The organism is Blautia sp. BIOML-A1 (assembly GCF_009883055.1).
Taxonomy (GTDB): Bacteria; Bacillota; Clostridia; order Lachnospirales; family Lachnospiraceae; genus Blautia_A.
On sequence record NZ_WWVR01000029.1, the window covers coordinates 1 to 43,416 of the forward strand.

At 44.8% G+C, this 43,416-nt stretch carries 41 protein-coding genes, 1 pseudogene and 1 riboswitch; of the genes and pseudogenes, 8 read left to right on the plus strand and 34 right to left on the minus strand.

All coding sequences use genetic code 11. The annotated features are described in order from the left end of the window. Nucleotides 1-372: 372 nt before the first annotated feature. From GT674_RS12355 to GT674_RS12390, 8 genes are all read right to left on the minus strand, one after another. On the minus strand, nucleotides 373-1,278 hold the full coding sequence (locus GT674_RS12355; protein ID WP_161285984.1) for a glycine betaine ABC transporter substrate-binding protein: 906 nt from the start codon (nucleotides 1,276-1,278) through the stop codon (nucleotides 373-375). Further along, on the minus strand, nucleotides 1,256-1,864 hold the full coding sequence (locus GT674_RS12360; protein WP_161285985.1) for an ABC transporter permease: 609 nt from the start codon (nucleotides 1,862-1,864) through the stop codon (nucleotides 1,256-1,258). The genes GT674_RS12355 and GT674_RS12360 overlap by 23 nt, the downstream gene beginning before the upstream one ends. After that, a complete protein-coding gene (locus GT674_RS12365; protein ID WP_161285986.1) occupies nucleotides 1,854-2,492 on the minus strand; it encodes an ABC transporter permease in 639 nt (212 codons plus the stop codon). The genes GT674_RS12360 and GT674_RS12365 overlap by 11 nt, the downstream gene beginning before the upstream one ends. 2 nt (nucleotides 2,493-2,494) lie before the next feature. Then, nucleotides 2,495-3,442 carry an ABC transporter ATP-binding protein gene (locus tag GT674_RS12370; RefSeq protein WP_161285987.1) on the minus strand — a complete coding sequence of 316 codons (948 nt, stop codon included), beginning with the start codon at nucleotides 3,440-3,442 and terminating at the stop codon, nucleotides 2,495-2,497. 77 nt (nucleotides 3,443-3,519) lie between these two features. After that, nucleotides 3,520-4,923, minus strand: coding sequence for a trimethylamine methyltransferase family protein (locus GT674_RS12375; protein ID WP_161285988.1), 1,404 nt, complete (start codon nucleotides 4,921-4,923; stop codon nucleotides 3,520-3,522). A 55-nt stretch (nucleotides 4,924-4,978) separates the two neighbouring features. Next, entirely contained in the window at nucleotides 4,979-6,244 is a 1,266-nt protein-coding gene (locus tag GT674_RS12380) for an MFS transporter (protein ID WP_161285989.1), read from the minus strand. A gap of 18 nt (nucleotides 6,245-6,262) precedes the next feature. Beyond that, nucleotides 6,263-6,907, minus strand: coding sequence for a cobalamin B12-binding domain-containing protein (locus GT674_RS12385; RefSeq protein ID WP_161285990.1), 645 nt, complete (start codon nucleotides 6,905-6,907; stop codon nucleotides 6,263-6,265). A 54-nt stretch (nucleotides 6,908-6,961) separates the two neighbouring features. Further along, entirely contained in the window at nucleotides 6,962-7,774 is an 813-nt protein-coding gene (locus GT674_RS12390) for a dihydropteroate synthase (protein WP_161285991.1), read from the minus strand. A gap of 218 nt (nucleotides 7,775-7,992) precedes the next feature. Between GT674_RS12390 and GT674_RS12395 the strand changes: the two genes are divergently transcribed. From GT674_RS12395 to GT674_RS12410, 4 genes are all read left to right on the plus strand, one after another. Continuing rightward, nucleotides 7,993-8,652 carry a DUF1638 domain-containing protein gene (locus tag GT674_RS12395; RefSeq protein WP_161285992.1) on the plus strand — a complete coding sequence of 220 codons (660 nt, stop codon included), beginning with the start codon at nucleotides 7,993-7,995 and terminating at the stop codon, nucleotides 8,650-8,652. Nucleotides 8,653-8,757: 105 nt separating this feature from the next. Further along, the gene (locus GT674_RS12400; RefSeq protein ID WP_161285993.1) at nucleotides 8,758-9,414 is read left to right on the plus strand and encodes a cobalamin B12-binding domain-containing protein; all 657 of its coding nucleotides are present in this window, start codon (nucleotides 8,758-8,760) and stop codon (nucleotides 9,412-9,414) included. Beyond that, the gene (locus GT674_RS12405) at nucleotides 9,404-10,150 is read left to right on the plus strand and encodes a GntR family transcriptional regulator (protein ID WP_161285994.1); all 747 of its coding nucleotides are present in this window, start codon (nucleotides 9,404-9,406) and stop codon (nucleotides 10,148-10,150) included. Before GT674_RS12400 ends, GT674_RS12405 begins: the two co-directional genes overlap by 11 nt. Further along, nucleotides 10,143-11,933, plus strand: coding sequence for an ASKHA domain-containing protein (locus GT674_RS12410; RefSeq protein WP_161285995.1), 1,791 nt, complete (start codon nucleotides 10,143-10,145; stop codon nucleotides 11,931-11,933). The genes GT674_RS12405 and GT674_RS12410 overlap by 8 nt, the downstream gene beginning before the upstream one ends. 142 nt (nucleotides 11,934-12,075) lie before the next feature. On the opposite strand, the gene GT674_RS12415 is transcribed toward GT674_RS12410, so the two are convergent. After that, nucleotides 12,076-13,785, minus strand: coding sequence for an AMP-binding protein (locus tag GT674_RS12415; protein ID WP_161285996.1), 1,710 nt, complete (start codon nucleotides 13,783-13,785; stop codon nucleotides 12,076-12,078). Between the two features lie 278 nt (nucleotides 13,786-14,063). Between GT674_RS12415 and GT674_RS12420 the strand changes: the two genes are divergently transcribed. Further along, entirely contained in the window at nucleotides 14,064-15,533 is a 1,470-nt protein-coding gene (locus tag GT674_RS12420) for a hypothetical protein (RefSeq protein WP_161285997.1), read from the plus strand. A 57-nt stretch (nucleotides 15,534-15,590) separates the two neighbouring features. Here the strand turns inward: GT674_RS12420 and GT674_RS12425 are convergent, their stop codons facing one another. Further along, nucleotides 15,591-18,797 carry a hybrid sensor histidine kinase/response regulator gene (locus tag GT674_RS12425; protein WP_161285998.1) on the minus strand — a complete coding sequence of 1,069 codons (3,207 nt, stop codon included), beginning with the start codon at nucleotides 18,795-18,797 and terminating at the stop codon, nucleotides 15,591-15,593. Nucleotides 18,798-18,947: 150 nt separating this feature from the next. Continuing rightward, nucleotides 18,948-19,038: riboswitch (cyclic di-GMP riboswitch) on the minus strand. Nucleotides 19,039-19,167: 129 nt separating this feature from the next. Continuing rightward, nucleotides 19,168-20,001, minus strand: coding sequence for a recombinase family protein (locus tag GT674_RS12430; RefSeq protein WP_161285999.1), 834 nt, complete (start codon nucleotides 19,999-20,001; stop codon nucleotides 19,168-19,170). Between the two features lie 165 nt (nucleotides 20,002-20,166). Between GT674_RS12430 and GT674_RS12435 the strand changes: the two genes are divergently transcribed. Continuing rightward, on the plus strand, nucleotides 20,167-21,510 hold the full coding sequence (locus GT674_RS12435; protein ID WP_161286000.1) for an MATE family efflux transporter: 1,344 nt from the start codon (nucleotides 20,167-20,169) through the stop codon (nucleotides 21,508-21,510). A 3-nt stretch (nucleotides 21,511-21,513) separates the two neighbouring features. Here GT674_RS12435 and GT674_RS12440 read toward each other — a convergent pair whose 3' ends face one another. From GT674_RS12440 to GT674_RS12455, 5 genes and pseudogenes are all read right to left on the minus strand, one after another. Continuing rightward, on the minus strand, nucleotides 21,514-21,903 hold the full coding sequence (locus GT674_RS12440; RefSeq protein ID WP_161286001.1) for a response regulator: 390 nt from the start codon (nucleotides 21,901-21,903) through the stop codon (nucleotides 21,514-21,516). 17 nt (nucleotides 21,904-21,920) lie between these two features. Next, nucleotides 21,921-22,151: a histidine kinase dimerization/phospho-acceptor domain-containing protein gene (locus tag GT674_RS17805; RefSeq protein ID WP_330585571.1), complete on the minus strand. Its 231-nt coding sequence runs from the start codon at nucleotides 22,149-22,151 to the stop codon at nucleotides 21,921-21,923. An 18-nt stretch (nucleotides 22,152-22,169) separates the two neighbouring features. Beyond that, a pseudogene (locus GT674_RS17660) lies at nucleotides 22,170-22,313 on the minus strand (PAS domain-containing protein); the annotation flags it as partial. A gap of 156 nt (nucleotides 22,314-22,469) precedes the next feature. Further along, nucleotides 22,470-23,585 carry a hypothetical protein gene (locus tag GT674_RS12450; RefSeq protein ID WP_161286003.1) on the minus strand — a complete coding sequence of 372 codons (1,116 nt, stop codon included), beginning with the start codon at nucleotides 23,583-23,585 and terminating at the stop codon, nucleotides 22,470-22,472. A gap of 233 nt (nucleotides 23,586-23,818) precedes the next feature. After that, nucleotides 23,819-25,615 (minus strand): L-fucose isomerase, encoded by a 1,797-nt coding sequence (locus tag GT674_RS12455; protein WP_161286004.1) that lies wholly within the window; start codon nucleotides 25,613-25,615, stop codon nucleotides 23,819-23,821. Between the two features lie 218 nt (nucleotides 25,616-25,833). Here GT674_RS12455 and GT674_RS12460 point away from each other — a divergent pair, with 218 nt between their 5' ends. Continuing rightward, entirely contained in the window at nucleotides 25,834-26,682 is an 849-nt protein-coding gene (locus GT674_RS12460) for an AraC family transcriptional regulator (RefSeq protein ID WP_161286005.1), read from the plus strand. Nucleotides 26,683-26,728: 46 nt separating this feature from the next. On the opposite strand, the gene GT674_RS12465 is transcribed toward GT674_RS12460, so the two are convergent. The 16 genes from GT674_RS12465 to GT674_RS12540 form a co-directional block, all read right to left on the minus strand. Further along, entirely contained in the window at nucleotides 26,729-27,772 is a 1,044-nt protein-coding gene (locus tag GT674_RS12465; protein ID WP_161286006.1) for a cob(I)yrinic acid a,c-diamide adenosyltransferase, read from the minus strand. A gap of 24 nt (nucleotides 27,773-27,796) precedes the next feature. Further along, nucleotides 27,797-28,948 carry a 1-propanol dehydrogenase PduQ gene (locus GT674_RS12470; RefSeq protein ID WP_161286007.1) on the minus strand — a complete coding sequence of 384 codons (1,152 nt, stop codon included), beginning with the start codon at nucleotides 28,946-28,948 and terminating at the stop codon, nucleotides 27,797-27,799. Nucleotides 28,949-28,963: 15 nt separating this feature from the next. Next, nucleotides 28,964-29,737 carry a DeoR/GlpR family DNA-binding transcription regulator gene (locus GT674_RS12475; RefSeq protein WP_161286008.1) on the minus strand — a complete coding sequence of 258 codons (774 nt, stop codon included), beginning with the start codon at nucleotides 29,735-29,737 and terminating at the stop codon, nucleotides 28,964-28,966. Between the two features lie 26 nt (nucleotides 29,738-29,763). Next, nucleotides 29,764-30,312: a BMC domain-containing protein gene (locus GT674_RS12480; RefSeq protein WP_161286009.1), complete on the minus strand. Its 549-nt coding sequence runs from the start codon at nucleotides 30,310-30,312 to the stop codon at nucleotides 29,764-29,766. Between the two features lie 16 nt (nucleotides 30,313-30,328). Continuing rightward, nucleotides 30,329-31,657 carry a 4Fe-4S dicluster domain-containing protein gene (locus tag GT674_RS12485; RefSeq protein ID WP_161286010.1) on the minus strand — a complete coding sequence of 443 codons (1,329 nt, stop codon included), beginning with the start codon at nucleotides 31,655-31,657 and terminating at the stop codon, nucleotides 30,329-30,331. Nucleotides 31,658-31,661: 4 nt separating this feature from the next. After that, nucleotides 31,662-31,928: a EutN/CcmL family microcompartment protein gene (locus tag GT674_RS12490; protein WP_022215771.1), complete on the minus strand. Its 267-nt coding sequence runs from the start codon at nucleotides 31,926-31,928 to the stop codon at nucleotides 31,662-31,664. 76 nt (nucleotides 31,929-32,004) lie between these two features. Then, nucleotides 32,005-32,616 (minus strand): phosphate propanoyltransferase, encoded by a 612-nt coding sequence (locus GT674_RS12495; RefSeq protein ID WP_373091472.1) that lies wholly within the window; start codon nucleotides 32,614-32,616, stop codon nucleotides 32,005-32,007. A 217-nt stretch (nucleotides 32,617-32,833) separates the two neighbouring features. Continuing rightward, entirely contained in the window at nucleotides 32,834-33,112 is a 279-nt protein-coding gene (locus GT674_RS12500) for a BMC domain-containing protein (protein WP_005427721.1), read from the minus strand. 48 nt (nucleotides 33,113-33,160) lie between these two features. Further along, nucleotides 33,161-33,475 carry a BMC domain-containing protein gene (locus tag GT674_RS12505; RefSeq protein WP_161286012.1) on the minus strand — a complete coding sequence of 105 codons (315 nt, stop codon included), beginning with the start codon at nucleotides 33,473-33,475 and terminating at the stop codon, nucleotides 33,161-33,163. A gap of 42 nt (nucleotides 33,476-33,517) precedes the next feature. Beyond that, nucleotides 33,518-33,793 (minus strand): propanediol utilization microcompartment protein PduA, encoded by a 276-nt coding sequence (gene pduA / locus GT674_RS12510; protein WP_022215767.1) that lies wholly within the window; start codon nucleotides 33,791-33,793, stop codon nucleotides 33,518-33,520. Nucleotides 33,794-33,859: 66 nt separating this feature from the next. After that, entirely contained in the window at nucleotides 33,860-34,174 is a 315-nt protein-coding gene (locus tag GT674_RS12515; RefSeq protein WP_161286013.1) for a BMC domain-containing protein, read from the minus strand. A gap of 23 nt (nucleotides 34,175-34,197) precedes the next feature. Beyond that, nucleotides 34,198-35,433 carry a zinc-dependent alcohol dehydrogenase gene (locus GT674_RS12520; protein WP_161286014.1) on the minus strand — a complete coding sequence of 412 codons (1,236 nt, stop codon included), beginning with the start codon at nucleotides 35,431-35,433 and terminating at the stop codon, nucleotides 34,198-34,200. A gap of 18 nt (nucleotides 35,434-35,451) precedes the next feature. Continuing rightward, on the minus strand, nucleotides 35,452-36,840 hold the full coding sequence (locus GT674_RS12525; protein WP_161286015.1) for an aldehyde dehydrogenase family protein: 1,389 nt from the start codon (nucleotides 36,838-36,840) through the stop codon (nucleotides 35,452-35,454). Nucleotides 36,841-36,884: 44 nt separating this feature from the next. After that, complete coding sequence (locus tag GT674_RS12530) at nucleotides 36,885-37,748, minus strand: class II aldolase/adducin family protein (RefSeq protein WP_161286016.1); 864 nt, start codon at nucleotides 37,746-37,748, stop codon at nucleotides 36,885-36,887. Between the two features lie 203 nt (nucleotides 37,749-37,951). Further along, nucleotides 37,952-38,743, minus strand: a complete 792-nt coding sequence (locus GT674_RS12535) for a glycyl-radical enzyme activating protein (RefSeq protein WP_161286017.1) — start codon at nucleotides 38,741-38,743, stop codon at nucleotides 37,952-37,954. Nucleotides 38,744-38,755: 12 nt separating this feature from the next. Further along, nucleotides 38,756-41,275, minus strand: a complete 2,520-nt coding sequence (locus tag GT674_RS12540; RefSeq protein WP_161286018.1) for a glycyl radical protein — start codon at nucleotides 41,273-41,275, stop codon at nucleotides 38,756-38,758. Nucleotides 41,276-41,567: 292 nt separating this feature from the next. Between GT674_RS12540 and GT674_RS12545 the strand changes: the two genes are divergently transcribed. Continuing rightward, entirely contained in the window at nucleotides 41,568-42,281 is a 714-nt protein-coding gene (locus GT674_RS12545; protein ID WP_161286019.1) for a phosphatase, read from the plus strand. 149 nt (nucleotides 42,282-42,430) lie between these two features. Here the strand turns inward: GT674_RS12545 and GT674_RS17665 are convergent, their stop codons facing one another. Together GT674_RS17665 and GT674_RS12555 are read right to left on the minus strand one after the other, a co-directional pair. Next, nucleotides 42,431-42,979, minus strand: coding sequence for a transposase (locus GT674_RS17665; protein WP_330585570.1), 549 nt, complete (start codon nucleotides 42,977-42,979; stop codon nucleotides 42,431-42,433). After that, nucleotides 42,937-43,407, minus strand: a complete 471-nt coding sequence (locus GT674_RS12555; RefSeq protein WP_442859860.1) for an IS200/IS605 family accessory protein TnpB-related protein — start codon at nucleotides 43,405-43,407, stop codon at nucleotides 42,937-42,939. Before GT674_RS12555 ends, GT674_RS17665 begins: the two co-directional genes overlap by 43 nt. Nucleotides 43,408-43,416 lie beyond the last annotated feature (9 nt).

Sequence of the window (43,416 nt, forward strand, 5' to 3'; positions counted from 1 at the left end):
CCTCCTTTGATTTTGAGTTTGGCTTGCGACACCATTCTCATCATATCACAGGAGGCTTTATTTTGTTATCCTCACCGTTTCCGCCTACTCCATTCTCCCCAGCATAGCTGGGGGATTAGGCTTTTCATTTAATATATCGAGCTGCATAAACAGTATTATCAATAAGAGTATATCATTTTTTGAAGCAGTTGGAAATCTGCTTATTTGTCGTAGAAATATAAAAATTTATTGCTAATAATCAGATGTTTAGCACAACTGAAGCATACGATATCATTTGTTATAGAATTTGATCAGGAATACTCTTAGTTAAAAAGCCGCAGCAGGCATCTTCACCTCTCATATACCCGCCACGACTTTGGATAAAATTTTATTCTAACGCATATTATGTTCTTCCAGAAACTCTCTGGCTACTTTTTTGGGTTCTTCGACCTTCACATCGATCCGGTAATTCAGATCAGTGCAGATCTCGTTGTCAAATTTTCCTGCGAGTTCCTGAAAGATTGCTTCCAGCTCCGGAAAATCCTCATAAAGATCTGCACGGAGCAGATATGCACCATTGTATTCCGGGAAGAAGTGCAGATCATCCTCCAGAGTCACCAGTCCAAACCGCTTATTCAGCCCGTCTGTGGAATACACGACAGTCACATCCATATTTCCGGCATTGATCCCGACATACTTTAATCCGCGGTCGATCGTGTTATTCTGTCTGAAATCCAGTCCGTATGTGGAAACAAAAGCATCGAAGTGCTTGGATCCCTCATCAAAAAACTCATGCTCTGCCGCAAAGGTCAGTTCCTTTGCACATTTCTTCAAGTCACTGACCTTTGTGAGATGATACTTTTCTGCCGTCTCCGGCATCACTGCCGCCACATAGGTATTCTGCTCACCAAGCTTCGGTGAAAGCATGACTCCGGCTTCCTTTTTGCCGAGTTCTTTTGCATAGTCATACAGGCTTGTTCCCTCTGGCACCTCTGACGGATCATGTCCCAGATAAGCCGTCAGAAGAGAGCCGTCATAGCTCATGTAAATGTCCATTTTGCCGTTTTTGATCTGCTCGAAGGCAAGGCTGCTGGCCATAGAATCCTTTACCTTCACCCTGATATCTGTCCGATCCTCGATCATCAGCTTCGCAATCTGTGTAAACAGACGCATCTCAGCAAAGTCACCATCTATGATTGTCACCGTCCTTTTGTCTTTGGATCCGCAGGCACAGAAAGACAGAAGAAACAGACATACAACAAATATCACCAGAAATCTAGCTGGTTTTCTTTTCCTCATAAGAAGCTTCCCCCTTCTTTTCCAAAAAGCCGAGCAGATAGTCAAATACCATGGACATGACCATCAGAGCAAATGTCCCCCTGAAGATCATTGCGAAATTCTGAATTCGAATTCCCCGATACAGAACGCTTCCAAGACCACCGCCGCCCACAAAAGTGCCAAATACAGCGACACCAACTGCCGTAACTACCGCAATCCGGATCCCTGTCAGGATAAATGGAAAAGCCATTGGAATCTCCACATATCTCAGCTTTTCCCATCGATTCATCCCCATGGCATCTGCTGTTTCTTTGTAAACTGCACTGACGTTCTTTAATCCGGTTTCTGTATTCCGAACAACAGGAAGAAGCAGATACAGCACCATGGCAATGATCACAGTCAGCCCATTGGCACCAAATACCGTCATCAGAAGTCCCATAACAGCAAGTACCGGAACTGTCTGCATCAGATCCACTGCTGTCAGGATCACCTTTCCCACTTTGGGATGATAATAAGTAAAAATCCCCAGCGGCACGCCAGACAGAATTACAAAAAAGCAGGATACAGCCACCAGGTATAAATGTTCCAGAACCATTCTAAGATTCATCTTCCTGCAACCCCTTTGACACACATATTTTCTCTATTTTATCAATCACCAGCCGAAACAGCACCGCCAAAACTGCGATCGGAACGGAACCGATCACGATATATTCTTTTACATTGGCATCAATCCCACGGTATATAAATTCTCCAAGTCCGCCCTGGCCGATCATCGCCGCCAGAATCGCCCAGCTCACGGTGTAGATCAGCGACATGCGGATTCCGGAAAAGATCGCCGGAAGTGCCATCGGAAATTCCACTCGCCAGAACATCTGCCATCTGTTCATTCCGCAGCCCCTGGCCACCTCCATGAAGCTCTGATCGATATTCAGAAAACCCTGATAAGAATTTTTGAGGATTGGAAAGACTGCGTAAATACTCAATGCCGTAAGAACAGTCCAGAGCGTCATTCCCATTTTGAGCATGAGAACCCCAATAAAAACAATACCCGGGATCGTCTGGAATACGCTGACCAATGGCATAATGATTCCTGCCGCTTTACGGAAGCGGGAAAGAAATACCGCCAGAGCCAGTCCGATCACCGCCGCGATCAGCACTGATATCACTACATAAACGATGTGCTGCCCGATGGCAGTCAGTAATTTTGCACCATATTTATCGATAAACGTCTGCATGATCACACCTTCTTTAAAAGAGACTGTATGATGCTTTCCATAGAAAGCTCGCCAACAGGCACTCCGTGCTCGTCCTTTACATAGATCTGTTTATATTTGGAAAGATCAATATTCCGACTGATCTCCCTGATTCCCTCTGTCGCAGAAACCACAGGTGCATCTGCACTTATGATTCCATGATACGGCAGCATCATATCTCCTGCCGTGAGCTGGTCTCCCGAAAGAGTGACCTCCTGAAGAGATATAAATTTTCGTATCTCCTCGTTTGCCGGATGAAGCACCATCTCCTTCGGTGCCGCTTCCTGAAGGATACGTCCCCTGTCCATAAATATCACACGGTCTGCCATTTTCATAGCCTCATGCATATCATGGGTAATAAAAAGAACACTGATATTTAATTCCGTCTGAATCTTCTTGACCTCCGACTGAAGAATCTCCCTGGTAATCGGATCCAAAGCTCCAAAAGGCTCATCCATAAGAATGATCGGGGGATTGACCGCCAGTGCACGCAGCACACCTATTCGCTGCTGCTGTCCCCCTGAGAGCTGCTTCGGATATTTTTTGCCATATTCTTCATAAGGCATATTGACAATATCCATAAGTTCCCGCACTCTCTTCTTCGTTCTCTCTTTGTCCCATTTCATGATCTTTGGGACAACAGAAATATTCTCTTCCACCGTCATATTCGGAAACAGGCCGATCTGCTGGATCACATAACCAATAGAAGTACGAAGCTTCACAAGATCCATCTCACGATTATCTGTACCATTAATAAGAATCTGTCCTCCTGATGGTTCGATCAGGCGATTCAGCATCTTTACCGTCGTCGTCTTGCCGCAGCCGGACGGGCCGATCATCACCACAAACTCTCCCTGCTCCACCGTAAAGTTTACGTCCCTGATAATCTCTCTGTCCCCGTAGCTTTTTTGGACGTTTTTATAAATAATCATTATTTTATCAACCCCTTTATACAGAAAGGTGAAGGCAATCCAGGTGGACCGCCTTCACCCATTTCAGTATAAGTTAATTACAAATACTTTTCAATGACTTTCATCTGTTCCGGAGTGATCTCAGGTGCTTTGTAGCTTTCGATTCGATTCTTTACAACCTGGGAAGCACGATCCTTGATGCTTACGCTGCCATCATTTTCCCATGCCTTGTAATCTGTCTTGACAAAGATATCCGGAATGAAATGCTCTTTTCTGTATTCTTTTGGTGTTCTTCCGTAAAGGAAGGTTCCCTTCGGACCAACTTTGGCGATCTCTGCAGTATAATCCTTGGTTCTGTCAATGTCCACACCTTTGTAGAGACGTTTCACCATCTTGATGAGCTGTTCATCAACCACATATTTCTCCAGAGATGTTACGTTAAATCCACTTAACATACCTGCTGCAAAATAGATCAGATCAACATCACTTAATGCTCCACATGTCAGGTTCAGTGCGGATTCCACACCTGCCTGGAAGTCAATGTCGACTGCATCGTTTAATGCTCCGGAGGTACGGAATGGCATGTGATAGAATTTTGCCATCGCAGCTGTTGCCAGAGAGATCAGTGCTGTTTCGCTGTTGCCCAGTGCCATGGAAACCTTTCTCAGGTTTGTGGATGTAGAAGTATTTCCATAAAAAATTGGAAGTCCCGGTCTTAATAACTGGATCAGTACGATCGCCGCCAGAAGCTCTGCGTTGTTCTGGATGATCGTTCCCATCAGGGAAGCCTGGCTGGTCAGAGCCGGAAGCGAACATGCAGCCAGCTGTATCGGCTGATTGCGCTCACAGTATACATACAGTGCATCCAGTGCTTCTTTGATATAAGCCAGAGGTGAGATCGGGCTGACACATCCGATCATGACAGGCTCATTGTTTTCTTTACCGACAAACTGAGATACCATGTCGATCAGTCTGGATGCTACCATGCCGGTATCTTCCTTCGCCGTCATAAGTGCAGTGATGGACATCGGCAGAGTTGTGTAGCGAAGCAGAGCTGCCATCATATGATAGGCTCTCTCGTTACGGTCGATATCATAGGTGTCACAGAGATTTAAGTGCGTCATATCCAGACAGTCACTTGTCTGAACCAGCTTACAGATACGTACATAGTCATCCATAACTGCAAAACGGAATTTGCCGTCTTCCAGAATATATGGAGGGCTTCCTGCTGTACACATGCTCTTGCTGCCATGTCCCATCTGATAGATGGTTCCGTCAGGACGATAGAGTTCCAGAGAATCCACAACCGTAGACAGCCCCTTCTCTACCAGTTCCTTTGTGAAGTAAACCACATTCCCATCTACACGTGCACCGTGTTTCTGAAGCACGTTTCTTGCTTTCTCATCATCAAACACACAGCCTGTCTCGGCTAAAACCTTTAAGGACTGCTCATGAATAAACGCAGCGTCCTCCTGAGTAAAAAACAGTTTTTCTAAATCCATAATCTATTCTCCTGTTCATTCAGTCACTTGTTTTCATAATACTGTTTATTTCTATCTACTTTTCATTTGCTTCCAGCTTCTTTGCATATACCTTTACCAGATATGCACACAGAACTGCAAGGAGTGCACTGACTGCCAGAACACCAAAGATCCTTGTGTAGGCACCTGCGGTATCATATGTATCCAGCCACTTTCCGGCAACCGGAGATACAAACATATCCGGTACAAAACCAATTACGGAGAGGATTCCGGAAGCAGATCCAAAAATGGCTGCCGGAACTTTTGTTTCCGTAAACATAGAAGAAGTCACTCCATAAGCACCATTTAAGAAGAAGGACAGGATGATGATCAGAACCACTGCCGGAATGATAAATTCCGCCTTTTTCGGTGCCACAGCAAGAACTGCCAGGCTGACAGCCGTGATCACACCACAGACGATGATCATGGTCGAAGGTTTCTTCTTCTGTGCGATTTTTCCGACGATCGGAGAGGAAAAAAGGCTGGTACCATAGGTACGGATCGTGCCCACTACAGAAGCGATCGCTGCTGTTGCTCCGATAGCTGTCAGGAAGGAGACTGTATATGCCAGTGAAGTATAAATCGTGTAAACAAAGAACATACATAAAGTAGTCAGCCATACACCTGGATGCTTTAATGCCTGTCCCAATTCGCTGAAATCCAGTTTCTTCTTCTCGGTATTCTCAAATTCATCCGCAAACTTCGGTATGAAGATAAAGGACAGTACCGCAAAAACCGCGTTGATGATCGCGTAGAACATGATCACTGTCTTGAATCCCTTTGCCGGATCTGCAAACTTGCCAAAAATGCCAATGGAAATAAAGCTTACCACAAGTCCTACCACACCTACCACGCCATAGGAGATACCAATGTTTGTGGAGTAGTTCTCTTCTGTACTTACAAGACGGATCGCCTTATAACGGATTCCCCAGAAGATGAAGGTGGTACACAGTCCAAACAGCAGGAAGATCATCTTTAACTGTCCGTAGCTCGGAGCTGTGGAATACCAGAATGTCAAGATGGAACTCATGGCAAATCCAAGTGTTGCCAGATATTTTACACGGACCTTATCTGCCAGAACGCCGCCCGGGAAATATGCGATGGTAGCTGTTGTACCATACAGACCATAAAGCACTCCAAGCTGACTGTTAGAAATCTTAAGGCCATCAATTACCTGATCATAGAAAGAATATCTCGCCAGATAAGTTAAATAAACAACGTAGGCACCGCAGCTGATGATCGCGACTACCATCCATCTGGTAAATGTACTGATCGAAGCGGATGTTTTTAACTCTTTATCCATAAGATCCCCCTCTTTGCTTTATGCCGTTTTGGCCCAGGATTTACAGTAGTCGATGGTTGTCTGCGGGCTGCTTGCCCACGCATCTGCACCAGTCTGCTCACAAACCTCAGCATTTACAGGAGCACCGCCGATCACAATCTTGACATCGTCTCTCATGCCGGCTTCTTTGAATGCATCAATTGTGTCTTTCATAGAGTCAATCGCAAGTGTCAGAACTCCTGACAGACCAATGATATTGATTCCTTCTGCCTTTGCAGTCTCAACGATCTTTTCCGGAGCCACATCGATACCGAGATCCAGAACTTCAAATCCTGCTGCTTCCAGCATGGAACGTACAATGTTCTTTCCGATATCATGGAGGTCATCCTTAACTGTGCAGAGGATCATTCTTGCTTTTACGGTATCCTCGCCGCCATCCGTGATCAGAGCGTCCTTTAAGATCTCAACTGCCTTTGTCATCAGTTCGCCTGCATAGATCAGGTCACCTACAAAGTATTCACCTTCTTCAAAAAGGGAGCCGACTGTATCCATACCCTTCTGGCAGGCTTCCATAGCCTTCTGTGCATCAGCACCGCCCTCTGCCATTACCTGCTCCAGAGTTTCCACCATAACGTCTTCATCAAGATCTCCCATTGCCTCTGCTAATTTATTAAAATCTATCATGTTATTTTCCCTTTCTTTTCCATTTAATCATTAATAAATAAAATAAACGACAGGTTATTTCTTCTTTGCTCCTATCAGACCCTTGCGGTATGCACGGTTATACTTTCTTCCACCCTTATCCTTCATGCAAAGTGCTTCGCAGGCGTAGATCGTACTCATGATATCTACATTGCACGGATCCATAATGGCAGAGTCCAGACCCGCCTGGATCGCATAAGCCATACAGTTGGAGTTGATATACTTTCTTGCCGGCATCTCAAAACTGATATTGGAAATAGCTCCCGTCACCTTTACCTCAGGTGCATATTCATGGATTCCTCTGATGCAGGCTTCAAAATCCTTCATTGCTGAAGGCATAGTGGAAAGTGCCATTACGCATGGATCAATATGCAGATGATCCAGTGCAACCCCATATTTCACTGCCTTGTCGATGATGCGTTTCGCAATATCAATCTTCTTCTCCACTTCTGTCGGAATTCCACCCTTATCACAGGTCAGTCCCACTACATTCCAGCCAGTTCCGGCGATCAGCGGGAAAATAATCTCACACTTATCTCCCTCTTCATTTACTGAATTCACCATTCCAGGCTTCTTTACCAGACCCTCCTCAAGAATCCTTGCAAGAAGCTTCGCATTCGGACTGTCAATGCAGATCGGGGTGTCAGTCACCTGCTGAATCAAATCGATCAGCCATACCATCGCATCATATTCCAGTTCCGGTGCAGTACTGGCTGCACAGTCGATAAAGTGTGCTCCGGCCTCCGTCTGGTTCTGTGCTCTCTGCTTGATCAGCTCCGCATCGCGATCAGCAATAGCCTGCTTTACCGAAGGAATCGCCCCATTAATTTTCTCTCCGATAATAATCATATCTTTGTCCTCCCGTTACATTATATAGTTCGCGCGCTATCTTTATACAACTAGTATAGACAAGTTTGCATAGAATGTCAATATCATTGTTTATTTCTTATACTTTTTTTGAGTTATTTTTATTTTTTTATGCATTTTAGCCAACTCTTGTTTGTCTCTTATTGACTTTTCTCCGGTTTCAAGCTATTATGAAAGGAAGATAAAAGGAAGATGTTTTTATGGATAAGACACTTGTGATTGGATGCCGGACAACCGAAAACGAGCTGCTTGCCGTCATGCGTGCAGCAGGTATCAGCTATGATCTTGTATGGATCGAAGCCCGGCTTCATAACGTAAAAAAGAAACTGAATAAAACTCTCTCTGATCTGATTTCCGAGGCAGAAAATTATGATACCATTCTTTTTGCCACTGGTTTTTGCGGAAACTCGGTTCTTGGCCTGGAAAGCAGCCATGCCAGGCTTGTCCTGCCACGTGTGGATGACTGCACATCCCTCCTCATCGGCGGAACCAGGAACAAGTCCAGCTGGATGGATTCTTATTTTCTGACAGAATGCTGGCTGAAGAGCAAGGGCAATATCTGGGATGAATACAAACATGCCGTTGCCCGATACGGGAGTGAACGGGCAGACAAAATCTTCCAGGTTATGTTTGCTCACTATAAGCGGATCACACTCATCGATACAGGCTGCTATAATCTTGTAAAGACAAGAGAAACAGCTTCTGAGATTGCCAGAGCCTTCTCTCTCGATCTCAATGTTCTTCCCGGAACGCTTTCCTACCTGACAGATCTCCTGACCGGAAACTGGGAACCTGATCGTTTTCTCATTGTTCCTCCACACAGCCGAATCTCATCAGAGGATCTTTCCAGACTGTCCTGACACTCTGATCTTCCAGTCTGGAATCATATGTACAAGCTGATTTTTATAACTGTTCAGTACCTTCTGAACAGTTACTGATTTTTATATTTGTAGGAGTTTTTTCACATGACTGATATTACCTGCCTAAAAGAACAACTGATCGATGCCATGACAAAGCTCGATGATGAACAGGCTCAAGCCTTCGCAGAAGAACTGATTTCTCTCAGAATTCCTTCCGCAGAGCTTCAATCCTGCCTGGACCGCGGACTAAAGCAAGTCAACACCCTGTTTGAAGAGGGAGAATATTTTCTTGCAGACCTTATGTTTGCCGGAATGCTCTACCGCTCCATTCTGGACCTGATTCCTGTTTCAGAGAATTCCTCCGTTCAGCCGCACAAATGTGTCCTGATCGGTGTAGTCGAACGTGATATCCACGGAATCGGAAAGGACATTGTCTCAGGACTTTTAAAAGCAAATAACTTTAATGTGGTCGATCTGGGAACTAATGTATCACCGTCGTCCTTTGTAAATGCGATCAGGACGCATCACCCTCAGATTGTTCTGATGAGCGGTATGATGCACTACTCTCAGGACTCCATGAAACGTACTGTTGAGGCCATCACAGAAGCCGGACTCCGAGACAGCGTTACCATCCTCATAGGCGGCGGCTGTGTAAATGATTCTATTCTGGAATATATCGGTGCTGATGCCCGCGTCAACGAACCACTCGATACCATTGCACTTTGCAATCAACTGATTTCCAGAGGTATTTATGAAGAATAATAATCCTGTTTACCAGACAATTTATATGCATCTGAGAGACCAGATCGTAAACGGCGAACTCCTTCCGGGGCAGATACTCCCATCCGAAAATGAGCTGTGCCGGAGATTTTCCACTACCAGAGAAACTGTGCGCCGAGGCCTGACCCAGCTGACCCAGGAGGGGCTTGTATACTCCCGTCCCAAACGCGGTTACTTTGTCAGTGAGCCCAAAAATAACGATCTTTCTCTGACTATAAGTCCCAAAATCACCGAAAGTATTTCCCGTTTTAAGGATATACGCCTGATCCGTCCGAATATAGAACTTCAGAATGCACTCCAGATTCCTTCTGACCAGAGGATCATCGCCATCTACCGTGGAAGCTACCGGGACGAATTCCAGGTCGGCTTAGAGATCAAGTACCTTCCCTACGACAAGGGTATCCCATCCATCGAAAACGAGATCAACTACGCTGTTTTTCCGGAAGCAGCCAATGCCAAAACAGATTCTTTCAGTTATTATACGCAGCTGGAAATCTCAGCTGTATCTCCCGTTCCAGATCTTCTTCCTCTTCTGGAATGCAAAAAAAACGAACCGCTTCTGCTGATCAGCCGGATCTTTATCACTCAGGATGGGAAACGGATCGGATTCAGTAAGGAATATCTTCGCCAGCCTTATGGCTCTCTTTCCGGTTATTCCGGATACATTCAGAACCGGCAGGATTCTGTCGATGCATCACAGGAGGGATCTCATGCCTGACATCAAATTTTATCCAGACAATCTGACCATCACCGTTGCTGACGGAACACTTCTGATCGAAGCGATCCGACAGGCCGGATTATATATTGATGCTCCCTGCGGCGGGCAGGGAAAATGCGGAAAGTGCCAGGTCACACTCCTGAACCGGGAATCGCCTGTCACTGTTCTTGCATGCCATTTTACAGTGACAGAGGATCTTACCGTTGCACTTTCGCCCAGAACGGAGGCACAGATCCTGACAGATTCCAGTGTTCCAATTGCCCATCTGAAAGAGGCACAGATCAAGCTCCTCTCCGCAGTAATTCCCTGTCCGGCCATCGGTGACTGTGACTCGCTCTGCGGAAGAGTTTCATCCGTTCTGGAACAGCTTACAGGGGAACCTGTAAGGATTCCCCTTACCACAGCCACAACGCTTTATCAGCAGCTTGAGAAGCTTCCCAGACTTCCGGTTTCCGACGAATATCCTTCCGGTGCGTGGAAAGGCTTTTTTGTTCTTCAGGCAGATACCCTGCTTGCGATCCGTGAACAGCCTGGAAATGCCTATGTTCTGGCCTACGACCTTGGAACTACCACCATTGTTTCCTATCTTCTGGACGCTGTTTCCGGAAAGACTGTTCATATCTCCAGCACCTTGAATCCCCAGACAGTCTACGGGGCAGATGTGATCAGCCGATGCGAATATGCTGTTTCCGATCCGGAGTCCCGGCTGACCTCCAGCATTCAGAGTGCGATCGCAGCCCTTGCAGAGGAACATATCAGGGCTCTTGGAATTGATTCCTCGGATATCTTCTTTGCGGTTCTCGCCGGCAACACCTGTATGGAGCATCTCCTTCTCGGCGTTTCTCCGGATTCTCTGCTTCATGCCCCTTACCTGGCAACCATTGATCAGCTGATCTGTGTTCCTGCAGCCTCTCTTACACTTCCGTGCCAGATCGGTGCCCAGGCGGCAGTCCTTCCCTGTATTGCCGGCTTCGTCGGCGGGGATACCATTGCCGTTTTGCTCTCACTTCCACAGCAGACCTTCGATTCACTGACTCTTGTACTGGACATCGGAACCAACGGTGAACTCATCCTCGGAAAAGGAGACCAGCTCTACACCTGTTCTACGGCTGCCGGTCCTGCTTTTGAAGGTGCCAGAATCTCCTGCGGTATGCGTGGGGCTCCCGGTGCCATCGACCATGTCTCTGTTGAAGACGGAAAGCTGAAGCTTCATGTGATCGGAGACGGAATCCCCACAGGGATCTGTGGTTCCGGTCTTCTGGACCTTGTCGCCTGCCTTCTGGATCTTGGTATCATTTCCAAACGGGGACGTCTGGAAAAACCAGCCAAATGGCCGGATGAACTTAAGGAGACCTACGGTGTACGCTTTGCGACACGTAACAATGTTTCCGCCCTGCTTCTGACAGATGATGAAAACGGTATTTATCTTTCTCAGAAAGATATCCGGGAGGTTCAGCTTGCAAAGGCTGCTATTGCTTCCGGCATCGAACTTCTCTGTCAGGAAATGAAGGTTTCTGACACTGATATTTCGCAGGTTCTGCTGGCCGGAGCCTTCGGCACCTACCTTTCTCCAAAGAGTGCCTGCCGGATCGGACTGATTCCGGAACCTCTCCTTGAGCGGATTCGTGCCATCGGAAACGCCGCAGGAGAAGGTGCAAAACTGGCTGCCTGCAGCCGCACTGTCCTTGAACAGAGCCAGCATCTTGCAAAGCAGACCCATTTTGTTGAACTCGCCACTTCCAGGCAATTTCAAGAAACCTATTTAAAGAAACTGAATTTTTAAACATAAGAAGGCAATCAGTTCCTCTTATAATCAAAACAGAGCAGGAGGCGGTAATTAGCCGTCTCCTGCTCTGTTTTGGTCTAAGCATATTAATTATATTGCTCGTTTGAACAAGTATAACCTTTGTTTTTCTTATTTCCTCTTATTCTGCCTGCTGCAGTTCTTCCAGAATCTGAGCTGTCAGTTCTTTTCTGTTTGTTTTGAAGTGGAAATAAGGTCTTTCCGTAATGACTCTGATCTCTACCGGATATTCATGCTCCTCCAGTGTCCTGCTTCCATCGAGAATGACAAACAGATACGGACGGAAATATCCTTCATGTTCCATATCCGGCACAACACAGAAGAAACCATCCTGTACTCCAGGAGTTCTTACTGCCTTTGTCTCCATTCGCATCACACGAAGTGGTTTGTCGCCATAAGCTCTTATAGCGCCGCGTCCGAGAATATGGATAATTCCCTGCTCCGTAATATATGCCTCATCACCTGTATGTAACCAGGTATTTCCATCCGGATGTTCAATCAGAGTCTTCTCTGTCATTTCTTCGCCTCTCCATCCAGAATAGTGAAGCATCATAGACGGACCTGTCATGCAAAGTTCTCCCGCTTCTCCGTAGTTCAGCTCATTCAGATCCTTATCAAATACTCCAAGTACAGTAGCCGGCATTGGCATACCTACACATCCATCCTCCAGTGGGAACATCGGGTTTGGCAGCGTGAAGTTGGAACATCCCTCACTCTGTCCATATCCTGCACTTAATTTTGCCTTTATGTTGTGTTTATGGAAGAATTCCTCTACCTCTGCATACTTGCGGTCATTCATAGCCTCAGCACCTGCACCGATGGTTCTCAGGTGAGACATATCATAATCCTCTGGAATCCTCTTGCTGTTCATTAACAGATCACAATATTTCGGAATCAACGCCCAGAAGTTTGGCTTACGGTCCATAAATTCAATGTCAATATCCTCCAACGGGCAGAACGGATCCAGTTCTACCAGCAGTCCTGTGGAAAGCGGGAAGATTGTCATGGAAACCGTTACCGCAATCAGTGCCGGAGGAAGAATCGGTGTCCACCAAACCTCCTGAACCTCTGACGGCGGAATAAAGATCGACATCTGGAATGCAGTTGCCACCACATTTGCAGAAGAATGAATCACAAGTTTGGAAATTCCTGTGGAACCACTTGTATATGCTCCAAATACGGCTCTCTCAGGATCTGTCGGTGCCAGATATTCTCCTTCAAAGTTTCTTCCCAGTTCCATAAACTCCTGCCAGCTCATATCTCCTTCTACAGTCTCTGTCTCAGCCGGATAACGGGACTCAATCTCTTTCAGAACATAGTCCTTCATCTGACTCTTGTCTGCATACTCAAAAGGTGATACCTTGATCATTCGTGTCATCGGAGTTGTCGTGCGGAATAACTCCTCATCTTCCTTTGATACGTAATCCATTGCAAATGCAGTGTCTGTTCTGCTCTTGCGGATCGCGAAGCAAAGCTCTTCCGGCTCATCGTCACGACAGATAACCGTCACGCCAACTCTCTCTGCTGCAAAAAGCAGGATATAATATGCCGGTGTGGACGGTAAAAAGGACGGAATTCTGTCTCCCACCTCAAATCCAAGGGCTTTCAGTGCTCTTGCGGCAATATCAACCTCTGCCCAAAACTGTTTCCACGTGATCTTGTTTCCATAATATTCAAATGCTGCTCTGTTTTCATCCGGATTTTTCATCTTTAAAAATGATTCCATAGTAATTCTCGGTATATCAAGATTTCTGAATTCTTCCGGGTAGAAATTAAGCCACGGTTTGTCAATACTTGCTTTACCTGTTAAATTCTGTTCTGCAAAATTCATCTTTTATCTCCTTTTTCTTCTCTTTTCTCTCTCTTTTCCACAAAGTTCGAGCTTTATTTTAACATAGGGTTTTTGAAATAACAATTTCCCGGAGCCGGAATCATCTTGAATCACTTGAATCATTTTTTTCATGTTTCACTCATAAATTGCAGTTATTTTGTTGCAATATGCCCTCTTCTGTTCTAAACTACTATCATACCATTAATTTCAATATTGCGAATTATATGGAGAAGGAGGAAGATGCTGCGGAGTATTTTTCTGCTGCATCACAGATAAGTATGAAGACCAAAAATCGTTTCAGTATTTTATTAGAACACCTTATGTCTGTCGCAGACTTAAAAAACAGCGTCCTGGCAAAGGCTGTTCAGTATGACGACTCTTACATCAGTAAATGGATCAGTGGCAAGCTACTTCCCACTGAAAAGAATCATGAAGCTACGCTTCAGGCTATCAGCAATTGTGTCGTAGACTCTCTTACTGAGGACGGCACAACACAGCTGCTCCAGGAATATCAGCTGCAGGACATTCAGGACTTAAAGACAGCGATCTATGACAATCTCGAATCGGAATATGTCTATGTGAAAGAATTACAGACTACGACCGGTGCAGAGATTGCACCCAAGATTTCTTATTATCCGGAGCTTACCCTGGATCAGTTTATTTTTAAAATGAAGCATCCATCTCTTCGAAAAGTAAATTCCCTGAATGTGTATGCGATCGTTGATATTTTAAATATCGATCCCAATTATCAGTTTCTGATTGCCGAGCTTAACAGTGGACATGTCGGAAGAGATCTGATTTTTCCGGGAGTACATTTTTCACTTTTGATCGATCTGGAGTCAGCAGCCTCCATTGCCACTTACACAGCCTGTTTTTTGATGAATGTACTCACCCATCTGTCAAACATTGATTTTAATCTTTATTGCGGTTCACAGGCACAGCGAAAGCTGATTTTTGCAATAAAGGATACCTACGCTATTTCCGGAATGCTGGTGGACAGCAGTCACTGTCTCGGAGTTTCCACGATCGAAGACAGCGAACTTACAAATGAACTCTATTACAAGATCCGGCTTCTCTGTAATAAAGAAACTCTGCTACTCCGCAAAACAACCATTCCTGAAATGATTCACCGTTTCGAGTATGAACAGACCCTGATCTCCCAGAACCAATATTGCCTTGTCGGACACCTGACAGAACATTTTCTTCCAAAAGATCTGTACATAGAACTTCTTGATGCATACTGCCAGAACAACAATGAACTCCGGGGACAGGACATGAAAAAATCAAATCATCTTGTCCATCGCATTCTGGAGACCACCCCGATTCATCTGCTCATTTATGCTTCCGTGCTAAAAGATTTTACCGTTACCGGAGAACTTGATTTCTTTGGAGTCAGAATGTGCTTAAATTTATCTCAGCGTCTGCGCTGCCTTAAGAATCTGGAGTACATGGCGACCCAGCTTGAGCATCTGGATATCCGTGTTCTGCCGGAGGGCCTCCTGTCCGATCATCAGCATATCGCACATCCCACACTTTTTTTGTCAGATTCCATATGCTATCTGCGTTTAAAAAGATTCACTCCGGAATACAATATCTGCATTCCAAATAAGATCGCTCTGAATTGCATCTTCGAGGAATTTTTTCATGATGTCTGGAATTCACTCGCTGATAATGACAATCGCCGCAATGTATTGTCCATGATCAAACATGCTATTCATGCAGTAGAGATTATGATGGAAATTAATTAATTAAGAGGCAGACCGTATGTCTGCCTCTTTTCTTTCCCATACACACCTGGAAATGAACTACAGCCAGCTTTCCAGAACATCATTCAGCTTATTCATATCCAGCGGTTTTGCAATATGTCCATTCATGCCTGTATTTTTGGTCAGCTGTACATCCTCTGCAAAAGCATTGGCAGTCATGGCAACAATCGGCAGTTTTCCCTGTTCACCCGGAAGGCTCCTGATTGCCGCCGTTGCCTCATAACCATTCATGACAGGCATTTGTATATCCATAAAAATAAGATCATACAAGCCTTCCTGAGACACTTCCACCTTTTCAACTGCAATCTTTCCATTTTCTGCTGTTTCCACTTCTGCCCCTGTCATCTCCAAAATTTCAACAGCAATTTCTCTGTTTAACTCATTATCCTCGACCAGCAGGATCTTTTTTCCTGTATAGTCTGCTTCTGACAGCTCCTCCAGATAATTTCTTGCTGTTTTTTCTTTTCTGCCTGAAGTAAACTGCCGTAGTGTTGCCGTCAGCCGGGAACGGAACAGCGGTTTTGCAATAAAAGCATCTACACCCGCAGCCTTTGCTTCTTCTTCAATTTCAGTGAATTCATAGGATGTCAATACAATGATGGTGATCTCTTTTCCTATCCGTTTCCGGATCTGTCTGGCAGTCTCTATACCATCCATGTCCGGCATCTTCCAGTCTAAAATAACAGCAAAGTAATCATCTTTCAACTCATGCCGTGCATAACAGCGCTCAACCGCTTCCCTGCCAGAGAGAACCCATTCACCTGTAATCCCGATCTCCTTCAATGTTGCAACTGTGCTTTCACAGCATGTCTTATCATCATCCACAACCAGAACCGGCAGATTCATCAGATCTTTGTCCTGTTCTTTTTCTTTTTCCTGAAGCTCCAGATAAATTGTTACCGTAATTCTGGTTCCCTTATGTAAGGTACTGTCCACTTTAATATTACCATTCATCAGGTTCACAATATTTCTGCTGATTGCCATTCCAAGACCGGTTCCCTGAACTCCGGTTGTCCGGTGGTCATCTGCACGGCTGAAAGGATCAAACATGATTTTCTGGAATTCCGGTGACATACCGATTCCATTATCCTCAATCGTAAATTCATAGCATCCAAGTTCTGAGAATCCATTGGGTTTTTCCTCTATCGAAAAAGTAATATTTCCACCATCCGGTGTATACTTGATCGCATTACTCATAAGATTCACAAATACCTGCTGGATTCTCAGGCTGTCACCACAGACATCCTCATGCTCAATGTGATTGATGTGTATATCAAAATTATGTTTATGTTCATCAAGCACCGGTTTCGTAAGTGTAATAAGATTATCTACCAGCTCTGACAGATTGAAATCCTCCTGTGCCAGCGTCATTTTACCACTCTCAATACGTGCCATATCCAGCACTTCATTGATCAGCCCCAGCAGATGACGGCTTGATTCTGTGATTTTGCTGAGACATTCAATGACTCTGTCCTGACTCTCAATATTTGCTCCTGCGATTGCCGTCAGACCGACAATGGCATTCATCGGTGTCCGGATATCATGGGACATATTGGAAAGGAATTCTGTCTTCGCACGATTTGCATTTTCTGCGGACCGGTAAGCCTCTTTCAGTGCCTTACGGGATTCAATCTCTGCTTTCTTCTCCTGTGTCACATCCATGGATGCCAGCAATACCTTTACCAGCTTTCCATTCTCCCATTCCAGGGGAATATAAGAAGCGATTTTATAAGTCTTTTCATCCAGACTACAGTACTCAAACTTATAAATATCATTTTCACTTTTCAGTTTTTTCCGGATATTTCCCGGTGTAATCAGGATATCCATAGCTTCCAGTGGTTCCAGTGTCTTATATTTTTCAAGAACCTGCATCTGAAAATCATGATAAAATCCCAGAGGTTTATATATCATCTGTCCATTCAGGTTATAGAATTCATACCTGTCATTTTCCAGATCACAGACAACAAAACGGTCGACCAGACGTACGATACTCTGGATCAGCAGCTCCATGGAGGCATTGTCTGCTACAACCTGCAGATGCCGTGCACTCTCTACTTTCGCCTCCGTAATATCCCGCAGAAAGATCATGGCATATTCCGAATCCTCTATCTCGCCACGTATGATCACATTACGGACCCATCGTTCTTCTCCATTCAGAGTGATTCGGCACTCTAAAGCCAATTCGGTTTCCAGACCCTTCAGCCTTTCTGCAATATAACCACGGTCGTAAAAAGAGGATACCGCCTTCTTATCTGTCTCCACAACATAGGAATCCACAAAATGCCGAATCAATTCATCCCACGTATAACTCTGTTCAAAGACGGTCATCAGGGACGGTTCAACCTTAAAGGTATCAAAAGTATTCGCTTCCAGATTCACATAATACTCGCACAAATCTGCTTTCGTAAAAGCCCGGTGGAAAGCAGCAGATTTTTGTGCCTGCATGATTTCTTTTTTCTCCCCATCAATGTTAATAAAAATCCCGGCAATCCTGCTGGCAGAACCATCCAGACGGCGTATTACTTCTGCCGATGCCCGAAACCACTGGTATTGATTATCCTTCATTCTCATACGATACTCTACCTGGTATTTTATCTGGTTCGTCTTATCCTTAATTGCCGCCTGAAGCTGCACCATTACTCTTTCTTTATCCTGTGGATGCAGAAGATCTGACCAGGATTCCAGTTTATTCGGAAAGTCCAAAGTGTCATGATAGCCAAGCATTTTTCGGAATTCATGACTCCAGTTTGCATTCACAATCTCACTGTTTTCGTCACAGTCAAAATACCAGAAGCCGGAATAGATAGCCTCATTGAGCAGTGCCAAATTTACATGATCCCAGTTGACCTGTACGGACATAACCCAGATCTGTCTGCCCGCCTCATCTGTCGCATCCTCTTTACAAAGCCGTACATTATTCACTGTACCGTCTGCTGCAAGGATCTGTGCTTCTCCTGTTCCGTGAAGCTGCAAAAAACGGTCTCGCTCCAGTATATCTTCCTCGTCATAAAAGAAGTTTCTCAATGAGCCTTTTGTCTGTTCCATGAAAGTATCGAATGTATATCCCGTACTGCGTAACAGCAGATTACTTACAGACAAAATAGACAGGTTTTGGTCATAGTATCCTGTCATTATGCCTACCCCACCATTATTTTCCAGTGTCCTCTGTACTGCCTGCGACACGGTCTGTGTCTGTCCCGGCACAGTATCATTTAAAGAATATATTTTGTCTTCATAATTTCCCATTTTATAAAAATCCTCACTCCGTTCTGGCACACAAAAAGGACACCTGCCCAAAGTCCCGCCAGTGTCCCTTCTGCTTCTCTTTCATATCACACATCCATATGTATTTTTCACAATCTCATCCGATCTCGCATCTTTTCTACATATGGAAACAGCGGCAACCGGCTGACATGGTCAGGTTTTCTGACTTTAATCCCTTCTGGCTTTGCGTTCCTGCTTTTCAACAGGTTTGCCTTGAAATAATTTTCATTTTTATCAAAAAACAAAATACCATGAAGTTCTACACACGTCAATAATATTTTGATGAAATCATTACTGTTCATTCCGTTCACAGCAACTTGGTCAAAATCCATTCCTCATCACCTTTGGTACATCAATTCAGAGGGCGGGACCGAATCCAGTGCCGAGTAACCTCTGTGCCATCCTTCAGGCAGAAAAGCAGTTCGTGCGTCCCCTGCACCGTGATGGCTTCCACTTTATCAGAGAAGATATTCTCATCAAATTCCGGGATGCCAAGCACCGCCGCACTGGCTTCCATGAGTTTCGCTTCTGAGATATTCTTCGAATCACACCGTCTGTACTTTTCAGCTTTCTTTCCTGTACAGACCCAAATCGGACGCTTTTTGCTGATCTCACTGGTATTCCAAAGCTGTCTGGTGTAATGCCTTTTACAGCGGCCACAGATCACCTTCATCGTAAATGGATATTTCTTACCTGTGTGATTATAAGGAAACCGTCCCATTTCCCTGTTTCGGGCAAATTGCTCCTGCGCCCGTTCAAAAGTATCCATGTCGATGATTGCCTCATGGGTGTCCTTCACAAAGTACTGTGGTAGCTCCCCCGTGTTCATCACTTTCTTTCTGGAAATTGGATCCCGGATAAAAGTCTTCTGAAGAAGAGTATTCCCTGTGTAAGTAATGTTCCGCAGAATATTTCCGACTGCACTTACTGAAATCGGATTTCCATTGACAGACGTAACACCTTCCCGCGTCAGTTTTCCGGCTATTTTCGTCTGAGACTCACCTGCGAGAAAATCTCGAGAAATCCTCTCAACTATCTCCGCTTCTTCCTGGATCACAGTCATCGTTCCCTCCATCCAATGATAACCAAAAGTTCTGCGTTTTGTATTTCCGATTCCTTTCTGGAAAGCTTTGCGAATCGCCCACTTTACATTTTCGCTGATAGCTTCACTTTCTGCCTGTACCACAGATGTGCATGGGAATTCCCGCTCTACAAGCAGTCTTTACATTGACATCAGCAACATATGCATGGTATGGTACAAATAATAAGGTAGAGAGGAAACTGTCACGAAGAGCAGTCCTTCATCTCTATTGATTCAAAGAACACAGGAAAGGGAAGAGTAATTTTAGCTATGAAAAAGAGTCTGAGAATGACAGAGGGAAGTATCTCCCAAAAGATCATTTTTTTTGCAATTCCATTGTTTCTGGGAAATCTGTTCCAGCAATTGTATAATACTGCTGATTCCCTGATCGTAGGAAATTTTCTTGGAAGTAATGCACTGGCGGCAGTCAGTTCATCTGGAAATCTGATTTTTCTGATGGTAGGTTTTATTAACGGTATTGCCATGGGTGCAGGTGTTGTTATTGCACGATATTATGGAGCAAAAAAAAGAGACTGCCTGCAAAAGGCAATCCACACAACGGTTGCATTCGGACTTGTGGCCGGTGCTGTGCTGACAGCTTTGGGAATGTTTCTGGCACCAAAGATCCTGGTATTGATGGGAACTCCTGCGGACGTGCTCCCGGAATCTATTGTGTATTTCCGTACATATTTTGCAGGGTCTATGGGTGTTGTCATGTACAATATCTTTGTTGGAGTTCTGCAGTCGGTCGGTGATGGACGCCATCCACTGATATATCTGATTATTTCTTCCTGTGTCAATGTCGTTCTGGATATTTTCTTTATTGCAGGTCTTGGTATGGGAGTCGGATCAGCAGCACTTGCAACCGCAATTTCACAGTTTGTCAGTGCACTGCTCTGTATGGTTCATTTGCTGCGTGTGGAAGAAGAATACCGTCTGGAACTGCGAGAGATTCGTTTTGACAGTTCTATGCTGAAGCAGATCATCCAGAATGGTGTACCATCTGGCTTTCAGAATTCAGTGATCGCGATCGCAAATGTTTTTGTGCAGTCAAATATAAATGCATTTGGAAAAATGGCAATGGCAGGATGTGGTTCCTACTCTAAGATAGAGGGGTTCGCCTTTTTGCCGGTGACCTGTTTTACGATGGCTCTGACAACCTTTGTCAGTCAAAATCTGGGTGCAAAACAGTATGACCGGGCGAAAAAGGGAGCAAGGTTTGGGGTGCTCTGTTCGATTGCTATTGCAGAGTTGATCGGTATTATCATATATGTGGCAGCACCGGTACTGATCACAGCGTTTAACAGAGATCCTGATGTTGTACATTATGGAGTCATGCAGTCCAGAACAATTGCGTTATTTTATTGTCTGCTGGCGTTTTCTCATTGTATCGCAGCAGTACTTCGTGGATCAGGTAACGCATCCGTTCCGATGATCGTTATGCTCTGTGACTGGTGTCTGTTCCGCGTAAGCTACATTACTGTGGCAGTTCGTATTATCCCGGATATACGAGTGATTTTCTGGGCATATCCATTGACCTGGGGTATCAGCTCCGTGATCTTTCTGTATCTGTTCTTACGGGGAAAATGGGTTTACGGATTCGAGAAATCTTAACCGCTATACCGAATATTCGCATAAAATTTTCTTTACGTTTTCGATTTTTACAGGCTTTGCAAGGTGAGCATTCATTCCCGCTGCCAGACACTTTTCTTTATCTTCTCTGAATGCATTTGCTGTCATGGCAATGATCGGGATTGTCTCAGCATCTGGATGTTTCAGTGACCGGATTGTTTTTATCGCAGTAAGCCCATCCATTACAGGCATCATGATATCCATCAGAATTGCGTCAAAATAACCTTCCGGTTTCTCTTGAAACATCCTAACCGCCTGCAGTCCATCTTCTGCAAATGTCAGATTTGCACCTTCATCAGACAACAGCGTTTTCGCAATTTCTGCGTTCAGTTCATTATCCTCCACCAGCAATAAGTTTAATCCACTAATATCCATCTGTGCTGCTGTTTTCTTTACTGTATCTGATGCGGAAGCAAGTTTAAACAGAATTCTGATAATAAAAGTTGATCCGATTCCCTGTCATCAAAATGCTTCTCCGCAATCTTCAGCAATCCAATAATGCCATTCAGCGGGGTTCTCATATCATGAGACATCCTGGAGAGAAAATCAGACTTGCTTTTATTTGCTTTCTTTTCACTTTCCAATGCAATTGATTTGTGCATGAAGTCATTTTTATCCAGCATGAGATTCCAATGTTCGATGGTTCCGTCTTTCTTTATTACTTTCTGTCCCCGATCTTCGATGTATTTGTATGTGCCGTCCTTACAGCGTATCCGGTAAATAGTAGCATAATGATCGGAATAAGTATATTGATTTAATGCATCTGCAAGTCCGACTTCCACATCATCCGGATGTGCTGATTTTCATTCAGCAATGTAGCATATTTACAAATTTCCCGTTTTAATGAACAAAAGCAACAAAGCAGAAAAATCCGATTTTAACTCCTCCGGATAAGCAGAAAATCCAATTTCCATTTATGGCTGGAAATTGGATCTTCATTCTTAACGTTTCTTATAATGGTAAATGATAACTCCGACTGCTGCAAGTATTGCAATTGCCAGAATCCAGATAAGAGGCTTAAAGCTTCCTGCATCCTTCTTTGCCGCTACACTCTGTCCTGCGGTCTGAACATTCTCTTTATTGTCCTGTTCGTCTGCTGCCGGTTTCGGAGTTTCCGTTGCTTCCAGGGTTTCCGTTGCCACCGGGATTTCTGTCGGTGCAGGAGTCTCTGTCGGTACCGGTGTTTCTGTTGCCGCCGGAGTCTCTGTCGGTGCAGGCGTTTCTGTTGCTGTCGGGGTCTCTGTCGCTACCGGTGTTTCCGTTGCCTTCGGTACTTCCGTTGGAGTCACTGTTATTGCGGTTGGTGTGGCTGAAGCTTCCGGTACTTCTGTGACAGTCGGTGAGACTGACTTCCCTGCTGATACCGCATCGCCTTCCTGCATTGGCACTGGTGTCATGTCCACTGCCTCTGAGGTCTGTGGGTTCTCATAAGTACCGTGTTCCTTCGCCCATTCTTCGGTCTTCTCCAGATCCACCCAGCCCTCTGTGCCATCGATTGTTGTAACGCCCCAATGGCTGCCGTCAACCAGATCTGCATCCTTCGTAATATGAAGAGTCTCTCCATTCTGGATCTCACGTACTCCCGGAACTTCACCGTACTTGGTTCCCGGTCCCTGATAAAGCTTCTGGGTGCCATCCTCTGCGTAAGCCCTGACATTGTAGTCTGCATTATAATCTACATTGTCTCTGCCTGCAATGTACAGTTCTGAATCGATTGCCTCCTTGCGGGACTGTGCCGGTCTGCAGTCATCCAGCGGAACATAACCGTACATACCATGGTATTCTGTATAACCCCAGGTTCGGTTGTTTACCTTATCTTCGGTCTCTCCCTCAATATGTAAAGCCGTTCCATTCGGAATCTGGCTGTCATTTAATTTCGCAGAATTCAGATCCGGCAGAGAATAGATATCAATTCCTCCTGCCTTAGATTCTACAATCATGTAATAATCTGTTTTATAATCAGGACTTTGTTTCCCCTCCTGCACATCTGCCATAACATTCACACTCATCAAAAGTCCCAGCATGATGGTCAGAAGACTCGTTATTATCTTTTTCATTTTATCTTCTCCTGTACGATGTTGATCCCAAAAAGTTTCTTCCCCTATCATACCATAGTAATCCCTCAATGATAATCCTTTTTTATTCCAAAAAACATATTTTTTTCGACATTTTTACCGATATTATAAAGGAACAAAGCGGAGTAATTTCCCATAAAGTTAAAAATGGCATCCCCGGAGATTTCTCCAGGGATGCCTGAATCATGGCAATTAATTGATTCCTTAGTTAATTATTATTTGTACAGAGGTCCGTAGTTCTTGCATGCACGGAAGTCTGCACCTTCTTTGTCCATACCAAATGCATTCCATGCTGCCGGACGATAGATATCTTTTTCCGGAACGTTGTGCATGGATACCGGGATACGAAGCATAGAGCACATTGTGATCAGGTCAGCTCCGATATGTCCGTAGGAGATAGCACCGTGGTTAGCTCCCCAGTTGTTCATTACATCATAAGCTGTCTTGAACGGTCCCTCTTTGCCATCGCATCTTGGAGCGAACCATGTGCATGGCCATGTGTAATCTGTACGTTTCCAGAGTTTGTCAGATACTTCTGCCGGAAGAGCTACTGTCCATCCTTCAGCGATCTGCAGAACCGGTCCAAGTCCTTTGACAAGGTTCAGACGGATCATAGTTGCAGGCATCTGAGCACGTGTTTCATAACGGCTGGAGTATCCGCCTCCACGGAAGTATCCGTTGTCGGCCATACACCATTCTGTGTTATCCATGATTGCTTTCTGGTCTTCTTCTGTGATATCCCACCACTGTTTCATAACAGCATTGCCGTTTTCGTCTTTTGCTTCGCCGTTAGCATCGAGGCATGCAGCACCGGAGTTGATCAGGTGAAGGAATCCGCCAGCTTCTTTGGCAACACCCTCAAGGTCATATCCTGTAGCTTTCTTAACAGCCTCCGGGCTCCAGTATGTACGAACGTCAGCGAAGATCTGAGCTCTGTTTGTAAGAAGTTTCATGAACATCATTCCAAGACCGTTGAGAACGTCATTCTCTGTAGCGAGGATGTACGGCTCACGAGCTCCGTTCCAGTCGAAGGATGTGTTCAGCATAGCTTCTGCAAAGTCACCGTTTGGATAGAAGTCTGTCCACTGTCTCTGTCCCTGGAAACCAGCTGCCAGAGCGTTGTGTCCGATTGCTTCTTCGGAGAATGCAGGATCAAGATTATCACAGCCGTTCATCAATTCTTTGATGATAACTGCCATCTTAACTACGAATTCAAACTGCTCTTCTTTCTTCTCCGGGGAGAACTGAAGTTCTTCCGGGTTCTTGTCCCAGCCGATCTTGCAGGTTTCTTTTGCCCATTTGAGAGCTTTCTCAAATTCTTCGTGATCATAGATACCCTCTGTCATACGACGGATGATTTCTACCTCATCAACGGATTCAACACGCATTCCAAGATAGGATTCGATAAAGTCGGAATCGATGATAGATCCGCCGATACCCATTGTAACAGAACCGATCTGAAGGTAGGATTTACCTCTCATGGATGCTGCTGCAACTGCTGCGCGTCCGAATCTCAGTAATTTTTCTTTAACGTCTTCCGGAATAGATGTGTCATCAGCTTCCTGAACATCATGTCCGTAGATACCGAATGCCGGAAGTCCCTTCTGTGCATGTGTAGCAAGAACGGATGCAAGATAAACTGCTCCAGGTCTCTCTGTTCCGTTGAATCCCCATACAGCTTTGATTGTCTGCGGGTCCATATCCATTGTTTCTGCACCATAGCACCAGCAAGGTGTAACTGTAACTGTGATATCAACGCCTTCTTTACGGAATTTATCAGCACATGCTGCACTCTCACCTACACGTCCGATTGTTGTATCAGCGATAACAACTTTAACCGGCTCACCGTTGGAATATTTCAAATTTTCTTCAAAAAGCTTTGCAGCGGACTTAGCCATGTTCATTGTCTGCTCTTCAAGAGATCCTCTTACGTCCAGGGCTCCTCTACGTCCATCAATTGTTGGTCTGATACCGATAACCGGATAGCTGCCTACTAATCTGCTCTTTGCCATGATAAATTACCTCCATATAAATTAAGTAATTGTCTGTCGGGAGTTTCTGATGTTCACTGTGAACAGTCCACAAAAAGCTCCCTTGTTTTCTATATTTCATAGTATACAATTGCCAAGGGATAATTACTTGTGTTATAATGGCAAAAAGTAGTACAATATTCACTTTTTTGACTGTGGGTATGATTTTTTTGAAAAAAATACATAAGGAGGAGATTTTTTTGCACGATCTGGACCGCAACGAAGACCGCCTGAGGGGAACCTATGAATTCCCGTTTGAATTCCATCATATAGAACCCAGCCATCCCCGCTATGTCATGTCCTATCACTGGCATGTCGAATATGAGATCATACGCATCCTGAAGGGTTCTCTCTCTGTCACTTTAGACGAAAAAAGCTTCACAGCGACAGCCGGAGATATCATTTTTATACACAGCGGCATCCTGCACAGTGGAATTCCTGAGGATTGTGTATATCAGTGTATTGTTTTTGACGGAAACACTTTTCTGAAATACAATTCCGTCTGTTCCACTTATATGCAGAAAATTATTCATCAGGAAATTCTTATCTATCATCATTTTACCCCGAAATACGCTGAAATCTGTGACATTGTGAACAGTATTTTCGATGCTCTCTGGATGCATCCTGCCGGATATGAGATGACAGTCATTGGACAATTTTACCACTTTTTCGGTATTGTTTTTGGTAAGCATTACTACCTGGAAAGCGTTACCAGAACACGGCGCGACTACAAGCGCATCCTGCAGCTCAAACAGGTACTCGACTTTATCGAGCATAATTATGCATCACCGCTCACGCTTCAGCAGCTTTCTTCTTCGGTGTCCATGTCGCCGAAATATTTCTGCCGTTTCTTCTCGGAAATGACACATCAGACTCCGATGGATTATCTGAACCATCAGAGAATTGAGCAGGCCTGTTACCAGCTTTCGACTACGGATGATTCCATTACGGAGATTGCTTATCGGAACGGATTTAATGATCTCAGTTACTTTATCCGCACCTTTAAGAAATACAAGGGAATGACCCCCGGCAAATATAAACGGGCATAAAAAAAGAATCTGTTTCCTGCAGCTCAGAAAACAGATTCTTTTTTATTTATAATACTTCATTCAGAATGGACAGACCATATTCTGCCAGACTGTGATCTTCTTCACCGGTTCCTCCGCTGATTCCCAGACCGCCGATGATCGTATCACCGACTTTGAGAGGTACACCGCCGCCAAAGATAACAATCTTGCCATTGTCCATCTTATCCACACCGAAAAAGGTTCCGCCCGGCTGTGCCAGGACTGCCAGTTCCTTTGTAGACATCCTGACTGCGACTGCAGTGTAGGCTTTCTTGGTAGCTACATCAAAGCTTACAAGAAAAGCTCCATCCATGACATGGACAGCGACCGGATTTCCATCCGGACCACAGACTGCGATCACCGCATTCTTGCCACGGCGTTTCGCTTCCTGCTCAATCTTGTCTATCAGGCGTTTTGCACCATCCAGAGTAATCCGTCCCTGGATTCCCATTCTTTTGAGAACTTCCTGAATCACTGCTTCATCTGTCATAGGAGTCTGTACTGCTGCCACTGGTTCTGCCTCTTTTCCACCAAAAGGTGTAATCTCTTCCTTCTTTTGCACCGACTGCTCTGTGGTTTCCATATATCTGGCCATAACATACAGATAATCACTCAGACGGTTCATATATTTCTTTGCACCATTGTCTGCCCCAAATTTCACACTGACAGCTGCAAGATCACGTTCTGCTCTCCTTGCAACTGCCCTTGCAATATCCAGTTCTGCTGACAGACGACTGCTGCCCGGAAGAATATTTTCTTCTTTAGGACAATGGAACAGCCCTTCCAGACGGCTGATTTCTTCTTCAAGCTGTCCGGTTCGGTCATCCTCTGTCCTGAATTCTCTGTTAAAAGGATCCGCCACGCCTGAACACACCGCATTCAGCGTTCTCTGGATGTTTTCGATAAAACGAATATCTTCTGCTTCACTCATCATGGTCTTTATAAGTCCCAGATGGCTGCTCAGTTCGTCTATCGTTCCTACCAGTTGAATACGGTCATCTGACTTGGAGACATTTTTTGTGTGGACAAGATTCGTAGTTCCCTTGTCACCATTTGCTGTATAAATGCTCATCTCGGCATCTCCTGTGTCATTTTGTTAGAATGACCAAAGTTTGGTATAAATCTTAATGATGTCCTCTTTGGTCGGTGTTCTTGGGTTGGACGGTGTGCAGGCATCCGCAAGTGCCGCATCAGCCATCTTATCCACTGCTGCAAAATATGCATCCGGAGTGATAGTGCCAAGCTCCTGGATCGTCATTGGAATATTCATTTCCTTCTGCATAAACTGAATCCAGTTTACAAGAGAACGTACGCTCATTACCTGATTGTAATTGCTCAGTCCCAGAATATGTGCAACTGCTGCATATCTCTCTACAGACGGAAGATATTCTTTCTGGCTTCTGCTTCTCTTGTTAATGTTCGCATTGAATTCCACGATATGCGGAAGGAGCATCGCGTTTGCTCTTCCATGCGGAATATGGAACATTGCACCAAGCTGATGAGCCATACTGTGTGTAATACCAAGTCCTGCTGTATTAAAGGAAAGTCCTGCAAGACAGGAGGCCACGTGCATCTTCTGTCTTGCATGCATATCACTTCCATCCAGATATGCTCTGAGGAGGAATACTCCGCAGATTTCCATTGCTTTTTCTGCCAGTGCTGCTGAAAATTCATTGTGTCCTGTACTTACATAAGACTCTAGTGCATGTGTGAACACATCCATTCCTGTGTCTGCTGTGATAGTAGGAGGCACACTCTTAACGAGCTCTGCGTCCAGAATAGCTTCATCTGCTGTCAGGCTGTCAGAAACCAGTGGATATTTTACTCTTGCTTCCGTATCGTTTACAACTGCAAAGGAAGTTACTTCTGATCCGGTTCCGCTTGTGGTCGGAATTGCAATCAGACCAACATCTCCATAATGGTTGATCTTCAGTGCAAACTCACGGATTGCCTTTGAAGAGTCAATTGCAGAACCGCCGCCAACTGCGACGATTGCTTCCGGCTGATAGCTCAGAAATTTCTTAACTCCATCTGCAATCTTATCTACCGGTGCGTCCGGTACAACATTATGGAAAATATCATATTCCTTACCAGCTTTTTCCAGTGGTCTGGTAATCAGATCAATCATTTTGCTCTGCACTACAAACGGGTCTGTAATGATAAGAACTCTCTGGTATGGAATGCTCTCAAGACGTTCCAGTGCATTATCCCCAAAATGAATGGCTGTTTTCATTTCAAAGGTCTTCATATTGCTGCTCCTTTTCTATGGCTGCATGTCAGGATAAAGGCATTTGACATTTGCCTCCTCAAAATATCCCATCCATTTGTCAGATGGTTTCCTGTCGGTTACAACCACATCTACATCCCGCAGTTTCCCTGCTACAGAAAATGCGGTCTGATCAAATTTTGTACTGTCTACAACCAGAATTTTCTCGCGCCCTGACGCAATCATGGATTTTTTGGTTGTTCCAAAGGATTCTTTGGATTCCATAATTCCCCATTCATGATCAAGTGCCTTACAGGAAAAAATAACCTTGTCCACAAAATAAGAACGGATTGCTTCTTCTGTTCTGGCTCCCAAAAAGGCAAGGTATCCTTCTTTCATGACACCTCCGGTTGAAATGATATTCCAACCGGATACATCTGATAATTCAAGAAGAATTTCCATGGAATTTGTGATTACAGTGAGACGCTCTCTTTCTTTGAGTGCCTTTGCCACAAATACAGCTGTGGTACTTGCATCAAGAAAAATATGGTCTCCCTCCTGTACCAGAGAAGCCGCGATCTCGGCCATTTTTTGTTTCCCGCTTACATTCTGGTTCTTGCGGATATTAAAGGGCAAATCAATACTTACATCCTCATTTATGACTGCTCCGCCATAACTCTTGATCGCAAGTCCTTCTTTTTCGAGCTTGTCAAGATCTCGGCGGATCGTTTCTTCCGAAACCTCATATAATTGACTCAGTTCACTAACTACAACTTTTTTTTCTGCCTGAAGTTTCTCCAGAATTAAGTTCCGTCTTTCTAATGCCAGCATCTGCTTTGCCCCCTTCTGAGAACATTTTATAAAAGAGAATCCATCATTCGTTTATCCGGATGTGCAATGACAGATGAATCCAGATACATACCTTTTTCTGCCACGAATTGTTTTGCTTTCTCGATGGAAGCTTCTACTGCTGAAACTTCTCCTGTAAGAAGCATGTAGGATTTTCCACACATACCTTTTGCAATACGCAGTTCGATCACATCTACGATTGCTGTTTTGGCAGCCTGGTCTGCTGCTTCGATAATGGAAGCTGCATCATAAGTCTCCAGAATACCCAGAGCACTGATTCCTTCTACCTGTGTTGTTCCATACATTGCCGGGAAAAGGGATTCGTGCGGGTTACCAAGTACAAAGCTGTCAATGCATTTGTCCTCATATGTGGTTACAGCTGCATCAACTGCAGCTTTAACTGCACTTAAATCGCCTGTGATAATTGCAATATATTTTCCCGGACATACGGTCTGTGCCTCGACGATCTCTACATCAGAGGTCTTTACCATGGCATCTGCTGCTGTGATACCTGTGGCAGTCGTTTTAAATTCAATCATTCCGATTGCTTTACTCATGTTCTGCACGTCCTTTCTACTTTGCTGCGATTATGATATGGCGATCTGTTACTTCAGTTACTCTTCCTGAGATACTTGCATGAATGCTTACGCTTAATCCGTCAGCATGCTGCGCGATCATCTGTCCCTTGGTTACTGTGTCGCCTGTCTTCACAATTGCCTGTGCCGGTGCTCCGATATGCTGGCTCAGAAGGATCTTAACCTTGGATACCGGAACTACGTTCTCATCCATCGGTGCATCCTTATCGTATTTCGTCAGTCCGAGGCGGGCCATCAGACGTTCTTCCGGAACCTTACGATATTCTCTTGAAGGTTTAACCGGTACCGGCTGAACTCCCTGCGGAGGTCTGATACCTGCTTTACGAAGTCCGCCCTTCATGTCTGCAAGAAGTGATCTTGGTGCAAGACTCTGCGGGCAGGCATACATTTCGCATACACCGCAGGAACTGCAGAATGCGGAATCGATGTATGGATTTAAGTCTCTGAAATCTCCGGCAGAAGCTGCTCTCATAAAGCGTGCCGGATCGATCGGATGTCCAAGATTATGTCTTGGGCAAAGGTCCGTACAGGTATTACACTGGCAGCAAATGGATGCTGCACGTTTTAAATCGATTGCTGAAGTTCTCTGTTTTTTCATAACGATCTGGTGATCGCGCGGAAGAACAAGAACTGCATTTGTTGTTTTGGTAACCGGATCTGAACCGTTACCAATACGTCCCATCATCGGTCCGCCTACAAAATAGACCGGATCCTTTGTGGTGATCTCACCAGCCTGTGCAACGACTTCATCCAGTGTACAGCCCAGAGGAACCTTAACTGTTACAGGATGACCGACTTCTGCAACTACTGATACGTATTTTTCTGTTACAGGATTCTGTGATGTCACAGCCTGATATACGTTGTAGATAGTCTCTACGTTGAATACAATGACGCCCTGCTCAATCGGCAGTCCACCAGGTCTGCAAACACGTCCGGTAGCTTCATAGATCAGCACAACTTCATCGCCCATCGGATACACTTCATCAAGAAGATGGATCTTCAGGCCAGGAAATTCTTCAATGTGCTGCTGCAGTGCCTTGATCGTCTGAACATAGGATTTCTTGATTCCGATGATCGCCTGTGAAGCTCCAACGGTTTCCATAACCATATGGAAAGTTTTCATGATCTCATATGCATGTTTCTCAAGTAACTGTCTGTGAAGTTTCAGCAATGGTTCACATTCTGCACAGTTCATAAGAATTGTGTCCGCCTTGTCTGTAAGCTTGGCGTATGTCGGGAATCCGGCTCCACCTGCACCTACGACGCCACTGTCCTGTATAATTTTCTGTAAATCTTTGATTTCCATGGCGTTACTCCAATCCTGCACCATCATCGATGATTCCGACTATCGCGGCATCGATTGGTGCTGTTTCTTCACCGCAGCCGATTCTTGCTGCGCTTCCTTGTGCCACCAACACATATTCCCCGATTCCCGCGCCGATAATATCGATCGCAACAATCTGGGATAAGTCAGCTTTCATATGATGCACCGGCTCCACGATCATGAATTTCTGTCCTATTAACTTGTCACTTTTCCGCGTGGAAACCACGCTTCCAACTACTTTTCCTACTATCATGTGTGTGCCTCCGCATTATTATATAATCCCCTAATGCCGGTGACTTACGCCACCGGCTGATTCAGGAGAAATTTCTTTACTTTATGATGGTAACTGTATTGCCTGTGGCAATCTTTGCTGCATTCGCTTCATCTGTATCAATATGCATCTCCAGTGTGAAACTGTCATCCACACGGATCGCAACCTGATTAAAGATAGTTCCGCGCTCATTATCTGCTTTGACAGAAACGATATCGCCGTTCTTGACACCGGCTGCCCTTGCATCGCTCGGAGACATGTGGATGTGACGCATAGCCACGATACATCCCTCTTTGAGATAGATGGCACCCTTAGGTCCAACGATTGCGATCGGCGCACTTCCTGCAATATCACCAGACATACGAACTGGAACATTCATTCCAAGTTTGATGGCATCTGTTGCAGATACCTCAACCTGTGTTGCACTGCGGACAGGTCCGAGTACACGAACATTCTCAATCGCACGAAGCTTCAGACCGATGATTGTAACAGTTTCGTTTGACGCAAACTGTCCGCCCATCAGATCTTTCTTCTTGGTGAGCTGATATCCAGGTCCGAATAATGTCTCTACATGTTCCTGTGTCAGGTGAACGTGTCTTGCGGAAACTCCGATCGGAACCATAAAGCCATTGCCTTTGTCTTCTGACTGATTGATGGCGTCAATGACCATCTTTGTGATCAGTTCAATATTTTTTGATTCCAAGGATACACCTGCTTTCTTCCGTCAGGAATTGAAATTATGTTACTGTTCACTCCGTTCACAATAGCTTGGTCAAAATGCATTCCAAATCACCTTCGGTGATGGCATTTTGCCCCGTATGTCTCGGGATTTTGCCATATCCATGGCAAAACACCTCGCGGGCTATTACCTGTGAACAGTTACGAAATTATTTCAGTACCGGAAGGATTTTTTCTACGTCTGTGTGTGGTCTCGGGATTACGTGTGTAGCTACCAGCTCACCAAGTCTGGATGCTGCTGCACTTCCGCTCTCTACTGCAGATTTAACAGCTCCTACATCTCCACGTACCATAACTGTTACCAGTCCGGATCCGATTTTCTCTGTTCCTACAAGTGCAACGTTAGCTGCTTTGCACATCTGGTCTGCTGCTTCGATTGCTGCTGTAAGTCCTCTGGTTTCTACCATTCCTAAAGCTTCCTGTGTCATGATTATATCCTCCTTGTCCATAATGGATCATAAAAAATACTTGTCTTTTTATTCTGTCTCGTCTTCGCAGTCTTTCTTTTTCTTCCATCGGCTCGCACTCAGCTCAACGAGTTTAACAATTTCCTCATGCGGCCGTGCGATTACTGCATAACTTGCCGGTTTCTTAATCGCGCCTGCAACGGCAGCTTCGACTGCTTCGTTTACTGCCGATACATCGCCCTGTATGATAAGAGTTACAAGTCGTCCGCCCAGCTTACGTTCCCATGACGCCAGCTCAACGTCTGCAGTTTTACACATGATATCGAGTGCATTGATTGCAGCAACGACACCAGTGATTTCAAAAAAACCATATGCTTTACTCATGAGCGAACCCCTTTTGACTGATCTGAATATAGTTCGTCAGGATCAGATCTTTGGAAGAATTTTTTCTACATCTGTGTGTGGTCTCGGAATTACATGTGTAGCTACCAGCTCACCAAGTCTGGATGCTGCTGCGCTTCCGCTCTCTACTGCTGCTTTAACAGCTCCTACATCTCCACGTACCATAACTGTTACCAGTCCGGATCCGATCTTCTCTGTTCCTACAAGTGCAACTTCTGCTGCTTTTGTCATTGCATCTGCTGCTTCGATTGCTGCTGTCAGTCCTCTGGTCTCTACCATTCCTAAAGCTTCCTGTGCCATTGTTTCTTCCTCCTGAATCATTGTCTGTAAAAATTAATCTAATATTTATGCCAGGGATATCAGCTGTCAGCTTTTATCCAGGGCGCTGATTTTGAGCATCTTGACCGTATCCTCTGTCGGACTCGGTATTACGTAGTGCTGCACTACACCAGTTCTCCGGTTTGCTTCTGCCATTCCTGCTTCCACAGCTGCGGTCACGTCTTCCACGCTTCCGCGGAATTTGATGCATACCAGAAGCGGTACTGGCAGGCTGTCAGCATTTGCAGGTTTGTTCTTGTCGAACACCTCCAGGCGGACATTGGCTGCCTTGCATCCTGCATCTGCCGCCACAAAGGCTGTTGCCAGCCCAAATACTTCCAAAATTCCTACAGCTTCTGCCATTTTGCTTCTCCTTTATTTCCGGATTATTTATTAATGATCGCGATCTTAAGACCTGTCATTGCAAGGTTTGTCTGATGTGCCTCATTGATCTGCTCAAGCGGGAATCTGTCTGTGATAAGATCAGACATCGGAAGTCCGATTGCTTTTGCTCTCTTGAGGAAATCAAATGTTGTTGCATAATCTCTCAGTGTGTATACCCAGGAACCAACCAGGTTGATTTCTTTGGAACACAGATCGAAGTGCGGGTTGATTGTTGCATCTCCACCATTGATGAAGAAACCAAGCTCGCAAAGTCCACCGCCGTTGCGGATGAATTTGTAGATGTTTGAATGAGCGTGCGGGTTTCCTGTACACTGGAATGCAAAATCTGCAAGATGTCCGCCCTGAGCTTCTTTCACAGCTTCTGCAAGAGCTTCAACACCTTTGTACTGTGTAAAGTCAACGGATACTTCAGCACCCATCTTCTTAGCGAAATCAAGACGTTTTGCATTTCCGTCTACTGCACAGATGTTTTCGATACCCATGGTACGAAGGATAGCGATACAGATAAGACCAATCGGTCCACATCCCTGAACAACAACTCTTGAGTTGAATTTAAGGATTCCTGTTGTTTTTGCTCTTTCTACTGCATGGATAAGTACTGCACATGGCTCGATCAGGATACGGGAATCCAGATCCAGATCACTTACGTTGAAGAATGTAGATCCGAAAGATCCTCCTCTGATCAGGATGTAATCAGAGAACCATCCGTTAAGATGTACATCATCATCCGGAAGAAGTCCGTATACATCTGCTCCGCCAACGTTTTTCTTGTTAAGGTCGAACATTGTGATTTCCGGATCATCCTTGAAGATCATACATGTAACAACTTTATCGCCGACTTTAACTGGTTTTCCAGCTGTATCAACTTTAACGTTCTTACCCATTTTTACGATTTCACCAGTTCCCTCATGGCCAAGAGCTACAGGGATCAGACCGAATGGGTCTCTCTTGAATTCGTGTGCGTCAGTACCGCAGATACCGCATCCTTCTACTTTAACAAGGATATCGTCATCTCCGACTTCCGGCATCGGGAATTCTTTGATCTCATAATGTTCCAGGGCTGTCAGCATAGCAACGTGAGCTGTTTTCGGGATTACCGGACCAGCTGTCGGTGCAGCCGGTGCTGCAGATGCAGCTGTCTGAGCCGGTGCGTTTCCGGTCATTCCGGAAAGTACCTGTTTAACGATTTCTTCGATATTTACATTGTTCATATCCATTTTTAAATTTCCTCCTGATTAGCGAATGCAAAGGCTGTCGGTCATTACGCAGCGTCTTCTCTTGGTAAAGGTGCTTGCACTTGTAAGACCTTCACCTGTACGGCTTGCGATTGTGAATGTACAGAATCCTTCTCCACCGAATCCAAGTGCTGAATAGGACGGGCCGTTCTTAACAAGGATTGCAGTATCAATTGCTTTCGCATATTTGGTAATGTTGTCAACATTCTTGGAATGGATGTGTGCTGAGTGACGGTTGCCATGTTCAAGCCATACTGCCTGTTCTACAGCATCATCAAAATCTTTTGCTCTTACGATTCCAAGGATTGGCATCATAAGCTCTGTTGTGATAAGCGGATGTTCCTTCGGTCCCTCAAAGATGATGCAGCGGGTATTTGCCGGTGCATTTACTCCGATCATGGAAAGAAGTGTCTTTGCATCACGACCTACACATTTACGGTTCAGTTTACCACCTGCCAGAACAACCTCTGTTAATTTATCCTGTTCTTCTTTGGAAGCCAGATAACAGTCGTTCTCTGTCAGCATGTAATGCATCAGTTCATCCACTACAGAAGATACAGCAACAACTTCCTTCTCTGCGATACATGGAAGGTTGTTATCAAATGTACATCCATTTACGATGTCCTGAGCTGCTTTACGGATATCAGCTGTTTCATCAACAACTGCCGGTGGGTTTCCTGCACCAGCTCCGATTCCTCTCTTGCCGGAGGAAAGAACTGCTGTAACAACGCCAGGACCGCCTGTTGCTGCGATAAGCGGGATATCTTTATGTTTCATCATGATATTACTTGTTTCAAGAGTAGGTTTCTCTACTGTTACTGCAATATTGTCCGGTCCGCCTGATTCAAGAGAAGCTTCGTTTACCAGATTGATTGCAAAAATAGAGGTCTTGATTGCTGCCGGATGCGGATTGAATACTACTGTATTTCCGCCTGCCAGCATACCCATTGTATTGCAGAGGATTGTTTCACTCGGGTTGGTACATGGTGTGATCGCACCGATTACACCAAATGGTCCCATCTCGATCAGAGTAAGTCCTCTGTCTCCTGACCATGCAGTAGTTGTAATGTCTTCTGTACCAGGTGTCTTATCTGCTACCAGATGATGTTTCAGGATCTTGTCTCCTACGTTACCCATTCCTGTCTCATCAACACCCATACGAGCCATAATTTCTGCATTTTCTTTGATTTTCTTACGGATGCAGGTGATGATTTTTTCTCTCTGATCCATGGACATCTTCTTAACGATCAGTTCAGACTTCTTAGCAGCCTCAATTGCATCATTCATATCTTTGAAGATACCATGTTTTCCGGTCGGAGCATCTGCAATCTGCATTTTTGCCATTACTTCCTGTACAATATCCTGTACCATGCTCTCACTGATTGGCATGAGATTGTCCTCCTTTAATATCTACCACTTATTTATGGATCTGATTATTTCAGTCCCAGCTGAGCCATAACCTGTTTTGTGATGTTTGCAACCAGTTCTGCATCTGAATTAGCTGCTGCCGGAGCTGCTTCTTTGGAACATTCAGATCCAACGAAATCATACTGATATCCTGGGAACTGTTTGTAATCTTCGCTGCAGCCGCCGCAGTTATGGCAGTTTACGCCGTCTTTGTTCTGGCAGAGGTTTGCAGGATGTTTTCCTGGCATACCAAATTTACGACGGATCTCATACAGTTTCTTGATGTTTTCTTTGTCGAATTCCTTCGGTCCACCAAGAAGTTTGCTCTGATACAGAAGCTGTGCGTAGAATTCTACGGATTCCATCTTCATGTATGCGGCGTTCAGGTCTGTGCTCCATGTAAGAGCTCCGTGGTTCTCAAGAAGAACTGCGTCGAAGTATGGCAGATATTTCTCAAGATTGTCCGGAATTTCCATTGTGGAAGGTGTACCGTACTCAGCGATCGGAACGCAGCCAAGAGCGATAACTGCTTCTGGCATGATCGGCTGTGTAAGCGGGATACCAGCGATGGCAAAGGATGTTGCATAAATAGGATGAGCATGTACTACAGATCCTACGTCTGGTCTCTTCTGATATACTCTCATGTGCATTTTGATCTCAGAAGATGGTTTGAATCCCGGATTAGCCTGAATTACGTTACCCTGAGCATCTACTTTACAGATAAATTCAGGTGTCATGAATCCTTTGGATACACCAGTAGGTGTGCAGAGGAATTCGTTGTCATTCAGTTTTACGGAAATGTTTCCGTCGTTTGCAGCAACCATGTTGCGAGCGTAGATACGTCTTCCGATGTCACAGATCTGTTTTTTGATTTCAAATTCGTTTACCATGCTTATTTTCCTCCTAAAGCAATGTTTTTTGCTGTGCTGAAACAGCGATTAGGATAACCGTTAGAGCACAGCTTGGATTTTGTTTTATTTCTAAGGAGATTGTACTCCTTAATCCCTTAATTGTCAAGGAATTATCATTGTTTCATGTTGTTTTTGTTGCTTTTGTCGCTTTTTAAATGTTGCTTTTGTTGGTTTTGTTGTTTTCAGCCGCCAATCTGCACTTTCAGTGTGCTGACTGCCTCTGCCGCCCTCTTGAGGGTATTCATTTCTTCTGCTGTCGGCGGAAGAATTCCGTCCATTTTGTATTCTCTGCCAAGACCGGTGTACTTATCCTGACCAAGACGGTGATACGGAAGCAGATGGAGCTGTTCCACGCCCGGCAGTGTATCTGCAAAGGATGCGATTCCCTGAATCTCCTCCACGGTTGCATTAAATGTCGGGATCACCGGAACGCGGATGATCAGTCTGCACTTGCCGGAAAGAGCTACCCTGCGGGCATTTTCCAGCATCAGTTCATTGGAACGGCCTGTGAATTCTTTATGTTTCGCCGGATTGGTGTGCTTGATATCCATAAGATACAGATCCAGATACGGAAGAATCTCTTCAATCGTCTCAAACGGTGCACATGCCATGCTTTCCATAGCTGTGTTGATTCCATGTTCTTTGGCGGCCCGAAGAAGATCTCTTGCAAACTCCGGCTGGCAGAGACTTTCTCCTCCGGAAAGGGTCAGTCCGCCTCCGGACCGGCGATAGTACGGCCGGTCCTGCTCTACCACCTGAAGCATCTCCTCCACAGTAGTATCTCTGCCGATCACCTTATCTTCACCGAGAACCTTCATAGTCTGGATCTTATATTCCTGCGACTCTGGATTACAGCACCATCTGCATCGGAGCACACAGCCTTTCAAAAAGACGATTGTTCGGATTCCCGGGCCATCATGGATAGAATACCTCTGGATATCAAAAATACGGCCTTTTGTATTTAAATAATCCATAGTTTTTACCTTTTAGAAGCCCTGTTCTGTTCTTCTGATGATGTCATCCTGAAGAGAACGGGAGAGCGTTGTAAACAGCGCACTGTATCCTGCAACACGAACAACCAGATGTGAGTATTTCTCCGGATGCTTCTGTGCATCAAGAAGTGTCTCACGGTCAACAACATTGAACTGCATATGCATACCCTTCTGATCGAAGAATGTCTGGATCAGGGAAACAAACTTCTCCAGTCCTTCTCTTCCTGCCAGTGCTGACGGATGGAATTTCTGATTAAACAAGGTTCCGTTGGATACGATGAAATGATCCAGCCTGGAAACAGAAGTTGCTGCCGCTGTAGGTCCGTTGACATCCTTTCCTGCGGATGGTGAAACACCATCTGCCACCGGTGTATGTGCATAACGTCCATCCGGTGTTGCACCTGTCTGTCCGCCGAGCGGTACATTTGCCGATACCGGATACAGCCCTGCCTGGAACTGTCCGCCTCTTGGATTATGATATTTCTCCATTGGACGTGTATAAGTATAAGCTACATCTCTTGCAAAATAATCCACATCATCGATTGCATTTCCGAATTTCGGAACTTCATCGATCATATGATGGATCTCTGTGAATCTGCGGAGCTGTTCCTCTGTAGGTTTCAGTCTCATAACTGTCGTAAGAACTGCCTTTGCCATGTCTTCGGTGACATTCATGCCGCCTTCCTGCATTCCTTTGAGGATCATCTCGGACATATCTTTAACGGACTGCTCATCAAGTCCCTTGTCATAGTTCCATGCAAGAGCTTCTTTGTATTCTTTCATGGTGACTTTCTTGTCTTCGTACACAAGCTTGCGGATCGCATACAGAGAATCTGCCATATTTGCGATACCAAATCCCTGCGGACCTGTGAAGTTATAGACAGCTCCACCTTCCTGAACAGCAAGTCCTCTGCTGATGCAGTCATCTACCATACAGGATTCAAACGGAAGCGGTACTCTCTCTGCATGAGCAACATCGATCGCATTGTCTGCATTTACAAGAAGAGAAATGCAATATTCCATCTGCTTCTTATATGCATCATAGAACTCTTCAAAAGTTGTCATCTGTGTGACGTCGCCTGTCTGGATACCAACAAGTTCTCCCTTATCCATACCATTGGAAAATACAAGTTCAAGCGGACGGCACATATTGAAGAATGCTGCATCATGCCATCCATCTGTCTTACCTGCCTTCTGAGGCTCTACGCATCCGATGATGTTATATTCTCTGGCATCCTCAAGAGTCAGTCCTCTGTTCAGAAGTGCCGGGATGATCACCTCATCATTATAGTAAGCCGGAAGTCCGATACCGGTTCTTGTAAGTTCTGCCGCCTTGATCAGAAGTTCATGCGGGGAACCGTTCCATACACGGATGGAAAGAGAAGGCATTGGCAGATGTACATGCATGGATGCAAGGATACACATAACAGAAAGGTCATTGGTAACATCATTTCCGTATTTATCCTGTCCGCCGACGATCAGGTTCTGGAAAAGGCTGTATCCTGCAAATCCTTCTGCGGAAGCCGCATCACGGACCTTGTTGAGATCGTTCAGTTTAACCCAGATACAGTCGAGAAGTTCCTGTGCCGATTCTCTTGTGATGATACCCTTGTCAAGATCTGCCTTATAATAAGGATACATATACTGGTCAAAACGTCCCGGTGAAATAGAGTGTCCGCTGGATTCAACCTGAAGAAGCTGCTGCACAAACCAGAAAGACTGACATGCCTCATAGAAGCTTGTGGCTCCGTTTGCCGGAACACGGCTGCAGTTCTCGGCGATCTGCAGAAGTTCCTGTTTTCTTACAGGATCGGTACATTCTGCTGCCATTTTGGAAGCAAGCTCTGCATAACGCTCTGCATACTCAATAACTGCCTGACAGGAAAGGATAACTGCGTTAAGGAAATGAGATTTCTTAACATAGTTGCCGTCTCCAACCTGGCATCTGTCGAGTTCCGCCTGAGCTTTGTCGATAATTCCCTTATAACCGATTGCAAGAACTTCTTCATATTTAACAGTTACATGTCCGACACCATTGTAGAAATAGTTTCCTGGTGTAAAAATATTGTGATCAATTGCTCTGATTGCTTCCGGTGCCATGTAGGAAGTTGCAAGTTCACTGGAGGTCTTGCCCTTCCAGTATTTATGTACCTCTCTCAACTCCTGCTTGGTTTCCTCGGCAATGTAAAATGGATCCGCGGTCCTTGTTGCAACCGTATCCAGTTCATCCTCCAGCCACTGATAGGAAAATTCCGGGAAAGTCTGGCAGCCTCGCGGTGCGATCGTACTGCTTCCGACAATCAGCTCATCATCACGAATAATGATCGGAATGTTACGAAGGATGTGTGCAAAAGCTTCCGCACGTCTGGTGATCGTAGGCTGTCCCTCTGTGGCCTTATAGGATTCCGTGATCAGCTTTGCTCTGGCAGATTCAATAACCGGCATGTGTGCATACAGTGCCGCAATCAGCTTCGGGATCCTGGATGACTTTGGAACATCTGTGGTATTAAACATCTCCACACTTCTCCTTTCTTATGGTGTTTCAAACGCCATATCTCATATGCAATCTGACGGCGCCAAAACGCCATGATTCATATAAAGCCATTATACCGTATCCCCACTTTTATGTCAACAAAATCCAACATTATTCTCTTGTTTTTTATGCGGTTTTTGTTGTGGTTTTTGTTGGTTTTGTGTTGGTTTTTAGTTGGAATCTAATTTTTCGGTTGACTTTTGACCGTTTGACTGCCATACTGAACTTATCAAGATTTTACAGCTGAATTTTAAGCCGGAGGTGGACTACAAAATGTATCTTTCTGATATACACACTCACTCGATTGCCAGTGGTCACGGTACGATCTGTACTGTTTCAGACATGGCAAAAGCAGCTTCCCGAAGGGGACTGAAATTACTTGGCATTACAGATCACGGACCGGCCACTCTTGCTGCCGGAACTGCTTCTTATTTCAGGAGTCTTTCTTATTCTCCCAAAAAGCGTTTCGGGATTGAATTGTTGTTTGGGATTGAATTGAATATTCTTGATGCGAACGGACATGTAGATCTGAACGATGAACTTCTCGAAAAACTGGACTATGCGATTGCAAGTATGCATGCACAGAATTATAAGAGTGGATCTGTGAAAGAAAATACAAGTGCATATCTGAATGCGATGAAGCATCCCTGTGTCAAGGTTCTTGGACATTGTGATAATCCGCAGTTTCCTGTCGACTATGAGACGCTTGCAGTTGCGGCGAAAGAATTTGGGGTGATTTTTGAAATTAACGAGGCTTCTCTTGCTCCTTATGGATACCGGGGCGATACCCGGGCAAATAACAGAGAGATTCTGAAGTATTGTACGAAGTACGAAATTCCGATCGTGCTGTCGAGTGACAGTCATGGAACGGGACATATCGGAGATTTTACTTATGCGGCAGAGTTTGTGCATGAGGAGATGTTTCCTGAAGAACTGATCTTAAACAATAATATTCCTCGGTTGAAGATGATACTGAGTGAGAGGTAGGAAGTATATAATATATATATAATAATGGAAATAAAATATAGTTATAGTAGTGAACTACTCGGCAACAAGTTACCAGAGCATCTGAAATCTGGCGGGATACCGCCTTTTTTCAGGGTGCGTCCATGACACCAATACTGCTTGCCTTTCGGCTATACAGCTACTTTTATTACTTCTGGATTTTTTAGTCCGGTTACGGACAGTTCCTTCTGTTTTCCGGATACGGAAAGATATTTCCGCAGGATATTAAACGCGCCTACTGCATCTGCATTAAATCTTACTCCGTCAGTTATATACATGCCCCGTTCTTTTCGGTTTGATGCTTCTGCATACCTTTTTGATACTTCCGGTGATAACGGGCTGCACTGACTGGTATAGCTTTCCTCTTGTTTTATCAATTGAATCCCATACAGTTTCAACTTATATTCCAGCATGATATATAATTTGTTATATGGCAGGCCGTGAAACTTCTGGTTGGTCTTGTGTCCCATATCTTTTTCTTTACGGATATTTCGGATGTCCCCCACAACCACACAGCGGATATCTTCTTTTCTGCAGTATTCTGCAATCCATCTGGTCACTTTGTGAAGATAATCCTTTACTGCATTCTGCTTTTTCCTGTAAAGTCTCTGGATATGTTTCGATGATTTTGGGTATTTTATTCCTCTTTCCGATTGCTGTGCATACCATACAGACTGCACTCTGGCGATTTCTTTATGAAAATATCTTTCCANTCTTTTCGGTTTGATGCTTCTGCATATCTTTTTGATGCTTCCGGTGATAACGGGCTGCACTGGCTGGTATAGCTTTCCTCTTGTTTTATCAATTGAATCCCATACAGTTTCAACTTATATTCCAGCATGATGTATAGTTTGTTATATGGCAGTCCGTGAAACTTCTGGTTGGTCTTGTGTCCCATATCTTTTTCTTTACGGATATTTCGGATGTTCCCCACAATCATACAGCGGATGTCTTCTTTTCTACAGTATTCTGCAATCCATCTGGTCACTTTGTGAAGGTAATCCTTTACTGCATTCTGCTTTTTCCTGTAAAGTCTCTGGATATGTTTCGATGATTTTGGATATTTTATTCCTCTTTCCGATTGCTGTGCATACCATACAGACTGCACTCTGGCGAT

Excerpts from the sequence above, each read along its gene's own strand:
- GT674_RS12395 (WP_161285992.1), top strand. The coding sequence starts at position 7,993 with ATGGATAAGACACTTGTGATTGGATGCCGGACAACCGAAAACGAGCTG.
- GT674_RS12365 (WP_161285986.1), bottom strand. The coding sequence starts at position 2,492 with ATGCAGACGTTTATCGATAAATATGGTGCAAAATTACTGACTGCCATC.
- GT674_RS12375 (WP_161285988.1), bottom strand. The coding sequence starts at position 4,923 with ATGGATTTAGAAAAACTGTTTTTTACTCAGGAGGACGCTGCGTTTATT.
- GT674_RS12540 (WP_161286018.1), bottom strand. The coding sequence starts at position 41,275 with ATGTTTAATACCACAGATGTTCCAAAGTCATCCAGGATCCCGAAGCTG.
- GT674_RS17805 (WP_330585571.1), bottom strand. The coding sequence starts at position 22,151 with ATGCTGGATAAAAATGACTTCATGCACAAATCAATTGCATTGGAAAGT.
- GT674_RS12380 (WP_161285989.1), bottom strand. The coding sequence starts at position 6,244 with ATGGATAAAGAGTTAAAAACATCCGCTTCGATCAGTACATTTACCAGA.
- GT674_RS12505 (WP_161286012.1), bottom strand. The coding sequence starts at position 33,475 with ATGAGTAAAGCATATGGTTTTTTTGAAATCACTGGTGTCGTTGCTGCA.
- GT674_RS12360 (WP_161285985.1), bottom strand. The coding sequence starts at position 1,864 with ATGAATCTTAGAATGGTTCTGGAACATTTATACCTGGTGGCTGTATCC.
- GT674_RS12480 (WP_161286009.1), bottom strand. The coding sequence starts at position 30,312 with ATGAGTAAAGCAATCGGAATGATTGAATTTAAAACGACTGCCACAGGT.
- GT674_RS12520 (WP_161286014.1), bottom strand. The coding sequence starts at position 35,433 with ATGGATATGAACAATGTAAATATCGAAGAAATCGTTAAACAGGTACTT.
- GT674_RS12405 (WP_161285994.1), top strand. The coding sequence starts at position 9,404 with ATGAAGAATAATAATCCTGTTTACCAGACAATTTATATGCATCTGAGA.
- GT674_RS12385 (WP_161285990.1), bottom strand. The coding sequence starts at position 6,907 with ATGATAGATTTTAATAAATTAGCAGAGGCAATGGGAGATCTTGATGAA.
- GT674_RS12420 (WP_161285997.1), top strand. The coding sequence starts at position 14,064 with ATGAAGACCAAAAATCGTTTCAGTATTTTATTAGAACACCTTATGTCT.
- GT674_RS12455 (WP_161286004.1), bottom strand. The coding sequence starts at position 25,615 with ATGGCAAAGAGCAGATTAGTAGGCAGCTATCCGGTTATCGGTATCAGA.
- GT674_RS12355 (WP_161285984.1), bottom strand. The coding sequence starts at position 1,278 with ATGAGGAAAAGAAAACCAGCTAGATTTCTGGTGATATTTGTTGTATGT.
- GT674_RS12465 (WP_161286006.1), bottom strand. The coding sequence starts at position 27,772 with ATGAGCATTTATACAGCAAATGGTGACAAGGGAACTACGAATCTTGTC.
- GT674_RS12490 (WP_022215771.1), bottom strand. The coding sequence starts at position 31,928 with ATGATAGTAGGAAAAGTAGTTGGAAGCGTGGTTTCCACGCGGAAAAGT.
- GT674_RS12425 (WP_161285998.1), bottom strand. The coding sequence starts at position 18,797 with ATGGGAAATTATGAAGACAAAATATATTCTTTAAATGATACTGTGCCG.
- GT674_RS12390 (WP_161285991.1), bottom strand. The coding sequence starts at position 7,774 with ATGATTATTATCGGAGAGAAAATTAATGGGGCGATTCCTTCGGTAAAG.
- GT674_RS12545 (WP_161286019.1), top strand. The coding sequence starts at position 41,568 with ATGTATCTTTCTGATATACACACTCACTCGATTGCCAGTGGTCACGGT.
- GT674_RS12535 (WP_161286017.1), bottom strand. The coding sequence starts at position 38,743 with ATGGATTATTTAAATACAAAAGGCCGTATTTTTGATATCCAGAGGTAT.
- GT674_RS12400 (WP_161285993.1), top strand. The coding sequence starts at position 8,758 with ATGACTGATATTACCTGCCTAAAAGAACAACTGATCGATGCCATGACA.
- GT674_RS12485 (WP_161286010.1), bottom strand. The coding sequence starts at position 31,657 with ATGGAAATCAAAGATTTACAGAAAATTATACAGGACAGTGGCGTCGTA.
- GT674_RS12415 (WP_161285996.1), bottom strand. The coding sequence starts at position 13,785 with ATGAATTTTGCAGAACAGAATTTAACAGGTAAAGCAAGTATTGACAAA.
- GT674_RS12450 (WP_161286003.1), bottom strand. The coding sequence starts at position 23,585 with ATGAAAAAGATAATAACGAGTCTTCTGACCATCATGCTGGGACTTTTG.
- GT674_RS12525 (WP_161286015.1), bottom strand. The coding sequence starts at position 36,840 with ATGCCAATCAGTGAGAGCATGGTACAGGATATTGTACAGGAAGTAATG.
- GT674_RS12475 (WP_161286008.1), bottom strand. The coding sequence starts at position 29,737 with ATGCTGGCATTAGAAAGACGGAACTTAATTCTGGAGAAACTTCAGGCA.
- GT674_RS12530 (WP_161286016.1), bottom strand. The coding sequence starts at position 37,748 with ATGGTAAACGAATTTGAAATCAAAAAACAGATCTGTGACATCGGAAGA.
- GT674_RS12515 (WP_161286013.1), bottom strand. The coding sequence starts at position 34,174 with ATGGCAGAAGCTGTAGGAATTTTGGAAGTATTTGGGCTGGCAACAGCC.
- GT674_RS12435 (WP_161286000.1), top strand. The coding sequence starts at position 20,167 with ATGAAAAAGAGTCTGAGAATGACAGAGGGAAGTATCTCCCAAAAGATC.
- pduA (WP_022215767.1), bottom strand. The coding sequence starts at position 33,793 with ATGGCACAGGAAGCTTTAGGAATGGTAGAGACCAGAGGACTGACAGCA.
- GT674_RS12495 (WP_373091472.1), bottom strand. The coding sequence starts at position 32,616 with ATGGTCATTGACGCCATCAATCAGTCAGAAGACAAAGGCAATGGCTTT.
- GT674_RS12370 (WP_161285987.1), bottom strand. The coding sequence starts at position 3,442 with ATGATTATTTATAAAAACGTCCAAAAAAGCTACGGGGACAGAGAGATT.
- GT674_RS12500 (WP_005427721.1), bottom strand. The coding sequence starts at position 33,112 with ATGACACAGGAAGCTTTAGGAATGGTAGAAACCAGAGGACTTACAGCA.
- GT674_RS12440 (WP_161286001.1), bottom strand. The coding sequence starts at position 21,903 with ATGGATATTAGTGGATTAAACTTATTGCTGGTGGAGGATAATGAACTG.
- GT674_RS12470 (WP_161286007.1), bottom strand. The coding sequence starts at position 28,948 with ATGAAGACCTTTGAAATGAAAACAGCCATTCATTTTGGGGATAATGCA.
- GT674_RS12410 (WP_161285995.1), top strand. The coding sequence starts at position 10,143 with ATGCCTGACATCAAATTTTATCCAGACAATCTGACCATCACCGTTGCT.